Origin of the sequence: Aliagarivorans marinus DSM 23064 (genome assembly GCF_000429485.1) — a bacterium.
Lineage (GTDB): Bacteria > Pseudomonadota > Gammaproteobacteria > Enterobacterales > Celerinatantimonadaceae > Aliagarivorans > Aliagarivorans marinus.
This window is the reverse complement of the sequence record NZ_AUBY01000027.1, coordinates 1-57091: the sequence shown is the minus strand read 5'-3', so window position 1 is coordinate 57091 and position 57091 is coordinate 1. Positions and strand designations below refer to the sequence as shown.

The following is a 57091-nucleotide window of genomic DNA, read 5'->3' as shown; positions in this document are numbered from 1 at the left end:
CTACATAGCTCGGCACGGCTTCACTCTCACCTGACTTATCAAAGTGAATTTCACAAAGCAGCAGCAAAGGACAACAATGACCTGCTGCTTGCCTATATGGAGAGAACAGAAGGCAATGAGATTGAGTTGTGGTTCGAGCATATCCTCAGCGGCGTAAGACGCAAGTTAGTCACCCTACCAGCAAGCGACGAAGAGACCAGAGAGCAGTGGGAGCCGCCATGGGCTCGCGTCGGCACATTTAGCTTGGAAGACCATTGGTTCTTGCATGTGCGCCTCAACGCCAAAGATAGCTACTACCGAATGGCCTTGAGCTTTAATGCGCCGTTAGAGCAGATCCCATGGTGGGAGTTCTACAACAGCCAAGAGCAGTTTTGGCATGATAGCCAAGGCGACAAACGCTTAGGCGGTAACTGCGGCTCTGGGTTGTGTTATTTCGACGAGGATAACCAGCCTCATGCTCTGATTACCAGTCTGGGACAATGGGACATTCATGGCCAAACTTGGGATCCAGAGCTGCCCATCATCTATTTCGATAACCGCTCTGATCTTGCCTGTATTTGGCAGTATGACCTACAAAACCATCAGGTCAGTAAGGTGGTGCCCAATCACTTTGCCGAATGGCCTATCCCCTTGCGCATCGATGGACACCCCTTCGTGGTTTATCAGCAGTACAACTATGAGAACACTGCTCACGGTGAGCTGCCGATGATAAAGATTGCCGCGCCGGTCGAGGACGAGGACGAGGACGAGGACGAGGACGAGAACCAGAACGAGGACCAACAAAAGAAGAAAGATATAGAGCCGTCAGCTGCCTTTGGTGAAGGAGTGGATGAAGAGTACCCATACACTGAGGGAGATACCTTTGAAGGGCGGCTAACCGCCGTTAGCGAGGCGCACTATCATCAATTATTGGCTCAGCGCGTGAGCTTCCCCGAGCCGCCGCAGGTGTTGATAAATGAAGACTATGAGCAGGTGCGGGGGCTGCTGGGTAAACAGGCTCGTAACGAACCCTGTCCCAGTTGGGATACGCAGATCTGCCTGCAGCTCTACAGCGAACAGGGCGAGCGTATTGGTGAGCCCTTAGAGCTCTTCGAATGTGAGTTTGTAGGCTACTACCCAGATGAGCGATTGATTCACTTTAACTGCGGTCATGAGTCTCAAGTGTTGTTGTCACTAGCAGATGGCGAGCGCATCCGCGAAGAGCCGCTAACCCGCAGTTACGCCCTTGATGGCCGCTTGCGCTTGACCAGCTACTACAACGGACAAGAGCCCTACCAGTTTTTTCAGGCTCGCATCGATGGGCAGTGGCAAGCCGTCGAACGCTTTCCTTTGGAGGATGACGATGGGAACGAGATATGGCTAATCGGCGGCGACTTTACCTGGCTTGGTGAGCGGGAGTTCGTGATGCGCAGCATGGATTACCGCACAGATGCGTACCGCTATTACTTGGGTTCTATCTAGCGAATAAAGCCACTTAGAAATGCTTTGAACTGAGCCCGACTTAAATCAGATTGCTCCGCTTTGCATCGCGGGCTCAGTAGTGTTCGCTCACTAGCAATACCACTCACTGCCGATGCCCCCTCCCCTTTTCTCCTTGCCAGAGCTGCTTGCCTTGTTGTTGTATTTCCAGAGCGCCAAGCCCCCAGAATTCTCTGAGGGCTTGGCTCGATACGTCGATTGATAAACGGTTACTGCATCGCTACCGCAAGCGGCTGTTTGCTCTGCAAATAAGGGATCAGGCTATCTGCAATCGGCAGGAAGACTTGCTCGTAGATGTCATCTAAGTCTCTTGGGTAGTAGACCCTGTGCACCTGATAGCGCGCCTCACCTTTTAAGTGGAATAGGTGGAGCATCTTGAGGTCTATCATTTCGTCCACATTTTGGACGGTATCAGGGCAAAGGTATAAGGGCTGCTCTAATGCCGTGGTCGCTAAAATCCCTGCAACTATCGGGTCGTCGCGGCGCAGTTCATCCAGCACTTGCAGCATCAACATGTCGTACAGGTCCGATGCCCCCATGCTCCAATCAGGCTTAGGTTCATCTTGCCCATGTATGGTTGCCAGTGAAAATGCTTCACTGGTATCTATTCCCATTCTTAGCAGCATGGGGTCGAGCGCTGGTGCCGCTTGCGTTGCGAGCTGCTGGCTTATCGCCAAGTTGGTGTCTCTGGCATACTCGAAGCGCGCTTTTGAATTGTCGGCTTTTACATATCGGGTCTGCTTCTCTAGTCGATGGAGGTAGTAGGCTAGCAGCATCTCATGGCGTTCAGCTTGGTAGTCATCGTGATGGCTGAGCCGCAGATAGGTGCCAAGTGCGGTGGCACTTCCCATTACGATATTGGAGATCACTAACTCGGGACCAAAGTCGTGTTCGGCAAGCATGCGAGCACCGCCACGACGCATCTGTGTCTTTCTCCATTTCAGGATATCAAAGCGAGTCGAGCCGCCTTCCCCACGCATGATGTCGTTCATCTTAATGGCATGGGTATGGTGCATCGCTTCGGGCCGTGGGCCAGCAACCACGCTATCGCCAAATATTCCCTCCCATTCCCAGAATGTTCCCCACATGGGCCGCGCGTTGGCATCGCCATGACAGGTTCGACATTTTGCCAGATTACGCCTTACTATCGGCTGCTCTTCGGAGAAATCAAACTGAGAGAGTTCCCAATGGCCCGTTTGCGTATCCAGCTGCATAACCGGGATGTGGGTGTAGTGATGGTCGTTGGGGTCGGTGGGTAGGTCCATCATAAAGTGGCCATCGGAGCCAAACAGGATGATCCGCGGGTACTCTAAGGATGCCGACCCGGCTGATATGGTTTTCTCGACCAACGAAAAGTTGTTGCGAAAATGCGCGGGCAAGTAGGTGAGAAACTCGTCAACGGATTTAATCCCCTTATCTTTTATGAACTGCTGCATCCCCTTCACCGTCATCTCTGGTTCAGACTCTTTGGGAGGTGGGTTTAGCGAGTCGATCGGGGTAATGGTGTCCCATGCAGATTCTGGGCAAAGCTCTTTACCAGAGAATACGCCACCGGAATGATAGATGCGCGATGCGATAGCATCGTCATGCGCGGCTTTGCGCTCGGTGAGCGATGCATTACTTGAGTCGCAGGCCTGTATCAGCCCTATCAGCCCTATCAGCACTATCAACCCAATGACCAGCAGCAAGGTAGGCCATGCCGCTATGGATTTGGCTGGATAAGCGTAACGTCTAAAGATTCTAATCATTATTATTGATTTCTCCGTGGTAACCGGGCACGCAAGCTTTGAATACTTTCTTGAAGCTGAGGAGCCCCACTGTTTCTATGCGCCAAACGGTACTGCTGGGTTGTGGCGTCGAAGGTGCAGGTAAAGTGATAGGTTCGGGTCACCCCCTTCTCAACAATCAACAGTGTTAATGCCGCTGATTCGCTCACGTAGTATTTGAACGACATACATCCGTCTACGGAGGCTAAGTCACGCTCTGAAGGGGTTGGGTAATAAAGCGGCCAATCGGACAGAATATAGTGCGATAAGCCCTCGCGCTCGGCGGGCAAATGGACAAACTGATTGCCGAAATCATCGTAAAGCACACGATCAGCAAATTGTTGGTAGAACTGGTCATCAAACTCGCTGGGCGATAGTGGCTCGGGTTGCTGTGGTGGCAGCTCTGGTAGTTGTGTTGGTACGCCGCGCTGCGAACGGCTTTGTTGGGGTTGCTGTGTTGTCAGCTCGGCTTGCTGAACAGCCAAAAGCGCTAACTGAGATGGCTCGGTAAGCAACGCAGTTTCATGCTCTGGGCTCTCTGTCTGCTGCGCGTTTTCTGTTGCCAGCAAAGACGGGGACGACGAATCATCGCCCCCAGTCAGGGCAATCACTAAACCTACCAACACGACCAAGGTGATGGCGTTACATAGCCAGTTCAGCATTGCTTATACCGTATTAGCGTCAACCTTAGCGGGCTAATTACAGTAGCTGTCCATTTGCGCTTCGGTGAAGCACTGGTTCAGGCTAGAACACATATGTGGATGCGAGCTTGGGCACTCTGGGCTAATTGGGTATCCATCACCGCCGCCATTATCTCCACCAGAGCCACCACCGTTGTCGCCGCCGTTATCTCCGCCAGTGCCGCCGCCATTGTCTCCACTGCCGGTACCATCGCGCATTGCCGCATACAGGTGAACAAGCCGGCCATTGTATTCAGCATCACAGACTCGGTATCCACCACCCTCACCGTACTCTTTGTTGTAGTGGTCGGTTACACCACCGGGGTTGTCGGCAATTGCGTCGCCTGCATCATTCGCCCAGTAGCTTGGTTGCCAGGTACGGCTGAAGTACTCGAGATTAACTTTGACATGTTCTTCTAAGTCACCGGCATATTTGTCGACCATAGGTTCGCCAATGTACAAGCCGATGTAGGAGAGAATGTCGTCAGTGGCCAAGCCTGAGGCAAAGCCAGTAGAGAGCAGTTGGCAAGGGTCTTCGCCCTTCACTGCACTCGCTTCATTTCGAGTGAGCATACCGCTACCACTGGGGTTCAGCTCGTTAGCCAATGCCCAGCCACGGTTTTTGGCTAGGGTGACTTCGTCACCGTCAATGATGCCGTTACCATTGGTGTCTTCCGCAAACAGCGCTGCAAAATAGAATGCAGCATCGGCAGCTGGAATTTTGAAGTCCACCGACGGTGGCTGGCCGGTATAGCCCGATAGATCAATAAACTCCTGGTCAACCTCGATACACAGGTTGTACTGGATATCGACGATAGACTCTCGGGCGTTTTCTGCATCGTTACAGAAGCCAAAGGTTGTCACCACATCACCCGCCGCGTTGTTACATGAGGTGCCGTTGGTGAGTTGGTTAACACATACAGGGTCACACCAAGGCTGCGTATCTGCAGTACGCATATCCTTGCCGGGCGCCGCCGGGTAATGTTCGCCTAATGGTATTGCCGGGCACTGTACTGCTAACGCGCTGGTACTCGCTGCGGCTAAGATGGTTGCGGCAGCTATTTTGATGCCTAATTGATGTTTCATGTCGTTCCCTCGATTTTCTTGCTTTGGTCTTTAACGAGAGGACTGTAGACCGCCACTGCTCAAAAAAACGGCACCCATGACAACAATGCAACAAATGATAAACCTATTAGCATATATATTAACTATTTTTGTGACCGGTTACATTTAGGTGGGCATATGAGAAAAAACCACTGATATTAGTGGGTTGGAGTGCATATAAATTTATATATCAACAACTTGAAATGGTTAGTTCAGGTAAAAGCTCTGCGCGAGTAGTTAACACAGAAACTAGTAACTAGGCCTTGCAAAGGGTGTTGTGCGCGCCTGACTAGGCGCGCGTTTGGTAAGAATGATGTGGGAGCGCTAAAGCTGCCCTAACAAAGAACGGGATCGCCTAGAACACCCCATTGTCATTTTCAATATCACCACCACTGACTAGCGAATAGAAACGCATAAAGGTATCCAGCGCTTGAATCGAGTCCCAGTGCTCTACGATTCGGCCGTCTTCGATGCGCCAGGTATCGATGATGTTCATGCCTTTTTGATCGTTCCCTCGATCAGCCTGTTTAAGCGTGGCGTGGGAGTGAAAGATCACGTAGTCGCCATCCACGTAGATGTGTTTTACGTCGTAGGTGTAATCGGGGTAGTCCTCAACGAACTCTTGTAAGAAGCCAACCAGCCCCGTGACTTTATCCGGCAGGTTGCGGTTGTGCTGCACATAGGCGCTATCGTTGTAGCGCTCGAGCACGTAGTCGAAGTTGTGATTGTTCATCAGATTCTGCACAAAATCTGTCACCAAGGCCGCGTTGGCCTGCTCTTGTTCTGTCCAGCCAGGTTTTTGCAGAGCGTCTAAATCAATAATCAGTTTATCGGCGGTTTTAGCAAAGGTCGCGGTGCTGACCAAGATCAATAGTGTCGATGCAATTTGTTTCCACATAAGTCCTTCCTCTCCATGTATGTCATGACAAGTAGCTACAACAATTAAGTATTACTTTTGCACTATAGTATATAGTAGTAACTTACACCACAAGACGGCACTTGTATGTCATCTAGGCACTTTCTGGTAACCTACTTCAAGGTAACCTACTTCGAGGTAACCTATGGACTGAATCTGCGAGAGGAGAACAGAGTGAAAAGCAAACCAGCAGCTAACGCGGCAAGCGATAAACGGATGTTTTACAACAATGAGGAGTGCCCGATCCGCAATGTGGTGGCGCAGATTGGCGACAAATGGTCGGTACTGGTGTTGTTTGCATTGGTAGACGGCGCCGACAGGTTCAACTCGTTAAAATCCCGGGTGGTCGGTATCTCCCAGCGCATGCTTACCCAAACCCTGCGCGATCTGGAGCGAGAAGGCTATGTGAGCCGAACGGTCTACCCTGAAGTGCCGGTTAAGGTCGAGTACGAACTCACAGACTTGGGGCGAGAGATCGTCAAACCCTTGTATCAGCTAGTATCCTGGGCTGATACCCATCATAACGAGATCAGGCAGGCTCGAAAGGCCTACGATGAGAGAGTTCAATAGCCACGTAGTCTCAATATCGACGACTCGCGAGCTACGCCCAGCTATCAGCCCTTGGGCTGATGTCCTTGACTAAGGCTCGTTTGGATCCAACCTAGAGCCGCCCCAGGGACGTGAGTTTGACTTTCGCTGCGTGGTAGTCGTCGTCGGTGGGAAGCTCGGGGAAGTACTCACTCCAGTCTCGGCTCTCCCAGTTGTCACGCAGGTTAGGCGGGATAAACAGCGAAGATCGCATTAGAAAGTACCGCCGATTTAGATAGTTGCCTTCGTGGGCGCGATAGCGATAGAAGATACGTTCGAATGGGCCGCCTTCATTGTATCGGAGCGTGCGCATAAGTAGCCCACTGTCGCTGATGGCCCAATAAGGATTTTGGATGATCCACTCGCCTTGGCTGTCCATTATCGGCTCACTTGGCGCGTCGGTGTGGAATACCTTGCCAGCACAGGTAAAGTGACGCCCGTCCACACTGACTCTAAGTGCTCCATCGCCATAACAAGAAGGGTGATAAAACGCGCCGCGTTCTGCTTGGTAGTCAGGGGCGGTGAACTTCAGTGAGTACTCTTGACCCGGGAGCTGATCATCCCACAGCGTGCGCTTTATCTCGGTGTCCCGCCCCCATGTGCCATCTTCGCCTTTTACATAGACCGGTTGGTCAGTTAATAGACCCACTATCTGCTGCCCATCCGGGCTGAACACTAACTTGACCATGCCTTGAAACTTATCACCTCCAGCTTCGCGCTCAGCAGGTGCCTGCAGGAATGTCAGAGGCTCATGTTCAAAGGTTTGGATATCGACCAAGTAGCGATAGGTAAACGGCCCCGCTACAAAGGTCATGTAGGCTTGGTAGCTGTCGGCTTTCCAGTGGTTTATCTCACAGTAGCCGTAGCTAAGTTTGCGCCGCACTCGAGTTTTGAGATCAAGCACAATACATGTTTCGTTATGTGTGCGATCGCGAATAGTCGCGATTAAATAGCGACCATCCGGGCTGCGATAGGCGGGCCGCATAATGGAGATGGTTCCATTCAACTCGGCATAACTGGCCAGCTTTCTCACCTCAGTACCATTGATGTTCATGGTATAAGGCTCCATGGGGGCTAACTCATTCCCTTCGCTGTCAAAAACAGGGGTAATGAACAGCCTACGCGGCATATCAAAGGGCTCGTTCCACAGCTCATATGGCGGCAGAGTAGATAGTTGATCGTCTGAGACAATATCCATTTCAATATCTAATCCAACCGACATTTCGTTGTTGCTTGCGCCCACTTCCGTTAAGCGAACGCTTAGTTCAAACTGCGCCTGAACGTCTTGGCTCCACTTATCATGATAAGGGAGTGACTTAAGTGAAGAGTTACGTACTTGGGCAGTGCTATCTTCTCGATGTTGTGTATCAGTAGACCCTTGCGGCTCACAACCAAGCAAAACCATAAGCATAGAGGCGAAGACTGTTTTTAAAGCAGCCTTAGCGTATGCAAGACTGTTTAACTGAGCATATTGAACCATAGTAATAACTACTCCATACATTGCTTGTTGCTTCGACAGATTTCCTAGGCTCTATCCTCAGGTTCAGCACTCGACAGTATATAAGCCTCTTTCAATATATCTCGCTCATGTTGAGCAAGCTTCAACTCTTGCTGAAGCCGCTTCACCTCGGCCTGAAGTGTTTTCTCCATTTTTAAGGCCTGATCCATAATGCAATGATGTGAAGGGTCACTGTATGCCCTCACCCAGTCGTAAAGAACTCGCGTACTTATCCCTAAACGGTATGCGACATCGATAGCAGAGTAATCGTTCTCTATCATTTGCTTTACGGCTTCGCGCTTAAACTGCGTCGAATAATTTATTACCGACTTCATTGACACTTCCCTTGTAAACTACTCTATAGGCTATTTAAAAAACCAACCTCACTAAACTCGGTGAACCTTCTCACTCCTTAATTATCTCTAAACATTCAGAAGATAGATTAAACATATAGCCAAATTTTCTAACCGTTTGAATACTAGAGCTATCCAAGTGCTTCTTTAGCTTGGATATTGTTACAACCATTGTTTTTTCCGAGCAGTTGATATGATGCTCTTTGAGATGAGCAACAAGCTCTTCCTTACTTATAATAAAACCTTGATGGTTATAAAGGTAAGCTAATGTGTAATAATAAGATCTGGGAATTTGACATAATAGCCTTTGCTGAGAAGAACAAAACACCATGCCATTTGAGAGAAATATCTTTTTATCAATCGTGATTCTAGAGCCATTTCCTTTCAATATATCCTTACAGCTTATTGCCATTACACTCTCCTTATATCAACTGGCTTTTGCTGGTTTTGATATTGGTAGAAGAGCTCTGCAACAGCAATCCACTCAGCCACTTCGGGCATCAACAATTAGTGTTGTGACATAACCTGGCTGAAGAGTATGCAATGCAAAGTATGCGTATCGAACCCCTCTGTTCGACCCAATCACATAGCGAAACACTCATACCCAGTCTATATACACAACCAAGCCACCCCAACAAACACCATTAAATAAAACGCAAGCACACTATATTATTTATAACAACAGCCTTACAGAAAGCAGGTTTAGTCTATTTACCGTTTATAGCCTTGCCGCGCCCAACCGGGACAATAATAACCTCATCTCCGAAACCCTTTCAATAAAAATCGGTCAAAAAACAGTAGTTCCCACCCAGCAAAACTCAATTTAAACACAGTTTAATAATTACAACCGCTTTATATCTAAACCACTGCCAATTTATTTATTAAATGATATCAGACACATAGAGAGGAAAGATTGAAGAGATAACCCAAATCCTGCAAGAAGCATTAAAGCCACCCATAAAAATATTAATAAAATTAATTCAATTACTAAAAAACATTAAAGCAAAATGGTTTAAATCAAATAACAACGTTTAAATTAAATTAGTTAATGAATTTATTGGCAACTTGAAAACGACAGGTGAGCCCTACACCAATGCGCATTTGGTGGCGACTAGCAAAAGATAAATCAGCACCCGATCATGCTAGCTTCATCAACAGCTCAATCTGCTCCCCAATCACCCCAATAGCCTGCTCTACCCGCTCATCCAGTTGAGCAAAGTTCAGCCTGAAGCAGTGGCGATACTTGTTGGCGGCAGAGAACAAACCGCCCGGCGCGACGCCGATCCCAAAGCCATTGAGTTGGCGGTTAAGCTCGAAGCTGTCCAACTCGCGAGGCATCTCGACCCACAGCCAGTAGCCCCCTTGTGGGAAGGTGGCTTTGCAGCCTTGCGGAAAATCGCGGGCTATCCAGCGTAATACCTGGTCGCGGCTGTTGTGATAGTGCAAACGGGCGTGGTGTAGGTGCTTGGCGTGGTGGCCTTCGGCGATAAACTCAGCGATGGCCATCTGCGGCAAGGTGGTAGAGCCCATGGAGGTGACAAACTTCATATGGGTGAGTTTGCTGGCATAGCGGCCGGGGGCGACCCAGCCGATACGCAGGCCTTGGGCAAGGGTTTTCGAAAACGACGAGCACATCAGTACCCGCCCCTGTTTGTCCATCGACTTTAAGCTGGCGGGGCGCGGGGTGTGATAGCTGAGATCGCCCACGATATCGTCTTCGATTATGGCTAAGTCGTAGCGATCAGCCAACTGCAGCAACTTGCGTTTGTTCTCCTCGGGCATCACATAGCCCAAGGGGTTGTTGGTGGTGGGAATAAGCTGCAGCACTTTAATCGGCCACTGCTCGAGCGCCAGCTCCAGTGCTGGCAAACTGATGCCTTTTTCGGGGTGGGTGGGGATCTCTAACACCTTGAGTTGGTTGCTGCTGACCGCTTGCATCGAGCCGTAAAAGCTGGGCGAGTCAATCGCCACAATATCGCTCGGTTGGGTGAGTACCCGCAGGCACAGAGACAAGGCCTCCTGACAGCCAGTGGTAATCAGCAGCTCGTCGGGGTGCACGTAACAGCCGCTATCTTGCATCTGCCGGGCAATTTGCGCCCGAAGCGCGAACAAGCCATTGCCCTTGGCCGGTTTGTAGGCCGCTTGCGTGTGCATTCTGAGCTGTCGATTGAGGATCTTCTGCAGCGGCCGCAGGGTGGAGAAATGCGTATTTGGCCCACCGCCACCGAGGGCGAGAAACTTATCATCGGTTTGGGTTAGCGTAAGGTTCAGCGCTTCTTGCCAGTTCTCAACAGTGACCGGCTCCTGCACTGGCTGGCTGAGATCTGGCCGTGGATAGCTTTGCCCCTTGTAGACCACGTAGTAGCCGGATTTGTACTTGCTCGAGACATAGCCGCTGTCTTCGAGGCTACGGTAGCACTCCTGTACGGTGGAGATACTCACTTCCCGCTCGTGGCTCATACTGCGGATCGATGGCAGCTTTTGGCCATTGGCATAAAAGCCTTCTTCTATCTGCTTCTTTAGGCTGTTCGCCAGCTGTTGGTAGAGTGTCATCGCCTTCCCTGCGTTGTCTTGCTAACCGCTTGTACGCTGACTATTCGCATACAGATAGTAGTTTTACCAGCTACCGATACAGATTACCTAGCAGTATTTGGAAACAGTACAGATTGAGTTTGCAACTGCATGACAGATGCTTAAGTGCGCAAAATCTGTCACGTTAAACTGCATTTCGCCTGCATCTGTATCGCTCTGGTCACTGTGGGTAAAGTGAACCATCGTTAAGAGAAGGAGGGTTTACCATGGATTTGATCACCATTCGCCAGAGCATCACGCACTACCTGAATCGCTCACTCCACAATTACCGCAGCCGCCGCGCCCTCTACCAGCTAGCGACGCGACAGCCGGAACGACTGCAAGATTTGGGCTTAAGCCAAGCGCAAGCCCTGAGCGAAGCCACGCGTCCGTTTTGGCAGGGCGATACTGAGATAACCGGCAGCCAGCCACAATCAACGGCAATCTCGGGTTATGGCCTGCACTCACGCAGCTAACTGCCTGAAGCTTTGATGGCAGCCCATCTCCCGCTTTGTAGAACAAGCACTGCTGAGCGGTGCTTGTTCTAGCCTTAGCCGCCTTCGCCCGTTACAGTGAATCAAAGTTACCCCGTCAGGCAGGGAGCCATGCAATGACAGCTGCAAACACAAGCAAAGCAATCAACAAGTACTGCCCTCGATCAGGCAAGCCGGTGAGTGAGAACTCGCTGACCGAATACCGCGGACTCACCGTTGGCTTTTGTAATCCCGGCTGCCGCGATGACTTCGCCCGCGACCCAAATGCCAGCGCAAAGGATTGTGCCTATTTTGATGTGCTGATAAAGGAGCTCGATCTGAGCGCAAAGTAAGCCCGCGCGCTGTTACTATCCCATTTCTGCAATTCTGTTGTCCCAAATCGTGGATTTTTCGCATCCTCGTCGCGCCCTATGCTACTCCCAACACACCACAGCACTGCGCGGCAGTGACGTAAATTGGAGAGAACGATGAAAGCAGTTGTATTAGAGCAAACCGGTGGCAGTGAACATCTTCAGCTTAAGGAGCTAGCCAAACCTGAGCCTGCACCAGGCCAGGTAGTGGTGCAGATTAAAGCCGCGCCAATTAACTTTATCGATACCATTATCCGCGAAGGGCAAATGCCTCCGGGGATGATGCCTGAGTTGCCGTTTATTCCCGGCGTTGAAGGCAGCGGCGTGGTGGTCGATGCCAACGGCAGTGAGCTTAAGGTGGGTCAGAAGGTGGCCTTTCTTGGACCGATTGGCGCGTCAACCTACGCCGAGTATACCGTGGTCGATGCTGACAAGCTGATCCCTTTGGCCGATACCGCCGACTTGCTGCAAGCCGGCGCGATGCCGGTAACCTACTTCACCGCCTACCATATGCTGCACAACGTGGTGCGCGCCGAGGCTGGTAAGTTCGCCTTGGTGTACGCTGCCTCTGGCGGGGTGGGTACTGCGCTGATTCAGTTGGCCAAGGTCGCGGGGCTGACGGTAATAGCACTGGAGCGCCGCGATGAAAAAGTAGCCCAGGCGCTGAAGATTGGCGCCGATTATGCCTTTAACTCTGCTGACGATTGGATAAGCGAGGTGAAAGCCATCACTGGCGGCCGGGGCGTCAACTACATCTTTAACCCGGTGGCTGGTGACACCATCAGCCAGGATATGGAGGTACTGGCGACCTTAGGTCATATTGTAATCTTCGGCTTCTTGGCAGGCGTGGGAGAGAGCAACTTGCAGGCCGAAGCGGTGAAGCATTTCTCTAAGGCCCCCACCATCAGCTACTCGGAGATCTATGCCACCTTCTTTAGCGACTTCCCACTGGTGAAGGCCTCGCTACAAAAGGTCTATGCGCTGCTGGAACAAGGCAAAATAGCACCGGTGTACACCTCCAAGCCCTTGAGCGAGGCGGCTCAAGCTCACGATTTACTCGAGAGCGGCAAGGTGCTCGGTAAGCTGCTGCTAACCAACGATTAAAGAAACCGCGGCATTATGCGCTCACGGTTAGCCCTGCTCTAGCTTACTGGCGTGGCGCATTCTCACGTACTCCACCACATGACGGATCTGGCTGTCGCTGTGACGCTTGCCTTGATAGTAAGCAAACATGCTGCGGGTTCGCGGGTGATAACCGGGAACGCTGATCAGCTGCAACTCACCGCTTTCCAGGCAGATGGGCGACAGCATCTCCAACGGTAGCATCGCCATCACCTGGCCGCGTTGCACCGCATGATAGGCCAGCGCTAAATCATCGACCACCAAATGCGCCAGCGGCTCAAACGCATGCTGCTGGAAGTTGCCTTCAATCAGCGTCCAACTGCGCGCAGGCAGGGAGACCACCGCGGGTAATTGCGCCAGTTGGTTTAGCTCTACCTGCTCGGAATTAAGCTGGTGGCGCTGGATATAGTCCTTGCTGGCACACAGCACATAGGGAATATCCCACAGCCGTATCGCGATAGCCGAGGAGTCCACTAAGGGGCCAACCCGAAACGCTAAGTCCACGTTGTCCTGCACCAGATTAAGGTTGGTATTGGTGAGCGATAACGATAGCTTTAGCTCGGGGTGTTCGCTGGCAAAGTCAATCAGCCATTTACCGAGGAAGTCGAGGCCTGCGCGCAGCGGCATCGAGACATTCAAGGAGCCTTTGAACTGCACTTCATCATCGATTGCCGCATCCACCGAGCTGGATAAGGAGGCAAGCAGCGGTGAGCAATCCTGATAGAGCTGCTGACCGCGGCTGGTAACGCGCACCTCACGGGTCGTGCGTTGCAACAGGTGTAGGCCAAGCGCCTGCTCGAGCGCATCGATACGCCGACTCACCGTGCTATGTGGGATGCCCAGCAGTTCCGAAGCCTGCTTCATGCTGCCCTTTTCAACCACCGCGCAAAACACGCTTAGGTCGTCCAGCACCCGTTTCATCTATGGTTCTCCTACTTTGCTATACCCGAACAACAGCGTTATACCCGAACAACAGCAGTCAATTATTGCATTTCCGGAATAATAGCAACTTGTCGGGAGTTTGCCCTGTTGAGCATGACGAACGCACACCCTAAGTTGACGATTGAAAAGTCTGATCTAGCAATGAGTGGCCACAGCTATGCGACTTGGTAGGCCTTGGCGACGGTGCCACTAGTTCGTAGCACGCAACATCGCTAAGGTGCGCCAACTTAAATACCCGATAAACAGATTAGCTCCAAAAAATACCGGAATAGCTAAGAGCTGCGCCGCCTGATTGCCATTTAGCGCTAGCTTCAAACCGGTCACGGCCGCGGCAGCAACGCCAAAAGTGTAGGCCCAGTAAGACGGCGCAAAAGGTTGCGCTGCCAGCCAGCGTCTTAGACGGATCCCCAATAGCAATTGATACAGGCCATAGCCCCATAGCATCACTATCCAATGATCGTGACTTGCTGGGCTTAGCATCAACCACGCCATGGCGCATACCACCGGGGGGGCGAACTGGATCCCCAGTAGCGGACGCTGCCCCGAAGGTAGCTCCGGAACCCGCCACAAGCGACTGATAATCAGCGACTCTAAGGCGAACCAAGAGAACATACCTGCCCCAAGAAACAGCCAGCCCCATTCGGGGTGGCCAAGTGCCCCAAGCGCCGCAGCGCTGGTGAAGTTTCCCGCCACAGTAGGCAGATACAAGGTCGGCACCGAATCACTATGGCTGCGCCCACCCTTCCACATTGCGCCGTTGTGCCACAGCGAGAACAGCAAATGCCAGGCAATACCCGCAATACACAACGCCCAGGCAAGCCACGTAGAATATGGGACCACCGCTAGCACAATCAGCAAGGTAGACACGCCCAACAAGGCAGGTGTACCGCCCTGAATCGGATGTTGGAACTCTTGCTTGACCGCCTCAGGGTTACGTAAGGCCCGCGAGACGTAGGTTAGCAATAACATCAACCACACCAGACAGGCTAGCGCTAACAGGCTTTCAGCGACGGCGCTCGGCACGCCCCACAGGGAATGAGCCACCCGCCAGGCCTGACCAAGACCCGATAGTCCAAGAACGATACCGAAGTAAGAGGCTGGCAGTGTTTTTAACAACATAGGATTGTTTATCAAGGATTTAGCTGGATTACATCACAGCCAAAGCCCTTGAGCAAAAACCAACAAATGCTCAGTTCTCGCTTACTCTCAGAATTTGATGATGGTCGCACTGGTTAAAGCGAGCGAACTCAACCAAAGCTTGCTCAAACGCGTCGAGAAACGCATCTGTTTTACGCAGTGAGGACTCTAGCGCTAGATGCAACACATCCAAACGCCCCGCCTTTTTGTCGGCCTTACAATCGGCTCTGGCTACCAAGCGGCCATCCCACAGCACAGGTAAGCTGAAATAGCCGAACTTGCGCTTCGCGGCAGGCACATAGCACTCGATCTGATAGTCGAAGTTAAAGATAGCCTTGGCGCGCTGGCGCTGGATAAGCAGATTGTCGAACGGCGATAACAGCTGTGCGCGCTGGCGCGACAGGCGACGTTCCAGCAGGGCTAGCGATGTAGCCGTTGTGATATAGGCAGTACCGTTTACCTGCACCGTTTCGAGCTCGCCGGCTTCAACCATCTGCGCCAATACACTTGCCACCAGCGCCTTGCGTCCCTTCAACAGGTAACACATCTCAGCGGCGGTGCCGAAGCCATGGGCCTTGAGGTAACTGCTTACTAAAAAGCGGGCGTACTCAACATCTGTGGGCAGCGAAGTATCGATGTCCGCGGGCAGTACCCGCTCGGTCAGGTCGTACACTTTATGAAAGCTGCGCCGCTCGCTGACCATCAGATCGCCCTGCATATACAGGGTTTCTAAAGCCTGCTTAGTGGGTTTCACGCCCCAACCACTGCGTTTAAATGGGTGGCTCTCAAAGTCTTTGGCCATCAACGGGCCTTCTCGCTCGATGCGCTCCAACACCTTAGCCATCAACGGGCCGTTATGTGGATACCAATGACTCAGATCGCCCGACTTAATCGCATACTTGCGCGGCAAGCTATAGCGGTAGCTGCTCATTGGCAGGTAGGCCGCCGCATGTGACCAATACTCAAAGGCCTGTTTGTCAGCAACTAACTGGTCCAGATGCGAGGTTTGATAGTGCGGATTGCGACTCCACAAGGTGTGGTGATGAGCGCGCTGAACCACCGAGATGGTATCGATTTGCACGTAACCCAGCTGAGTCAGCGCCGAAAGCGTGGTAGCTAGCCCGCTATCTTTTGGTGATTTAGCGGGTAAACCTTGTGACAACAGGGCTATTTTTCTTGCTTCGAATGGTGATAGGACTTGCATGGAACCTAACCTGGCAGAAGGTACTTACTGGGTAAAGCACTATAGTAAAGACCTAGACAAAGCAATTCACCACGAATAATGCCCCGTCTCAAAGCGAGCGATTCCGGCCTCATTGGGCATGTTCTATCACGCCACACACTTCAGTTAATCTCGGTAAAACGTAAGTTCCCCGTGCTATGTCAATGTTTACACTCGAATAATTGAGTACAACATCACTATATCAGCGCATTGTTTACATGTATCAAAGGGAGTTTGCCATGAGAATCGCTTGGTTATTTCTGCTGCTTGTAAGTCCTCTTGCGGTCGCCACCCCGCAGCCATTGAGCTGCGATGAAGCTGCAGATAAAATCTCAAGGCTTGAAGCCAGCGGAAGTAGTCGTTCCATCGAGTACCAGAACTTTCTGACATCGGTGCATCACTCCCCCCAAAGCCACAGCCTTGTACCGAGGGATGACTTGCGCTCATCAGTGACGCTCTATGCGATAGCTGCAGATGAGGTTCCTCGGCATCAAGCGCTTTTCCAAACATCAGTGAATATCTATCAACAACTGACCACGTTTATTGAGCGAGATGGCAGCTACTTTAGGCTCGACAACGTCGATATGGAAGAACTAATGAGAGTTCTACTCTCTTCTCCAATGACTTCAGATCAAGCAAAACAGCTTGTCGCTGGCACCAAGCTCAGCCAAGAGCAAGCCCGTGAATATCAAGAGATGATGTTAAAGCCAATCCGATATGTTCAACGCCAAGGCCAAGAGTTTAGTGCCGCCATTCGAACTGACGACAATGGCCAACCCGGCATACTCTTTGTGTGGCAGGATCGCTGCGAGCCTAGCGATGAGGCTTACCATTGGACAACCCATTTTAATGGAGAGAACGTTCCAATGGTTCACTATTGCGCAGTCAGTATGAATTCGGAGACATACTCCAAGGCGTGGCCTGCCACAGCAGAGGGCAAGGCGTTAGTTATCAAAGAGTTTAAACGCAAGCACTGGGTTGAAACCGTGTTGCCTGCTGCGGGCGAAGCCAAAGCAATTAAGTTCTGGGCCGACGGATTTACCCTTGCGTGGAATGCCGTCGGCGGGGACGGGCCTTAACCATCCACCATAATGCTTGGGCGCTAATGGAAATATTGTATAAATCAGCCTAGAGGTTTCCCCTCTAGCGCCCGTTGATAACACTCTCGCAAGTTTGACCAACGCAGTCCGTTGACATCAACCTGCGGCAATGGCTCTCCAACCATAGAGCGTTGATACAGATCTAACAAGGCGGCAGCCAAAGCATGGGATTCTCCTTCTCCCGAGCGATATCGAAACTGCTGATCAAAAAGCTCTGGATAGGCTAGCCTGTCCGGCACCAATGGCATCGCCCCCGCCGCAACCGCTTCCAGTACGGCAATCCCTTGGTAATCATGCAACGCGGTGGAGAGCACCACATCAGCTTGCTGGACAACTTTCCGATAGGCTTGCCCATCTTCGACATAACCCCAGCTTGCAATATAAGGCGCAAACTGCTGCTTAATCTGGGCAAACGCCTCAGGTGTCTGGCGAAACTGCTGGCCGACGATATGCAGCTCAAAACCAAACGCTAGGCCCTGCTGTCGGCAAAGCGAGTCCAGCTGCTGAAGCGCGGCGAGTAGCAGCTCAGGGCCTTTATCGAACTCCCAGCGATGGTTCCAAAGCAGCTTGAGTGGCGCGTTATTTGGTGTATCGCTTAGTGCTCTCGCGCTCGAATCAACAAACAGTTCATCGGCCAGCGGCACTGGCAATACTTGTGCCTTCTGCTCAATCAGCGCTATCACATCGGCTGGCACGTGATCGGGCAGCCTACGGCACAGTGTAGCTGCGCCCTCTAACAAGCTTTGGCGATTAAAATCGCTGTTAAACAGCAGCGTATCAGCGGCTAAGGCGTTGTAGAGATTGAGGAGCTGCGGCTCGACCGAGGCAAACTCACGACCCGAGCGCGGATAGGCAAACTGATTCTCGTGGAAGTACACCAACCATGGCAGTCGCGCAAGATTAGGCACCAGCCCCTTAAGGCCGGTGACATCGCACATCGAGGTGGCGACCACCAGGTCATAATTCTGCTCCAGACAAGCCCGCTCACCGTAGGCCCACGACAGGCTATTGCCACGCACTCGCCAAGAAAAGTAGCGCGGCGGCAGCGTTAGCACCGTCCAATCATGCTCGGGAAAGTGTGCCACCAACTGAGTGCGCCAGTAGCAATGGCTCTGGGCATCGTAGGCGGAGAGCAGTAGTATCTTCATCGAGCAGGCGTCCAATAAGCTAGCTTACACATGGCGGTTGCGCTGGGCCCACATACCGATAGCCAGAAAGATACCTATCACCACCGCCAGCATGACTGCCGGTTGCAGGCTAAGCAGCATTCGGCGCAGCCAAGGTGTGGCGTAAACAATCAGCAAGCCATAGCCAAAGGCGTTGAGGGCGATAAAGGCGATAGTGCGTACTAAAAAGTGCTGACGCACCAACACCGCACGCATAGCGCGGTTGATATCGCCGCCCACCATCACCAAGGTACAGGCGACCACCGCCATCGAAATCTCACTCAAGTAAGGGATAAGCCCTCGACCTAACTCGTTAATAAAGCTCATAAACATCTGGCTTGGTTCCGCTGTGACAGGTAAAACTTGCTTATACCATAGCCCACTAGGGGTGAGCATCCACTAGCTGCTAAAAAGCGTTTTGCCGTCCGATCTTCACCACCTAAGTCGAGGATATTTTCGACTGTAAAACAGGTAAACTACTACGAAATAACGTTTTTATTCCGGTAACCCCGCATGCTGACGAGCCTCTCCCCTGAGCTGTTGTTTTTGGCCTCCTGCGCCTTGGTGGTAATATTTGCCGCCTTTGTGCATGGCAGCGTCGGCTTGGGCTTTCCGATGATCGCCACGCCACTGCTGGCCAGCCTGAGCGACCTGCCCACCGCGATCATGCTCACCCTGCTACCGACCACCGCCGTCAACCTGATGAGCATAGCCAGTGAGGGACGCATCCTTGCGGCGTTGCGGCGCTATTGGTTACTGGCATTAATGAGCCTGGTCGGCAGTGCGATCGGCACCCAGATCCTGATAGCCAGCCAAAGCGACATCTTCAAGCTGCTGTTGGCGGTATCGATACTGAGCTATTTAGCGCTGGATCGCTTTAAGTTATCGATGCCGTGGATAGCCAAGCACCCGGGCCCAGCCCGAATACTCTGCGGCCTGCTCGCCGGGCTGTTAGGCGGCCTCACCAATGTGATGGCGCCGGTGCTGATCGTCTATGCCCTGGAAAGCAAGCTGGAAAAACGTGAGTTTATCCAAGCCTCTAACTTGTGTTTTTTGGGTGGGAAGCTGATCCAGCTATGCCTGTTCAGCCTGCATGGCCGCTATACCGGCGAGGTGCTTGGTCAATCAGCGCTGCTGGTGGTGTTTGTGCTGATAGCCCTGAACGTGGGGATACGGCTGCGCCGCAGGCTTAGTAGCGAGCACTATCGACCAATGCTGAAAGGCCTGCTATTGGTGCTCGCCGGGGTGCTGTTTTATCAATACTTTAGTTGAGAGCTACTTAACGCAATCTGCAGGTAATTCAAAATCATAGCGGTACACCTCGCTGATATGCAGCAGGCCGTCGTAGTCGGCGGCAAAGCCATCGCGCTGCTCATCGAGTAGTACACCGCGAAACTCGAGATACATCGGTTGATAGGGCTGTTGGGCGTTGGCGCGGTAGTACTCATGCATCTCCTGCCCAGCCCAATTAAAGCTAGCCCAATAGCTTGCCGACTCACCACAAAGCTGCAAGCTGTTCACCTCATGCCCCCAGATATACATCGCCCGCAGCTTCTGACCGGGTGACGGGCTCAACGCTAACGACTCGGTTTGAGGAGCAGTCGTGGCCATTGCGGCTGATTCCTCCACAACTGCGGGTTGTGACTGACTAGGCTCGGACGCAGAGTTCGCACTACAAGCGCTAAGCGCTAACATCAGTAGCCCCGCGCTGCACGCACGGGAGCTCGCATGCGGTTTAGTAACGTCGAAACAAACTGGTTTGACTGCCGTCCTTGTGCTCAAGAAACGACTCAGGGCGTTGATTGCCGGAACGCAGGGTGATTTCATCATCATTCTCGAAGCGCATTATTGATAAGTAACGTTGCTCAGTTTGCCCGTCATTGAAGATGATATCCAGATGTATTGGCTGCTGGCTGCTATCGATTTCCCAAGTCACTTGCATACCACTTTTATCGCCATCATAGGTGATGCCGTTTCTAATAAACCAAAGACTATAGTCCTGGTTGAATACCAGCTTTGAGGCTTTGCCACTGGCATCCAGCCCCTCCCAGGTGCCAACGAGCTGTAGCTCTAAGGTTCGCTCGGGATGGTGTGAGGCAATGCTATTGGCGGAGGCGTAGCTGGTAAGCGCTATGGCCGAAGCCACACCGAGAAGGAGAGTTAATCTGAGCGCCCCAAACAACCGAGAAGCATGACATAGCATACCTAGCCTCCGTGCTAACTACTTGATTCGTATAATCTAAGTAGTAGCACGGAAGCGCAGTTTTAGCTAAGTTTGAAGCGGCCAACCAAGGCGAGCTGCTCGTCGGCGAACAAAGCCACTTGCTCGGTGATCTGGTTAAGCTCGGTCACCACATTCACATTATCCTGCGCGCCGCTGGAGATATTCTCCATGGCCTGACTGACTTCCTGACCGGTGCTTTGCTGCTCTTGGGTAGCAACGTTGATCTCTTCATTTAGTGCGAGCAAGCGCTCTACAAGTGCAGAGATATCGCCAATCTTGTCACTGATGTTGGTAAAGCTGGCAGCATTGTCGCTCATGCTCTGGTTACAGAGCGAGATTTGCGATACCGCCTCGCCAGAGTCTTGCTGCAAGCGGGTAATGGTTTGCTGGATCTCGGTGGTGGAACTGGCAGTGCGCTGGGCAAGCAAACGTACCTCATCGGCGACCACGGCAAAGCCCCGCCCTTGCTCGCCAGCACGGGCGGCTTCGATGGCTGCATTCAGGGCCAGCAGGTTAGTTTGCTCGGTAATGCCTTGGATCACCTCCAGGATGCTAACAATGCTGTTGGCGCTATCGGCGACGTTTTGCACTCGGTCGGTAGCGTTTTGCAGCTCACCGGCCAGCTGCTCGCTGTTGTCCACCGCCTGCTGGGCCATCTCCACCCCTTGCTGAGTGTTGTCGTTGATATCCCGCATACCGGCTGCAGCATCATTGGCGCGTCCTGCAACGTCTTGGATCGCCTGCTCCATTTCGGTCATGGCAGCGGCAACAGTCATACACTGGCTACGCTGCTGGTCCAACTCGTTGAGCACCGAGTTACCGTGGGCGCGGTTGTCGCTGGAGGCTTGGCGCAATGCATCGCTTTTGCTGGCCAGCTCATTGACCGAGGAGCGCTGCTCGTCGATCACCTGATTGACCTGCTCGCTAAGCTTGCCGAACTCGTTACCACTTTGATAGTCACAGTGCTTGCTCAGATCGCCGGCGGCTAAACGCCCTAAGCTGGCAATCAAAATCTTCAGCGGCTCGCGAATTAAGCGGGCAACCACCCAGCCCACCGCCACACAGAGCAAGACAATCAGCGGCACCAACACGCTACCGCCGCGCAGCAAGCCGGAGAGCGCATTGTCGGCACCGTCCAGGCCTTGTTGGGTGACTTGCTGGTTGCTGTCACTCAATTGAGTGAGCGTTTGCAGCAGCTGTTCACTTTGCGACTGGATCGCCTCACGCAGGGCTTGCCGTTGGATACGTTGATCCAGTAAGGCTTGATACTCAGCCAACAACCCTTCATCGCTCACCATCTGTTCAATCAGCCAAGGGATCATTGAGCCCAGTCCGCTATCCCCCTGCCCTGACAGTTCAGGCAACGATTCCAATAAGAACGCAAAGTCTTCGCCAACAAACTCGGCGGTCTCGCGGTTACTCTCTAGAATGCTGCTGACCAAACGTGGGTCGTTGGCATTGAGCGACTGCACGGTGGACATCAGCAATGACGACATATCACCGCTGATGGAATCCACCAAGAATGCGACATCATCGTTGTGTTGATCATCATAGGCGCGTCCCATGGCGAGACCAAAGCGCATCGCCACATCCTGAAAGCGCCCAGACTTACGGTTCACCTCGGTCATCCCCACCAACACCGCGCGATGACGCTCGATCAGCTGTTGCGAGTCGCCAAATATCTGTTGGCTTTGCTGCTGTAGCTGCCGCATCAAGGTGGTATCCAGCCCATTGTCAGCCAGCCATTGGCTAAAGCTCTGTTCGATGCCCTGATAGCGACTGACCTGCTGTTCAAAGTTGTTAATCAGCGGCTCCAGTTGCTCGGGATCTTGTTCCTCCATCACCTGAGCCAGCGACAGATCTGCCGCTTGCAGGCTGTCATCTAACTGATTGCTCTGGGTAATCAACGGGAAGGCGACCTTGCCCACCCCTTGCATGGCGCTTTGTGACAGGCTGATCTGCTGCCACGCCAAACCACCGAGTAACAAGAGTGAGAGGGACAAAACGAGAAAAGTAATGACGATAAGTTGAACAATAGAGAGCCGCTGAAGTAGACGCATATCCTTTAACCTGATTCCGCACTTGCCTAGGCCCCGCGACTATCGCGGGCACCTTAAAGTGTAAAAGTTAACTGAAAATTATCTAATTTAGCTTAATTTTTTACTTTTGGTAAAACAAAAAAAGGCGCCCTAAGGCGCCCAGTATCGAAAGGAAGTAGCGCGTGGTTACGCCACTTGGTCGGACTTCGGTTCGTTGAGTTGCTCAACATCTTCGAAGGTGAAGTGTTGAACCAGTTCTACTTGTTGTTGGGCATAACGGGCCAGATCATCACTGATAACATTCAGCTCGCTCACCACATCGTAGTTAAGCTGGGCCGCAGTGGAGATAGTCTCCATGGAGCGGCTGACCTCTTCGCCGGTGGCTTGCTGCTGGTTGGTCGCCACGCTGATCTCTTCATTGAGCGATAGCAAGTGCCCTACCGCCTCGCTGATCTCGCGAATGCGCTGTTCGATATCAGCAAAGTTAGCGGCGTTCTCATCCATGCTCTGGTTACACAGCTGGATCTGCTCCACCGCCTGCTTGGATTCGTTCTGCAAACCACTGATCATCTGCTGGATCTCAGTGGTTGAGCTGGCGGTGCGTTGAGCAAGTTTACGCACCTCGTCGGCGACCACAGCAAAGCCACGGCCATGCTCACCGGCTCGGGCCGCTTCAATGGCGGCGTTCAGTGCCAACAAGTTGGTTTGCTCGGTAATGCCTTCAATTACCTCTAGCACACTGACAATGGTGTTCGAGCTTTCAGCTACGTGCTTAACCTTATCGGTAGAGCTTTCAATGTGTGCAGCCAAGGCTTGGTTGGTCTGCATAGCGCGATCAGTCAGGCTAACCCCGGCTTGGGTGTTCTCGCTGATATCACGCATACCATCGGCAGCCTCGGTAGCGCGGCGCGCTACATCCTGGATCGCCTGCTCCATCTCGGTCATCGCGGTGGCGACAGTCAGACACTGGTTGCGCTGCTCATCGAGCTGCTCTTGCATCGACGAGCCGTGTTCGCGGTTCACCGCCGATGCTTTACCCAAGGCGCCACTTTTCTCCACCAAGTTGGTCACGGTATCGCGCTGCTGTTCGATAACCTGATTCAACTGTTCGCTAAGCTGACCGAACTCGTTGGCACTCTCGTAGTTACAGCGGTGGCCCAAATTGCCTGCCGCCAATTGACGCAGGGTGAATAATAGCTCGCGCAGTGGAGTGCGGATCAGCCCCTGAACCTGCCAGCCCATCAAGATACACATCAGCAAGGCCAGCGGGACCATCACACCGCCACCGGCGATTAAGCTGCCGATATTACCAGAGGCCAACTGCAGCTGATTGGCCGTCTCTTGCTGGTTGCTGTCGTTAAACTGGTTAAGGATGGCGCTCACCTCAGACATCACCTGAGTGATTTCGCCCGACACCACAGCCAACTCCGCTTGCTGCTCAAGCAAGGTCAGGTGGCTGGCTAACACGCCTTTGGGCGCAGTCATCTGGTCAATCAGCCAAGGCGTGATGGTATCGAGTTCATGGTCGCCACCGCCGGAGTTTCGCTCAAAGGTAAGCTTGAGCTCGTCATAGTCCTGCAGTACGTACTCACCCACTTCACGGTTATCTTTCAGTGCCGCTGCGACCACATCGGGATTGGTGCTATTGAGGGAGCGGATCACCGAGATCTGCATCTCCATCATATCGGAGCTTAGCGCGTCCTGAAGTACCGCCTCCATATTGGTGGCATCTTCATCGAACTCTTTACCCAACAGGTAGTTAAAGCGGAAAGCCATGCCTTGGTAAGCCGCACTCATCTTGGTTACGTTGGCGCTACCTTGTAGCACCGAGCGATGCAGTTCAACCAAGCGCTCAGCCCGCTGGAACAGCACTTGGCTTTGGGCATTGGCCTGTTCCAACACCGTGCCACTCAGCTGTTGGGCGGCCAGCCAGTTAGCAAAGTCGGCTTCATAGCCTTGGTAATCATCGATACGCTGCTGTAGTTCCGGCTGCAACTGCTCTACGGCAGAGACGGAGCGTTCTTGTAGGATTTGATTGAGGATCTGCTCGATATCAATCAGATGGCGCTCCAGCTGAGCACTGCGGCGCAATGCAGGAAAAGCCTGGTCGATCACCTCTTCCATGGTGTGATCGGCCACCCGCATCTGCTTCCAGGAGATCCCTGCCAGCACCACCAAAAGCAGGCACAAAGCGGCAAAGGTCATCATGATGAGCTGAGCAATCGAAAGGCGCTTAAGGACGTTCATAGTTCGGTTCACTCTAGTTATAGTCACTGTTGCTTGGTCATAGCGTTTTTTATGGGGGAGATGCACTACTCCATTCCTCCCTGTATCGGCCATTTAACAAGAAAGCGTTTACAAAGACTGTGAAGTTGGGACTTATTTCATAACTCTTGTCGCAACACTGTGATCAGGTACGTGGTTTTTGAGGCTGAAATGACATTTTGTAAGTGCAATTCCAATTTCAATAAAACCAATAGCTAAACAACATCAAACCCTGCGTTTTATAGGCTACAAGCGCTCCACAGCAGCGGCTAACACCGGTAATAGAAGGTTTGAAATAACGTAAAACCTTGGAAAAGAACTGAAAAACGGGGCTTCTGTCTATACTTGAGGGAGATGCGCTAAGGAGCCTTTAAAATGGAACAAGCCCCTCAGCTAGGAAAGCCGTATATCTACGACAATGGCGTCGCTATCGTCGATAAAGTGGACCACGAGCTACACCTTGCCCATATGCACGATACCCAGACTGGACGCTGGTGCGTGCGCTCTTGGAACGAACTCTATCCAGCCAACGAGCCCCCACCCAACGACTAAAACTCGCTGACAATCGCTCGCGAGCGTCTAAGCTGCCCGGGGCTGATCCCCATAATCTGACGAAACTTAGCGCAGAAATGCGCGCTGTCACTGAACTCGCAGGCGTAGGCGATATCAGCGATGCTGAGGCTGCGGTCATCGAGCATCAGCAGTGCCTGATTGATACGCCGACGCATCATGTAGTCCTTGAAGTTATGCCCAAACACCGACTTAAACAGGCGGGAGAAGTGATACTTGGACAGCTGACAAATCTCGGCCGCTTGTTCTAAAGGCAAGCTAAGCAACTGTCTTTCTTCAATAAACTCCAGCAGCGGTAGTATCTGAGAAAATCCTCGGTAGCCGGGCTGCTCCGCAGAGCCGGGCATCACCTCGAGGCTGCGCTGACGCTGGGCCACTAAAAATTCGAACAGGGTGCGCAATAAGCTCATATTGAGCGCATGGCTGGTTTGCACTTGGTTTTGCCGCAGCTCCAGCCAGCGCAGCTGCTGAGTAACAAGCTCCAGCTCGTCTGCATCAAGCTTTAGGATTAGCGGCTGCTCAGAAAACCATGCCTGCTGGCTAACTTTAAGCTCGCGCACCAGTGAGGGCTCAAACTGCAGCAAGCTATATTCACGATCGCTACCGGTCACATCCATGCTGTGCAGCGACAGCGGCGGGAAATAGACCAGCATGGCGTCACTGAGCTCAATAACCTGACTGTTTACTGAAATCTGACCAGCAATATTTCTAAAGCACATCAACTCACCCAAACGATGAAAGTGGGTGGGCACACTAAAGCCTTCCAGCCCTATATGTCTGAAGCTTCGCAAATTGTAAGCGCTTCCATTTGGAAGCCTAATGTTCTCAAAACTGAGAGAATAATCCGGCATGACCGCAATTTTTTTATGTAAACCGACAGAATTGTTACATAAAGCCCCCGCCCGAGACAATAAAGTAGCGCTATACACAAGGAGATAATCATGACGACGATGATTCAAAACCCGATTTTGCGCGGTTTCCGCCCCGATCCCTCAATTGTTCGTGTGGGCGACGACTACTACATCGCTACCTCTACCTTTGAGTGGTTCCCCGGCATTCTGATCCACCACTCAAAAGATATGGTGAACTGGCGCATTGTTGGCCACGTGCTGAACACCCGTGAACACCTGAATATGTACGGTATGGACAACTCAGAAGGCATCTACGCACCGGCACTGAGCTACGCCGATGGCAAGTTCTACTGCACCTTCTCTAACGTTCACTCTTGCCGTGGTGGCGCGTGGATGTCGACCCCATCGTTCGTCGTTAGCGCCGAGAGCATTGAAGGCCCATGGAGCCTGCCCGTACCGATTGGCGATTATGGCTTTGACCCATCGATGTTCCACGACGATGATGGCAAGAAATACATGGTCAACATGATCTGGGATGGCCGCGCCAAGACCAACTTCTTCAACGGCATCGTGGTGCAAGAGTTTAGCAAAGCCGAAGGCAAGCTGGTTGGCGAGCCGAAAGTCGTATTTAAAGGCACTGAACGTGGCGGCACCGAAGGACCACAAATCCTGAAGAAAGACGGCTACTACTACCTGATCACCGCAGAAGGCGGCACCGGCTGGGATCACACCGTCACCGTATGTCGTTCAGAGAATGTCTTTGGCCCTTACGAGCTGCACCCAGACAAGCACATCCTAAGCTCGCGCTTCCAGGAAGGTGCTCCGCTACAGCGTGCCGGTCACGGCTTCTTGGTGGAAACCCAAAACGGCGAGTGGTTCCTGTCACACCTGTGTGGCCGTCCACTGCTTGACCCGACTCAGAACTACCATATGGGTACCTACGGCCATGGCCGCTGTATCCTTGGTCGCGAATCAGCGATTCAAAACGTCGAGTGGCGCGATGGCTGGCCTTACGTGGTCGGCGGTATCGTACCTCAGCTGATGGTGCAAGCCCCCGAGCTGCCTGCTCACCCGTGGCCACAAGAAGAAGTACGCGACCACTTCGATGGCGACAAGCTGGCACCTAAGTACCAAACCCTGCGCGATCCAGTGGAAGAGAGTTGGTGTAGCCTGAGCGCTCGCCCAGGCCACCTGCGTTTGGTTGGCCGCGACTACCTCTACAGCCGCTACAACCAGAGCATGATTGCCCAGCGCCTGACCGCGCACAACTGCATCGCTGAAACCAGCGTTGAGTTCGACCCGACCAGCCCACGTCAAATGGCCGGTATCACCGCCTACTACTCACGTAGCGGCCACTACTTCCTGAAAACCACTGCCAACGATGAAGGTAAGCAAGTGGTGCAGCTAGTCGGCTACCTTGATGATGTCTACCGTGAATTCAGTGAAGAGATTGACGTTGAGCGCGGCAAAGTATTTATGCGCATCGAACTGAAGAAACACTGGTACATCTTCAGCTACTCCACCGATGGCGTTACCTGGCACCAGATTGGCCCAGATATGAACAGCACGCCACTGTCAGATGAAGGCAGCAATGACATCTTCCGCTTCACCGGGAGTATGTTGGCACTGTTCGCCTGTGACCTGACCGGCCAAGGCTTAGCGGCTGACTTTGATTACTTCGAGTACCAGGATCTGGGCGACGAGTAAGCGCTGCTAACCCAGCCTATAGGCTAGATGCAAACGCCGGCTCGTCCGGCGTTTTTTATGCCTTATACCACTCCGGATAAGTAAGTGATCAGAGATTGCGCAGGGAAAATCATTGAGGACGAGGAAGCGCTTGCCGTGACTAGTGGGCTAATTACAAAAGCGTTGACGCTGTCATCAATGATTTTAACCAGCAAGAATGAGCAGTTACTTATTTGGATTGGTATTACTCTTTTCTTGGCCGCCCCGGTCTACTACCATGCAGCGCAAACCGTATTACTGCCTTATTCCGCACTGTGAATCGATTTACCCAGCTCTACCAACAACGCAAAGCCCAATCGACCACTGAGTTCGTTGGCCGAGGTGCCCGCCGCGCGCGCTGCCCAGTCTGCCAAGTCCGGCAAGATGCATGCATCTGCGCCAGTGCCAAACTACAGCCAAGTGGCTGTGGCTTCGCCTTGGTGATGCATACCAAAGAAGTGCTACGCCCCAGTAATACCGGCCGCTTTATTGCTGATATCGTCGCCGATACCCACGCCTTTATCTGGTCGCGGCAAGAGGCCGATGAGGCATTGCTCGCGCTGCTCAACGATCCACAGTGGCAACCGTATTTGGTGTTTCCCGCCCACTTCGCCGAGCCAGAGCGGGTCACCGAAACTCTTCATCATGGCACAACCAAAAAGCCCTTGTTTGTGATGCTCGATGGTAGCTGGCGCGAGGCGCGCAAGATGTTCCATCAAAGTCCGTGGCTTTCTTCGCTGCCAGTACTGGCACTGCGTCCAGACCAAGCCTCCAGCTATGGGCTGCGCAGCTCGCCACTGAAAGAGCAATGGGCCACCGCCGAGGTTGCCGCTCGTCTGCTGGCAATGAACGGTGATACCCTGGCCGCACAAAGCTTGCAGCAGCGCTTCGAAGACTTTACCCAAGCCACCTTAGCGGGCCGCTGTCACTAACATCCGCAAACGCCTGACTCCGGCAAACTTTTTCACAGCAAGCCACGCGCCATCGGGTATCTTTGGCTATGGTTAACTATGCTCAGATATCGTCGATAAGCGTATGTTAATCAGGAAGAATCCCGACTATGGAACGACCTCTCTCAGGCCAGTCTCGCTGGTTGTGTTTGCTACTCACTCTCACCTCCACTCCGGTATTCGCTGACCATGGTCTGGGGCTCGACGAACTGAAACTGCATATTCCTGAGTTCTCCGCCATCTTATTATTGCTGGGCTTATTGTTGTTTGGTCTGGTGTGGGTGATGCGCAACACCAGCTCCGACCCGTTGGCCTATCAATTCAGCTCGCGGCGGGGTCAGATTTTGGGTGTGCTGGCGTTTACGGTGGTTACCAGCTTGGTGGCAATCGCGGTTAACCTCGCCAACCATGAGATTGAAAGACGTAATAAGCAAACCTATCAAGCGATCCTTACCAATCTGCGCGATGCCACCCACGAGCGCTTAACCCTTTGGGTCAACAACGAGGAAGAGCGCCTTAACCAGATCACGACCCTGCCTGATTTAATCACGCTAGCGGAACGGCGCAATCGCTACTCGCGTGACGACGTTGTCCCCACCAGCCCCGACGATGAGCTGCGCTTTCAACAGTTTATTGAAACCTATGCGCCCGACCTGAAAGCGGGCTACCAGATTATCGACCGCGGCTACAACGTGCTGGCCTCCGATACCTTGGAACTTAACGGACAAAAAAGCGAACTGCTCGATCATGCCCACGATGCCCTTACCCGGGTGTTTGGCGGCGAGACGGTGTTTGTGCCTCCCTTCAAGCTTCACCTAGGCAGTAGCTTGAGCGAGCAGGAATCGGCCAGCTACATCATCGCTCCCATCTATGACCGCTATGGCTCGGTGATCGCCGCCTTGGCCAAGTTTGAGCCCCCCAATGCGGCCTTCTCGCAACTCTACGTCGATGGCCGTATTGGTCTTACCGGTGAAACCTACGCCTTTAACAGCAGTGGGCTGATGGTTAGCAACAGTCGTTTCTCGGCTGATCTCCAGCAGATGGGGCTGCTCTCGCCCGGGCAAAGTGCAGTGCTCAATATTGAGCTGCGGGTACCCACCGACGGCAGCCCACTGAGCTACTCCGCCGAGCGCGCTTTAGCAGGCGAAGAAGGGGTCAATGTCGACGGCTATATCGATTATCGCGGAGTAGAGGTCATTGGAGCCTGGTATTGGGATAGCGATTTGAACATCGGTATCCTGAGCGAAGTGGATGTGAGCGAAGCCTACGGCACATATTATGGCTCACGACGCGCTTTGATGTTTGTGGCGGCTTTCACCCTCGGACTTACCCTACTTAGTGTGCTGGGTAGCTTCTTTATCGGTCATCGTGCTAATCGGGTGCTGTCACGCTCGCGTAACGAGTTAGAAGAGCTGGTGACCGAGCGCACCGACGAGCTAAGGCAACGTGAGGAAAACTTCCGCGGCTTGTTCGAGTCCTCCCGCGATGCCATCTTCCTGCTAGGCTACGGCCAAATCATCGATGTGAACCAAGCTGCGCTAGCGCTTTGTGAGGCCGACAGCCTGGAGCAGCTAAAGAGTCAGCCGCTACACGACCTATTCCCCGAGTTTGAACAACATATCTTAGGCGAATCCGATGCTCAGAGTCAGGAGTGGCGGGTCTTCACCGTTTCGGGCAAGGAGAAGTATTGCGAGGTCTCTCGGCAAAACAGCAAATGGCAAGGTCGCACCGTGGTGCAATTGTCAGCGCGTGATATCAGTCAGGCCAAGCAACAACAACGGCTGATCCAAGACAGCGAATACCGCCTAAAGCTGGCTACCGAAAACGCCGGGCTCGCCATTTGGCAATATGACGTAGACCAGCAAGGGATCAACGCCAGCACACTGTTTTGGGAAATGATGGAGTTGGCCCCCGACGATCCCTCTCCTACGCGCGGCTGGCTGTCACGGGTAGCCGATGACGACCAACAAACCATCCGCGATCAATTGGCGCGTCTGACCCGAGGAGAAGACGAGGAGTGCCAACTGCGCTATCGCTACCGACTCGCGGATCGCACTATCTGGCTTTACTCCTTCGCCAAGGTGCATCAGCGACAAGACAACGGCATGGCCAGCAGTATTGTCGGGATCAATCAAGATATCTCAGCTCAGCAGTTCGCTCAGCAGCAACTGGAAGAAAACCGCCAACAGCTAGACATGGCCCTAACCGGCGCCAACGCGGGCATGTGGGATTGGGATATCAAGCAGCAGACCTTGGTCACCAACAGCACTTGGGCCAGTATGCTCGGTTATCAAGAGCAGGAGTTATCACAACGCTATGGTGAAGGGCTGGTGAAATGGCGCGCACTGCTCCACCCGGAAGACTACCCAGAATTTGAATACAGCCTGCAAGCCTATGTATTGGAAGACCAGGGCAACTACCGCAAAGAGTTCCGTATGCTTGCCAGTAACGGCGAGTGGCGCTGGGTGCTAGTACTCGGCACCGCACTAGACCGTGATGCCCGGGGCCACGCCGGGCGGCTGTTAGGCATTACCCTCGATGTCACCGAAACCAAACAGCTACAGCTGCAGTTGGAAGATTCACGCCGTCAGGCAGAGCAGGCGTCACGCAACCGCGATGTGTTGATCAATTCCAACCCCGGTATGGTCTACACCTGCCAGTTGGATGAACACTGGACCATGCAATACATCAGCGCCGCCGCCAAAGACATCACCGGCTATCCGGCCGATCACTTCGTCAACAATGCGGTGCGCAGCTATGGCAGCATCATCCTCGACGAGTATCAGCAACTGGTCGACGATACCGTAGAGAAGGCGGTGAAAGAGCACAACACCTTCACCGTGGAGTATCAGATCCAACGGGCCGATGGCGAAGAGCGTTGGGTGTATGAGAAGGGCCAGGCCACCTATGCCGCCGACGGTACTCCCGAGCTGCTGCACGGCTCGATTATCGATATCACCGACCGAAAAGAGGCGGAACAGCGCGCCCGTGGCATTCTCGAGTCGGCCCCTGACTGTATGGTGGTGGTAGACAACGCCCGCAATATCACGCTAGTCAACGTGCAAACCGAAAAGCTGTTTGGCTATAGCCAAGAGGAGCTACTGGGAGAGAAAATCGAGATCCTGCTGCCACTGGGCAATCGCCCCGGCCATGCCGACCATGTGAAGAGCTTCTTTGAGCAGCCGCGTACCCGCCAGATGGGCTCAGGGCTGGAGTTATACGCCCGCCGCAAAGACGGTTCCACCTTCCCGGTGGAGATAAGCCTCAGCCCCTTTGAAACCAAAACCGGCCTGTTAGTTTGCGCCGCGGTGCGTGATGTTACTTTGCGTAAGCAAGCCGAACAGGAGCTCAAACAGGCCAAGGAAGAAGCGGAAAGTGCCACTCAAGCCAAGTCTGACTTCTTGGCCAACATGTCCCACGAGATCCGCACCCCGATGAACGCGATTATCGGTATGAGCCATCTGGCGCTGCAGACCGATTTAAACAAAAAGCAACGCAACTATATCGAAAAGGTAAATATCAGCGCCGAGAGCCTGCTGCGGATCATCAACGATATCCTTGATTTCTCCAAGATCGAGGCCGGCAAACTCACCATGGAACAGGTCGACTTCCACCTCGACCATGTGATCAGTCAGTTCTCCAGCTTGGTGGGACTGCGCGCCGCGGAGAAATCACTGGAGCTGTTGGTGGATGTAGACAAAGAGGTACCACGGGGCCTAATTGGCGACCCGCTGCGGCTAAACCAAATCTTCGTCAACCTCGGTAGCAACGCAGTGAAGTTCACCGAGCAGGGCGAAGTGCGCCTGAACATCAAAGTGCTGGAGAAAGATGCCGAGCAGGTCCGCCTGCAGTTCTCGGTCAGTGATACCGGCATCGGCATGAGCGCCCAACAGCAACAGCATCTGTTTAAATCCTTCTCTCAGGCCGATACCTCCACCACCCGCAAGTTTGGGGGCACCGGCCTGGGCTTGGCCATCTCCAAGCAACTCAGCGAGATGATGAACGGCAAGATCTGGGTTGAGAGCGAAGAGGGCAAAGGCTCAGTGTTCTGCTTTACCGCCGAGTTCGGTATCAACGACAGCGTTGAGCAGCAGGTGTTGGTGCTACCGGAAAACCTGATCAATATGCGGGTGCTGGTGGTGGATGATAACCCCGGTGCAAGGCAGATCCTCGCCGAGCTGGTCGAGTCTTTGGGCTTCGAGGTGGATAGCGCGGAGAGTGCCGACGAGGCGCTGCAGCTGTTTAGTTCCCCCGGCGGCCATCAACTGGCCCTGATCGACTGGAAGATGCCGATGGTCGATGGCATCGCACTCAGCCAACAGTTGATCGACCAAAACAAGCAACTGAAGATCATTATGGTGACCGCCTACGACAAAGAAGAGCTGCAGCGCAGCCTCGACGAACGAGGCTGTCAGGTGGCTGGCGTGCTCACCAAACCGATGACCGCCTCCGATGTGTTTGATGGCGTACTAGAAGCCTTTGGCGTACAAAGCAGTAATCTCAACCTACCTGCGCCCACCGGCGAGACCCTGCGCTTTGACGAGGTACCGCTAATGCTGGTGGAGGACAATCCACTCAACCAAGAGCTGGCCATGGAACTGTTAGAGGCGCGCGGCTTTAATGTCACCCTAGCGGAGAATGGTCAGGAAGCCATCGACAAGCTAGAGCAACATAGCTTTGCGGCTATTTTGATGGACTGCCAGATGCCGGTGATGGATGGCTACACTGCAACCCGCAAGATCCGCGAGCTGGAGGCCTATCAATCACTGCCGATTATCGCCATGACCGCCAACGTGATGGCTAAAGATATCGAAGAGACCCACGCCGCGGGAATGAACGATCATATCGGCAAGCCACTTAATATCGAGTCGATGTTTGCCACCATCGCCAAATGGGTTAAACCCACAGGCACCGAAGGCGCTACAACCGCGCAAGCCGAGACCACAGCCAACTTCAATTTAATCGACCACGAAGAAGCCTTGGCCCGCTTGCAGGGTAACCAGCCACTCTTCGATAAAATGCTGCGGCGCTTCAACGAGAACATGGCAGACGCGCTCGAGCAGTACATGGAAAGCGATGATGCCAAAGAGGCAGAGCGCCTCGCCCACACCCTAAAAGGCTTGAGTGCCACTATTGGTGCTCACGCGCTGGCCGAGTTTGCAGCCCAGTTTGAGCAAATTGCAGAGCAGGCTAGCGGCAAGCCACAGGTTGATGAGGCCCTGCTCGATGATGCACAAAGCTGCTTAGCTGAGACATTAGCGGAGATAGCCAACTACCTGAGCCCACAGGCAGACGCGGCAACCAACGAACCAGCGCAAATCGACAGCGAGGCCTTTGTTCGGCTGTTCCAGCAAGCCTGCCAGCAACTCGATGACTTTGACAGCGAGGCGATCGAGACCATGCAGGAGATGGAGATGCACACCCCGGTAGAGCTGCGCCCTAGCCTGCGCCAAGCGCTGGCAAGTGCCGAGGTTTATGACTTTGAAGAGGCGCTAACCCAACTCAGGCCTCTGGTCGATAGCCTTGGGCATTAAATACTCACACACCAAAGTGAGTCTGGCTCAGAAACACAAAAGCCTCCAAACGGAGGCTTTTTATCTCAAGCGTTAGCTAGAAGGTTTGGCTTACCACCAAGCTTCAGCTTGCAGACCGAAGGTAACTTCGTCTTTAGAGTCTGCATCGCGCGAGATGTTTTGGTCAGCACGAGCGTAGGTAGCGAAGGCACGGATAGCAGGACGAGCGAATGCGCCTGGGCCAGCTTGCCACTGTTGAGCAACGGTTGCTTTGAACAGTTTGTTGTCTTCCTTCTCTGCTGCATCGTCGAAGTCTACGATGTCGTAGCCAAGGTCAACGATGGTAGACAGGTTGGTGTTCCAGTTGTACTGAGGACGTACACCGATGGTGAACAGAGATTGGCCAGCATCGTCTTTACGGTCGTAGTTTTCGTAGTTCAGTACGTAGCTTACGTTGGTGTTGGCACCTAGCTCAACCATACCGAAGTTCAATACGCGGTAGTAGTTAGCTTTGTTGCTGTCATTACTGTCTTCTGCTTTGATACCACGCAGTTGACCGAAGGCACCAATACCTGCCATTGCGTCATTTGCGTAGGTGAAAGACAGCTTGTTGAAGCCACCCATAAAGCCTTGAGCGTGCTCAGCCATCAGGAAAACACCGCTGTCTTTGGTGTTGTCAGTGTCTAGATCAGTACCGTCGTTTTCGCTGTATTTACCGTAGATAGCTACCAGGCTTAGCTCACCGTTGGTGTTGGTTTGAATACCGTCCAAGCGCAGGTCAAGGTTGTTACCAGCAAAATCTTCTACTTCGCGATCGCGAGGTTCGATAGGGTTGTTGGTGTCCAGGTAAGCTTCTTCAGTGTTGCGTACCCAAGCAGCAGACAGCTTACCGAAGCCCAGATCGATGTTCTCGATACCGCCACCAGCACCCGCGTTAGCCAGGTAGTAGTAGTCGATTTGGTGAACGTCGCGACGTTGGTAGTAGCGCTTACCTGCCCAGATGGTTGCACCGTTTAGGCCGTCAACCATGTTGTCGCCTTTAACGAACATTTCGCGAGTTGCTGGCGCGTCGTCTTCCCAATCGTTGTTACCCGCTACAGAGTAAGCAAACAGGGCGTGCACAGACATGCTCTTGTCGCCTTCTTCGTAAGCGTTTGCTACGAAAGCGGCTTCTGCGTAAGTTTCGCACTCGTTGCCCAGACGGTGCTTGTAAGGAGAGCCATCAGCTTGGAAACACATTTGGTCGCCGCCTGACGCAGTTGCACCAATGCCAGAACGCATGTAGCCGTGGAATTCAAATGGGTTTGCCATTGCCGCAGTAGACAGCAGACCTGCGCCTACAGCGATTGATAGAGCTTTAATCTTCATTTCTCTTTCCTAAGTTGATTTATATTTGTTATGAGAAATATTTTGGCATTCCCTGCTGAAATATGTATCTCTTGCGATATTTAACGCGGCGGGAATTTTGGCAGGCTTAATCGAATCCTTCAGGGATCTTGATCACAGTTCGGAAGCAGAATCAGAATATTATTTCACTATAATGAATTGATTTAGATTTATGTATCAACCAATATCACAAATACAACGCTATGTTTCACAGGTGATACATTATGGCGAGGAGGTCACAGGTTTCGGTGTCAACAAGCTTTGCGCTTGGAAATAAAAACCACTTTGCCAGCGCGACAATAGGCCCTGATACTCATGGCTGTCTTGTAGCAGCATAAGTCCTTGGTTAAACAGCGCTAACATCTCTTTAGACTCGGGATTGGCCTTGGAGAAAATCAGGTGATAATGGCGCTCCGACAGTGCTTTATCGGCATAGCTGATACGCTGTTTTTGCGCGTCGTTAAGCTGCTGATCGAAGTAGTAATTCGCTAACCCAGATATCATAGGCACCGCGTCAACACGATTCATTAGCAAACGTTGAAACAACTTCTCGTAGTCGCCCGCTCGCTCAATCGTTATGTAACCCTGTGATGCCGCGCGTTCTAGCTCTGGATAAACGGTATGTAGGGTTGCACCAATGGTCAGCCCGGCCAGATCGCGGATCTGCTCCCACTCAATGTCGTTATCGTTCAAATGGTAGAGGAACTCATACTCGGTCAACACCCGCGACGAGTACAAAAAATACTCGCTACGTTCTTCGGTAAACTGCCATATCGCACTGGCATGACAAGGCTGAAAGGGCGTCCGCCCCTCTTTAGCGTATGCGTATGAGCGTTTCCAAGGATAGAACACATAGTGCACCTCTACGTCCACCTTGGCGAATGCCTGCTCGATAATGTGCGAGGCAAACCCATACTCAGGTAAGCGCGATGATAGATTGGGCGGCCATTCACCGGAGGTGATGCACACCTGTCGCTTGGCCGCGGAGATATGCCAGCTCTGCGTCAACAATAAAAGCAGAAAACAAGCGGACAGAATTCGCTTCATCAGCTCCGTTCCATGGATATCGTTGTGAAGATACTTAGCTATAGATAAAGCACTCATCTGAAACCAATGCCATTGAAATACGAATGCGCGCGCTCCCTCTCACACTTCTAACGTGATAACTGCTGAACAAGCAGTTGGGCCTTTATAGCTCTGCTATTGATTATTTGATCGATGAAACTTTAAGCCGCGTATATCGGTCTAGATTCATGATTACATGAGCCGTCACTCAAAATGCGGCCATTTACAGCAAGCACAACGCCAGCAAACCGTTGGCACCTTGGTAAATATGTGAGGTAAAACATGAAAAGCGTAATAAGCACTTCGCTACTGGCCTTCGCCCTGAGTACTCCTGCCCTAGCATATTCAGGCGGCGTCCCATCTGGTCCGGGGTTCGACTACAGCGAACTGCCATCCAGACATATGTTCGAAGGAACACTTAACCCTGCGTTTCCAAGCGAGTTGAGCCTGCAAGAGCAGTACAATCTGCAACGTCAAGGACAGCTTCCTCCGAAGTTCCTCTATAACAGTTACTCATCCAAGACTTGGGGAGAAGTCGACCCACTATCAAAAGGGCTACCCACCGACGCCCACACCTACTAAATGACTCTACGAACACCCCGTTACGCATGGACGCGTAACACTTCCATAGCTCAACTCTCTTTTCATACAACCAACCGGTCGCACTGTGTCTCAGACCTGTGAACACACTCCGCAGAGATTTTCCTCCACCCCGCAAATCTTTCTATGAAGTGCTACCGTAGTAGTGAGAACTATTGTCAGGGACGGTCTTATGTCAATCAGTAATGCAATTATAAAAATCACTAACTTGCGCTTGCGAACCTACATCGGCTTTAACCCCGATGAACAAACCAAACAGCAAGACATCATCATCAATTGCGAGATCCACTATCCAGCGAGTAAGCACTGCCTCAGCGACCATGTCGAAGGCGCGCTTAACTACAAAACCATTACCAAAAAGATCATCAACCACGTAGAAGAGGGGCGTTTCCTGCTGCTGGAGAAACTAGTCAGCGACGTGCTCGAGATTAGCGCCGAACATCCCTGGGTGACCCATGCCCGGGTCACCATCGACAAACCCCATGCCCTGCGCTTTGCCGACTCGGTGTCACTGACACTGGAGTTTCACAAAGAGAGCAGCTAGGGGCTAGGAGCAGAATATGATTGCGAATGACGCGCTGCGCGTTAGGCAGGCCCTACAAGAACGTGGGCTGGAAACACCGCTGGTGGAAAACCAGCTCACTCAAGAACAAAAGTATGACCGTATCAAAGGCCTGTTGACCGAGGTTATAGGTACCTTGGGGCTTGATCTCAGTGATGACAGCCTGTGCGAGACGCCCCACCGCATCGCTAAGATGTATGTCAACGAGGTGTTTTCGGGTCTCGATTACAGCAACTTCCCGAGTATCGCAATCATCAGTAATAAGATGCAGGTGGACGAGATGGTCAAGGTCAATGACATTAGCCTCACTTCGACCTGCGAGCACCATTTTGTCACCATCGACGGAAACGCTACGGTGGCCTACATCCCCAAGCAGCACATCATCGGGTTGTCCAAGATAAATCGATTGGTACGCTTTTTTGCCCAGCGCCCACAAGTGCAGGAGCGCCTCACTCAGCAAGTATTGGTGGCCTTGCAGACCCTGCTGGAAACAGAGGATGTGGCGGTGTCAATTAAGGCAACCCACTACTGCGTGAAAGCCCGCGGAGTAATGGATGTCAACTCCAGTACCTCCACCACCGCCCTCGGTGGGGTGTTCAAAAACAATCAGCGAACCCGTAGCGAGTTTCTGACCAATCAATAACCTAATCAGAGGTTGCCTGTAGTGATGAAGTTGAACGATGCAATCCTGATAACCGGTGTCGGCAAGCGCGCAGGCTTAGTGCTTGCCAAACACCTTATCGCCAAAGGTCACCCGGTAGTGGGCACCTATCGTAGCGAGTATGACGAACTGGAAGAGCTGCGCGCACTGGGCGCCCACCTGATACGCATTGATTTCTACCAACCAGATGCTGCCACAGTACTTAGTCACGAGCTCAAGCTGGTCTGCCAAAGCCTGCGCGCGATCATCCACAATGCTTCGGACTGGCTGCCTGAACGCGACAACGCGGATAACGCTGAAGTACTGAGTAAGATGCTCACCATCCATGTTGAGATCCCCTACCTGCTTAACCTCGAACTGAGCGAGCTGCTGAGCCGCTGCCAACAGCTGATGAGCGATATCATCCACATAACCGACTACGTGGCGCACACCGGCAGTCGCAAGCACATTGCCTACAGCGCCAGTAAAGCGGCGCTGGAGAGCCTGACCCTAAGCTTTGCCGCTAAGCTGGCCCCCAAAACCAAGGTAAATGCCATTGCGCCGGCCTTGCTCAAGTTCAACCCCGGTGACAATGTCGAGTACCAGGCCAAAAGCCTCGGCAAAAATGTATTACCCCACGAAGGCGGCTGGGACGAGCTCACCAACACCGTCGACTACCTGATGGGCAGCGGCTACATCACTGGCCGCACACTTCATCTGGACGGCGGCAGGCACCTACGATGAAAGCTCACGACGGGCAGCCAGTTTGGCTGCTGCGCTTCACCCTCGATCTGCGTGTGCAAGATAACTCCGCGCTTCTGTACGCTGCTAACAATGCTAAGCGGCTACTGTGCGTGTACTGCATCGACGAACAGTGCTTTCGCCCCAACCTTTACACACAGCAAGGGATAGCGGGTGCCCGTTGGCACTTCCTCCAGCAAAGCCTGCAAGACTTGCAAACCTCGCTTGAAGCGCTTGGGCAGCAGCTGCTGGTCTGCTACGGCGAACCCGTGCAGGCACTCTCAAAGATTATTGAGCTCTACCATGTCGAGCATCTGGTTCAAGGGCAAACCTCGCTGGCCCCCGAGCAAGCACAGCTCGACCAGCTGGCCGAGCTACATCCCCATTTGTCGATGCACTTGATTAACAATCGCAGCTTGTTTAATCACGACAGCGTACCGGTCGCGAATGGCTTCCCCCGCTCCTTCTCCAAGTTTCGCAGTATCGCCGAGAAGCTGTTGGTCGACTCGCCCGAACCCGCTCCCAAGCAGTTACCGGCAGGCCTACCGATAACCGTCGCTAAGCTGCCTTCGCTACCCAGCGATCAGCGCCATCCCGACTTCAAAGGTGGCGAACAGGCAGGGCTTGCCCACCTTGAGCGCTACTTTGCCAGCAATCTGGCCAGCAGCTACAAGCAAACCCGCAACGCGCTAGATGACTGGACATCCAGCTGCAAGTTCTCCCCTTGGCTGGCGCTCGGATGCGTGTCTCCCAAGCAAGTTGTCCATCAGCTATTGGGCTATGAGCAACAGCATGGGCGAAACGACTCCAGCTATTGGATATTCTTTGAGCTGCTGTGGCGCGAGTTCTTCCATCACTACGCCCGATATTACGGGCAGCGGCTGTATCGCTTCTCCGGTATTAATGCCAACAGCCCGCTCACTAGCTACTACCCGCAGCGTTTCTTAAGTTGGTCGCAAGGCTCAACGCCGTGGCCACTGGTCAACGCCGGGATGAAGCAGCTCAACCAAACCGGCTATATCAGCAACCGCATGCGCCAAATCGTGGCCAGCGCGCTGGTCAACGAACTGGCCCTCGACTGGCGCTGTGGTGCCCACTACTTCGCCCAGCAGTTGATTGACTACGATGAGGCGGTCAACTGGGGAAACTGGCAATACATTGCAGGCGTGGGAGCCGACCCGCGTGACGGGCGCCACTTCAACCTTGAGCATCAGCAGCAAACCTACGACCCCGACGGCGCGTACATCACCCGCTGGCAAGGCAACACTGCCGCCAGCACCGTTGTCGATAGCGTCGACGCAGCCGATTGGCCAGTGAGCTGAGCCGTGGGAGCGTGTCGATGAACAAGTCCTATCGTGAGCTGCGGCTTATCCTTGGCGACCAGCTCAACCAGCAGCATAGCTGGTTTGAGCATCGCGACGACGGCGCACTCTACTTGATCGCCGAGCTGCACCAAGAGGCCAGCTACACCCGTCATCATATCCAAAAGGTTTGCGCCTTCTTTGTCGCCATGCAGCGCTTTGCTGCAATGCTTCGAGAGCACGGCCATCAGGTGCTGTATCTAACCCTCGATGAAAGCGCAGAGTATGCCGACTTGCCAGCCTTACTGAGCGCGACTTGTCAGCGTCACGGCATTCAGCAGTTTGCCTATCAGCAACCCGATGAGTATCGTTTGAGCGAGCAGCTGCAGCGTTTTAGTCAGCAATCGCAGCTGCCATGTCGCTGCGTAGACAGCGAGCACTTTTACCTCACTCAGCCGCAACTGGATGACTACCCCAAGGCCGCGACCCAAGCCATGGAGGTGTTCTACCGCCAGATGCGTAAGCGTTTCTCGATCCTGCTTGACGACGAGGGCCGCCCAGAGGGAGGTAAGTGGAACTACGACAAGCAGAACCGTCAAAGCATCAAGCCCGAGCAGGCCGCTGAGCTGGCCCAACCCCTAATGTTTGCCAATCCGGTGGACGAGGTGAGGCAGCGTATTGAGAAGCACAATATCGCCACCATCGGTCAATTGGGAGATAGCCTGCTCTGGCCGGTAGACCGCGACCAAGCCACACAGCTACTGGACTTCTTTTGTACCCACCTTCTTCCCAGCTTCGGCCGCTTTCAAGATGCCATGCTAAGCGATGTAGACAACAGCTGGAGCCTAAGCCATAGCCGCTTGTCGTTTGCCCTCAACTGCAAGCTGCTGTCACCGCGCGAAGTGGTCGACGCAGCATTGGCCAGCTACCAGGCCCAGCCTCAGCAGATAGACTTGGCTCAGATCGAAGGCTTTGTGCGGCAGATCTTAGGTTGGCGCGAGTACATCCGTTTGATCTACTGGCAACTAATGCCCGAGTATGGCCAAAAGAATACCTTCGCCGCCTCGCGCCCACTGCCAGAGTACTTCTGGAATGGCGACACCAAGATGAACTGCCTGCGCCAAGCGATAGGCCAGTCCTTGGAGTACGCCTATGCCCACCATATCCAACGCCTGATGATCACCGGTAACTTCTGCCTGCTCACCGGGGTAGCCCCCGAGCAAGTGGATGATTGGTACCTTGGCATCTACATCGATGCCATTGAGTGGGTAGAGATGCCAAATACCCGCGGCATGGCGCTGTTTGCCGATGGCGGTGTACTCGCCACCAAGCCCTATGCAGCCAGTGCCAACTATGTCTCCAAGATGAGCGATTACTGCAAGGGTTGCCATTACAAGGCTAAGCCAAAAACCGGTGAGCAGGCCTGCCCGCTGAACAGTTTTTATTGGCATTTTCTACACCGCAACCAGCACCTACTGGCCAACAACCATCGCCTGGCCATCGCCTATCGCAACTGGTTTCTAAAAGAGCCAGCACAGCAACAGGCCATACTAGAGCAGGCCGAATACTATCTTTCGCAAATCAATGAGCTATAAGCCCCCTTCCGTTCCCTGAAGGCCGAAAATCTGTGCTAACTTGAAGCTAAACCCTTCGTTCAAGGATGCCGATGTCTAAGGTTTTGTTATTGTTTGCCCATCCCTCGCAGGATCGCTCCGAAATTAACCGCCCCCTATTTAAAGAAGCCAAAAAAATTGCGGGCGTCACCGCGGTCGACCTGTACGCCGAGTACCCCAGTTTTAGGATAAATGTCGACCGCGAGCAGCAACGGCTGCGAGAGCACCAAGTGGTGATCTTTATGTTCCCGCTGTATTGGTACTCCACCCCAGCAATACTCAAGGAGTGGCAGGACTTGGTGCTGGAATATGGCTTCGCCTATGGCAGCGAGGGCAAAGAGCTACAGGGCAAAACCTTCTTATGTTCGCTCACTGCCGGCGGAGCTGCTTCCGCTTACCGTAAAGGAGGCTATAACCATTATCAGATTTGGGAGCTGTTGCGCCCCTTGGAGCAAACCGCCAACCTTACCGGTATGCACTACCTGCCGCCGTTTGCCTTGTTTGGCTCACGCACTGCGGTGGATGAAGGCCGCCTGCCAGAGCATATCCAGCACTGGCGCAGCCTGCTAGAGGCCTTGGTGAGCGACAGCTTGGCGATCGAGCACGTCGCCCCAAACGAGCTTCTCAACCATCAGCTCGAGCAGATCATTAAGGAGGGAGCATGACGCTTTACTTCCTACAGGCACTGATTTACCTGTGTGCAGCGGTTATCGCCGTGCCATTGGCAAAACGCTTAGGACTTGGCTCAGTGCTCGGCTACCTGATTGCCGGGGTGTTTATTGGTCCAATCGCCGGACTGGTAGGGGCTGAAACCAACGATATCCAACACTTCGCCGAGTTTGGTGTGGTGATGATGCTGTTTTTGGTGGGCCTGGAGCTCGAACCCAAGATGCTGTGGGAGATGCGCAGTCGTTTGATAGGCCTGGGCGGCTTGCAAGTGAGCCTGACCACCTTAGCGGTGATGGGCATCGCCATGCTACTCGGCCAAAGCTGGACCATCTCACTGGCCATCGGCCTTATCTTTGCCCTCTCCTCCACCGCAATCGTGCTGCAGACCTTTAATGAGAAGGGTCTGGGTAAAACCGAGGGTGGTGGCGGTGCCTTCTCGGTGCTGCTGTTCCAGGATATCGCGGTAATCCCTATCTTGGCGCTGCTACCGCTATTGGCCTTGCCTGAGCTGGTGGAAGCCGCCGCCCATGGCGCTGAGCACTTGGCAGAGCACCATGAAGAGCTGTCGTTAGTGGCCGGGCTACCCGCTTGGGCCTATGCGCTGGTGGTGATTGCATCGGTGGTATTGGTCGTGGTTGGCGGACATTTTCTCACCCGCCCACTGCTGACCTATGTCGCCAGTGCCGGGCTGCGTGAGATCTTCACCGCCGCCGCCTTGGGCTTGGTGATCGGCATTGCCGCGCTAATGAGTCTGGTGGGACTGTCTCCAGCGCTGGGTACCTTCCTCGCCGGGGTGGTGCTGGCCAACAGTGAGTTCCGCCATGAGTTGGAATCCAATATCGAGCCATTTAAAGGCTTGTTGATGGGGCTGTTCTTTATCACGGTGGGCGCGGGCGTCGACTTTGGCATCTTGTTCTCCAGCCTCGGGACAATCCTAGGGCTCAGCTTGGGCCTGATGCTAATCAAAATCCTGATCCTACTCGCCTTAACCCCAGCATTTAAGCTACAAGGCACCGACCGCTGGCTGTTCGCCTTGAGTTTGGCGCAGGCCGGTGAGTTCGGCTTTGTACTGCTCAGCTACTCGGTACAGCAAAACGTGCTGCCGGTGGAGCTAACCCAAACCTTGTCGCTAGCGGTGGCGATCTCAATGTTCCTCACCCCGGCTTTATTCATCCTCTACGACAAGCTGATCGTGCCGCGCTACGAGCAAACCGAGAACGAGCGCGAGGCGGACGAGATCGAAGAAACTGGCACGGTGATTGTCGCCGGTATCGGTCGTTTCGGTCAGATTGTGAACCGCTTTTTGGTGGCTAACGGCGTCAACACCGTGGTACTGGATCATCAAGCCGGTCAGGTGGACCTGATGCGCCGCATCAATATCAAGAGCTACTTCGGCGATGCTACCAACCCCGACTTGCTGCATACCGCCGGGATTGAGCAAGCCAAGCTGATGGTGGTGGCCATCGATGACCACGCCCGGGTGAACCAGGTAGTAGAGTACGTCAAACACGCCTATCCTCACGTCAAGGTGATGGCTAGGGCCTATGACCGCGGCCATGCCTATGAGCTGCGCCGTTTAGGGGCCGATTTTGTGGTCACCGAGGCCTATTACTCTGCGCTGGAGCTTGGCGGGCAAGCGCTCTCCAGCCTTGGTTATCACCCCTTCAAATCTGAACAGCTTAAGAACGCCTTTGATCAGGTGGAGAAGGACAACCGCGATACCCTCTACCAGAGCTGGCTGAATGCCACCGAGGACAACCGCTTTACTCCGCACTATCGCGAACTGTTTATGCAGATGGAGCTGCTACTCGGTGATGCCATGAAGGTAGATCGCGCCGATAAACACTCGATGACCGAGCGCGGCTGGACGCCGCCACCAAAGGACTACCTGGACGACTTTAAAGATCCCCAAGACACTTAACTTGAAATAAGCGCTTAACACTCAGCCCGTTATAAGTACCAAGACTGAGTGTTAAGCGTGACACAAAAACGCCGATAAGTGGCAGCCTGGTGTTAGTTAACCTAACGCTACTGGCCAATATGCTTCGCGCCTTATAAACCTAAGGCTAAACAACTGGTTGAACTTCGCTAAGTGCAGGGGGCTGTGCTATAGCTTGAGAACGTGTCACATTAACGGCTCTCTTGTTTCGCTATGGCTCCCTGGTGCTACCTTGCAACGCTCACTCTACTACTATCACTCTCCCCGCTAAGCAAACCCTTAGCCGCGTGTTTATCCCCACTCTCCTTTTACACCGAAGACTACGCACCGATTAACTATATGGAGAATGGCGAACTAAAAGGCGCCGCCGTCGACAGCTTACGACTTATCTGGCAGCAGCTGGAACAAGAGCAGCAGCCCATTAAAGTGGTGCCCTGGGCCAGAGGCTATCGCTTGGTGCAGCAGCAGCCCGGCACAGTACTGTTCGCGATGTCGAAAACACCGGGACGTAGCGAGTTGTTTAAGTGGGTCGGCCCGCTGTTTACCTTGGATTTGCGGCTGCTGAGCCGCAGTGATTTCACTTCAGACATCGACAGCTTGTCGCAAATCAAGCATTTAAGTATTGCGGTACTCAGAGATGACATCTCCGAGCAGCTATTGTTCGAGGCCGACTACCCGCTGGAGAAGATGCAGCGCGTCAAAAGCTACGACGCTGCTTATCGGCTGCTACAGGCTGGCCGGGTCGACTTTATGATCATCTCCAACAAAGGCCTGCACGCTTTGCAGCAACGACTGGGCGAACCCGCCCAGAACATCACCTCGGTGTTAACCATCGACCGGCTGGGTAACTACCTGGCCTTCCACCGCGATACCCCAGATAGCCAGATCGAATGCTACCAGCAGGCCTTGGAGGCGGTTCGCGAGCAGCAGCGCCTGCTGGTCGAGCAGTATGGCTTGAATGTGCCCTGAGCGTTTCACTAAGCGCGATTGTGCGCTCGCGTGAAATCGAGGACGGGCCCTGTTGGCACAACCTGATTGGGATTGATCATGGTGTGGCTGTAGTAGTAGTGGGTCTTGATGTGCTCAAAATTCACCGTTTCCGCCACCCCGGGCACTTGATAGAGCTGACGTAGGTAGTTCGACAGATTCGGATAATCCTCGATACGGCGCAGATTGCATTTGAAATGCCCCACGTAGACCGCATCAAAGCGAATCAAGGTGGTAAACAGGCGCCAGTCGGCCTCGGTCAGTTGCTCGCCGGCCAAATATGGCTGACCAGACAAGCGCAGCTCCAGCTCATCCAAGGCCGCAAACAGCGCCTGAAGATGCTTTTCGTACACCGCTTGGGCGGTGGCAAAACCCACTTTGTAGACGCCGTTATTGATACGGTGATAGACAAACTCGTTAACCTCATCAATCTGCGCTTTGAGCCCATCCGGGTAGTAATCTTGGGCTGCCCCCACTAACGGTGCAAAGCTTTGATTGAGGATACGGATAATCTCGGCTGACTCGTTGTTGACGATCCGCCCAAGTTTTTTGTCCCACAACACCGGCACGGTAACCCGCCCTGAATAGTTGGCGTCGTGTTGGGTGTACACCTGGTGTAGGTAGTCCAGTTCTGGCAGCTCTGGCAGCGGGCCATCTGGGAACAGCTCCCAGCCATGGTCGAGCATCTCTGGCTTAACCAAGGATACGCTGATGACCTCTTCCAATCCCAACAGCTTGCGGAAAATCAGGGTGCGATGTGCCCACGGGCAGGCCAGCGACACAAACAGATGATAGCGCCCGGCTTCTGCCACAAACTCTCCGTCCTTGGCCGAGTCGGCAGGATAGACCCAGTTGCGAAACTGCGCTTCACTGCGAATAAACTCGCCACCGCTGGTTTTTGTGTCATACCAATCGGTGTGCCATGTGCCTTCGACTAATAACCCCATAACGCCTCCTGCTGCGTTTCCTTTGTAAGTGGTATGGTTGGTATAAGCTTAACTTCGATTTGCTAGGAAAAAAGCGGATAGTTTCGTAGCTTTTAATCGAATTAATCGAACAGTACTTTGAGCGAAGGGCCGTAGATGCTGTTCCCCTCGCTCAGATCTTGCTAAGCTGCCTGCGTTATCCCGCCGAGCCCCGCTATGAACGATAAGTAGTGAACGATAAGCAATGAACGATAAACTCAAAGACTGGAACCGCCAGCGCAGCCAGCAATTTCGCGAGCATCAACAAATGCTCAAGCGCTTACTCAAGGGCCAGGCGCAGTTCTGCCCCACTTGCCGTCAGGCCTTGCAGGTATCAGCCCATCAGCAAGGCTTTCAGATCCGCTGCGCCAAAGGCTGCACTGATTTGGTGTTGGAACGCTAATCCCTGCCCAAAGGGGTCGCCTGCTATGGCCCCTTGTCATTGTTTTGTCACCGAGTGTTGATGCAATAAGCCCATGGAACCGCATCGTCCGTCCATGAGCCATGACCCAACAGCCACTGGTTTCAATTATTACCCCGGCGTTTAAAGCCCAACACAGCATTGCCGACACGGTACGCAGTGTCATGGCGCAGCGCTATCGTCACTGGGAAATGCTTATCGTCAGTGACGACCACTACGATTATCGCAGCCAGCTCAAAGCGCAGGGCTTGTGGGACAAACGAATAAGCCTGCACTACTCCGAGCAGCGGCAAAGTGGCCCCAACGCCGCTCGCAATATCGCGTTAAACGCAGCGCAGGGCGAGCTGATTGCGCCACTCGATGCCGACGACAGTTATTATCCGGAGCGGCTCAGCAGCTTAAGTCCGCTGGCCATCGAGTACGGCATGGCTGCAGATAATGCCGATATTGTCAGCACTGAGCCGCAATTTGGCCAGCAACTGGGCAGCGCATTGGTCAGCTTTGATGGCAGCCGACTGTGGTCAGCCCGCGCCTACTGCGAAACCAATACCCGCTGATTTTTGTGTTCCGCCGCGATGTGATCCACCAGCCCTACAACCCGAAAGTCATTTTGGGTGAAGACACCTTGTTTAACCTTCGCGCCATGCAACACAGCGCTGCTATCGCCTTGCATGGCCAGCCCCTACATCAATACACCATAGACGGCGGCTCCATCTGCCACCAGCCGGAAGCAGCCGACAACGCCCAGATTGCCTACGACTACTGCTTAGCAGCGCTTAAGCGCGGCGATAACCTTGGCTTTCATAATCACTATTTCGAGTCATTGGTGCATGCCATGCTAACTCGCAAACACCAGCTCAATGCCGAATACCGCGAGAGACAGCAGCAAGGCTTTAGCGGCAGCTTCCAACACTTTATCTCGGAGTTTCACCCGCCGCGCACGCCATGGATGGGTGACGATGCTTGAACTACTTGCCTTAGGCGTAGGCAGCGGTAGCTCCACCGAGCTACTTCCCTCCAGTTTTGTGCTCTGCCAACACACCAGGCCACTGCTACTAATCGATTGTGGACCCGGTGTGCTGCACGCCTTTGAGCAGCAGTTTCATCAATGGCCAGAGGCGGTGTTTATCAGCCACCTGCACTTTGACCATATCGGCGATCTGGAGCGGCTGTTCGCTATCTGCGCCCTGCAGCAACACCGCTGCAAGCTGTATGTACCTGCCGCCTTGGTGGCCAAACTGGTGGCAAAGATCGACAACCACCCGGCACAATTAGCCGAGGGGTGAGTCAACCTGTTTGAGGCGCTGCAACTGGTGCCCATCGGTAGCGGATTTTGGCTAAACGACCTGAATTTCAATGCATTTGCAGTACGCCACCACCTTCCCCAATCCTGCTTTGGCCTACACCTGCCTGGCAGCTTTGTGTTTAGCGCCGATACCCGGCCAATCCCGGATCTGCTTGAGCAGCTAGAGATGGCCGATGAACTGATACTGCATGATGTGGGCTTGGTGGGTAATCCTTCCCATAGCGGGCTGGAAGATATCTTGGCGCACTACTCAAAGCCGCAGTGCGAGCAGCTCTGGGCCTATCACTACCGCAGTCATCAGGATGCTGAAAGGTTGCGTCATGCTGGGTTGCAAGTGCTAAAGCCGGGTCAGCGACTTAGCCTGCCAGCGCCTCGCCCTTTAGCAGAACAGCTAGGTTGGCAGCTAAACGACTTGCCCTACTTATCGCTACCGCATTCCCAGTAGCTCACGCCGTTGTTTGGGAAAGCGCGCCTGAGGCGACAGCCAGATGGCCAGAAACTGCTCGGCAATATCGGCCGAGTCTTCCACCTCGCCCAAACGCTGACCATTGAAGAAGAACACGCCCTTGTCTTCAGACTCAGCCACAAAGCGCAGCTGATCGCCCTTCTTCACGTCTGGCCACAGTGCAGCCAGCTCAGCCAGCCACTGCTCGCAAGGCGCCTGCTGGCATACCCCCAAACGCTGCCACTCGTCTTGGGTAGACTTAAGCAGCTGCGAGTTGGAAATGTTTCGCTGATAGTCGATGCTCAATACCAGCGGGTACTGGTCTGGATGATAACGGCCGTCGGGGCTGTATAAACTGACTTGATAAACCGGCCAAAACAGCACACGTAAATCGGCTTCACCGACTAAGGTCATCGGGCTGGACAAGGCCAGCGCCAAGGTCAGGCTAGCTAGCATGGTGGCCTCCGCTAACATGCGTCAAAAGCGCTTGGGGGTTCGCTCGAGGGTAGATATAGCGCTGCCCAAACACCCCAAACATCAGCCAGATCCCGCCCAGTACGATAAGGCTAAGCAAGGTGGGCTGCGGAAAGCTCAACACACCGAGTCGCTCGGCTGCGAGATAGCTTAGCGGGCCGAACAGCGCAAACGCGGGCACCGAGAAGCGCCCCATCAACTTGAGCATCTGCGGTAACGTAAGCGCAAAGCTCACCCACAATAGCAACATAAACACCGGCAGCAGCGCGCTGTCGAAAGCTAGGAAGTTGAGCATCATCAGCACTTGGTCTACCGCGATGCCCAAGGCCGCAAACAGCCCCAGCCAGGGCATAGACACCAACCCGAAAGAGCGCTGCACCAATACCAGCAACACCACAATCCCCACTAGCATCCAAGGCCAAGCGCTGTGGCCAGCAAAGGCGGCGAGCGCCCAATTGACCTCAAACACCATCAAGGTAAGGAACATCATCTTAGCGACGCCGCAAGGTGAGCTGGCAAGTGCCGATATTGCCGGTGCGAAAACCTGCTTCGCAATAGGCGAAGTAGAAATGCCAGAGTCGGTAGAAGGCATCGTCAAACTGAGCGCCAAGGGATTGCTCGCGGCGCTGCTCAATCACACGGTGATGCCAATGTTTCAAGGTCTGGGCGTAGCTCAGGCCCATCTCCAAGTTGTTTAGGTATTCAAACTGGCTGCGCAGCAAATCGCTGAGCATACCGGGAGATGGTAAGAAGCCGCCGGGGAAGACATGCTGCTGGATAAAGTCGACGCTGTTGCGGTAGCTGGCAAAACGGTGATCGGCGATGGTAATCGCCTGAAGCACCATAATACCGCCGGACTTGAGTCGCTGAGCGCACAGGTCGATAAAACCTTGCAGGTAACGCTCGCCCACCGCTTCTATCATCTCGATGGACACCAGCTTGTCGAAGCTGCCCTCAAGCTCGCGATAGTCTTTATTGAGTACCGTAACCTGCTGTTGCAAATCCAGCTGCTTCACCTTGTCACAGGCGAAGGCAAACTGCTCATCGGAGATGGTGGTAGTAGTGACCCGGCAGCCAAAGTGTTGCGCCGCATAGCAGGCCAAGCCGCCCCAACCGGTGCCAATTTCCAGTAGATGGTCATCGGGGTCTAGCTGCAGCTGTTCACAGATCCGCTGCAGTTTATGCTGCTGTGCCAGCTCCAAGCTGTCGCCGTCTGAGTAGTACAAAGCAGACGAGTACTGCATGGCCGGGTCGAGAAAGCCTTGGTAGAAGGGATTGCCTAAATCGTAGTGGGCTAGGATGTTTTTCTTGGCCTGTTGCTTGTGGTTGCGACGACCGTAGTGCTGCAAGCGGGTCAGCAATACTTGCAGCCAATGGAGGTGGCCATCGAGCTTGTCGAGCTTGTGCTGGTTTTCTGCAATAAGCTGAAGCAGCGCATGCAGGTCTGAGCAGCGCCATGCGCCTTCGATGTAGCTCTCACCGGCGGCAATGCTGCCACCCCGTAAAATCCGCGCAATCACCGATGGATCTTGAATCTGAATATCCACCACCTTTTGGTGGCTGGTATCGCCCAATTTAATGCTCGGGTAGCCGGGCTGGCTAAGCTGAATGCAACCACCTTCCAGGCCATCAAAGATGTGCGTTAACATCTTGCGGGCCAGCGGTTGCGACGCCCCCGTTCTCTCAAACAATGCCCTTGCTATACCCATGTTAACCCTCTTTTATCAGTCGCTTGAGCGCCCAGCTGGATGGGCGTAGATCGGCGCCCGCTTCATCCAAAGTTTGAGTGCTTGCCAGTAGATGCCCTTTACAATGCTCAGCGTCATAAAGGGATGTGTCTTGCTTACGCGCTGTAGGCTGGCTTGGTTCAACGTTTCTGCTTGCATATCAATGCCTGCGACAAACTCTCGCTGATTGCGGCTGCAGTGGATCGCCAGCTTGATATGCGCGCCTTGGATATCGATATTCCAGCGGTACTGCATATCCATGGGATTAAACGGTGAAACATGGAAGGTTTTGTCGTGTTGTTGCGGTTGCTGGATATCGACCCAATAGTAGTGCTTCTCACCCCAGGGGGTATTGGTGACCTCGGCGAGTAGCCAATCAAAGCGCTCACCACCGCCAAACAACACAAAGTTAACCGGACTAAAATACAGCCCCCAGCAGCGTAGCTGACACAACAGTACACACTGCGTGGCGTGGTAGTCCGGTTGATGCTCTGCCAGCAGCGCCAGTGCGCGCTGCTTAAGGCTGAGCTGTTTAAACTCGGCAGAGCCATGTAGATAATCTTGGCTGTTAAGGCGCAGCTTCGGCAGACGAAAGCTCGCGTTAAGCAGCGCACTGACCTGTTCGACTTCATCAAGGTCGATGCAGGCGTAGTACATGTCATAGCGAAAGCCATGCTCCAGCGGCACCAAACGGTTGTGGTAGGTATGACCGCTGGCGATGCGACTGCGAAGCTCACTCATAGTGCGCAACCAAAGTCCTGACAGACTTCCACCGCAGAGCGCACGCCATCTTCGTGAAAACCGTTGTGCCAGTAGGCACCGCAGAACCAGGTTTGGTTGTGGCCACTTATCGATGGGCGCAAAGCTTGTGCGCGATGGCTCGCCAGATTGAACAAGGGGTGGCTGTAGCTAAAGCGCTCGATGACCTGCGCATCGTCGATGGGCTCCATGGGGTTGAGCGTCACACAGAACTGCGGCGCATCACGCAGCCCCTGTAGCCGATTCATATCATAGGTCACGCTGGCTAACTGTTCGCTGCGGATCGCTGTAGGCGGTAGGCGGTAGTTCCAGCTGGCGCGGGCCTTACGCCGCGTCGGCAGCAGCGATTCATCGCGGTGTAGCACCACCTCGTTCTCGCGGTATTGCATCGCCGATAGCACTTTACGTTCCTGCTCGGAGGCCTCGGCCCCTAAGATGGCCAAGGCCTGATCGCTATGGCAGGCAAAGATCACCGCCTCGCCCTGCCATTGCCAGCCGTCTTCAGCATTTAGGGTAACCTGCTGATCTTGGCGCTGCACCTCGGTGATACGGGTATTGCAGCGGACATTCTCGCCGGGGATCGGCGCCAACAGCGGCTCGATATATTTACGCGAACCACCGGGGATCACATACCACTGGGGGCGATTGCCCACATCCAGCAGGCCATGATTAACAAAAAAGCGCGCGAAGAAGCACATCGGAAAGTGACGAATGTCTTCCAGGGTAGACGACCAAATCGCCGCCCCCATGGGCAGTAGGTAGTTCTCCTCGAACATCCGGCTGAAGTAGTGGTCGTCGAGAAAGTCGCCCAAGCGGTAACTAGGATCGGCCGTAACCTGCTGTTTGGCCATCTTATTAAAGCGCAGGATCTCAGCGATGAACTGATAAAAACTGGGGCGCAGTATGTTACGGCGCTGGGCGAACAAGGTGTCGAGGTTGTGGCCATTGTACTCCAAGCCCAGCTCCGGATTGACCACACTAAAGCTCATCTCGGTTACTTGGCTTTTGATGCCAATCTTGTCGAGTAGCTTGTTAAAGCAAGGGTAGGTGCGGTCGTTAAACACAATAAAGCCGGTATCAACCGCGTAGTGTTTACCATCCACCTCAACGTCACGGGTGGCGGTATGACCGCCGATGTAATCGTTGGCTTCTATCAAGGTTACGTCGTGTTTTTGTGCCAGCAGGTGGGCACATGTCATCCCTGAAATCCCTGCACCGACTACCGCTATCCTCATTGCGCCTCCGAGTTTGCCAAGTGAATACAGATTTTTTGCTGCCAGCTCTGCGGCAGTATTGAGATTAGTCGCAATATGGCGCTAAAACGGGTGGGAAAGCTGATGGTCCACCGCCCCTGCTCTAGTCCATTGCGAATCGCCCAGCTGGCCTTATCAGGGCTTATCAGCTGGGGCATTGCGAAATTGTTCTTATCGGTCAGCGGGGTTTTCACGAAACCGGGCTGAACGTAGTGCACCGTCACACCACGCGGTGCCAAATCGACTCGCAGGCTGCTGGCCAAGTAGTGCAGTGCAGCCTTGCTTGAGCCATAGGCGCTGGCGCGGGTAAACGGCAGCAAGCGCGCCAAGCTGCCAACGATAGCCAGTTTGCAGGGGGCATACAGCTTTGGCCAGAGCGCATCCAGACAATTGGCCACACCTTGCAGGTTAACTTGCCACACCCGTTGGCACAGCTCGGCATCAAAATGCTCCGGATCGGTGTACTCGCAGTTGCCGGCACACAGCACGACGATATCAAAGGCGTCCTGCGCCCCGAGTACCTCACGCACTTGCTGGAAGTCGGTGACATCGCAGCGCAATGCTTGCAGGCCCTGTTGCTCAAGTTCGCTCAGATCGCCTCGAGCAACGCCTACCACTTGATGCTGTTGGGATAGATAGTCGAGCGCCAACTGTTTGCCGATGCCGGAGCTGGCCCCCGTGATAAGGATTCTCATAGGCCTGCTGCCCGATGCTTGAGGGCGCGCGACAAGCGCCCTACTAAGGGTAGTTGGTCGTGCAGCATCTCGCTGACGTCGAAATAATCACGGTGGTAGTAGACTTTGCCGGCGAACTTCAAGCGTGATAGGCCGGTTACCGAGAACTCCTCGCCGCCGTTTAACTTGGGGTGTCGCAAGCGCATCACCCAAGGCAGACACGCCTGCTGGCCATCTACCAGCGCCTCTTCAAACTCGAAGCGACAATACTCACAGTTGCTGAGCATGCCGGCGAAGTAATGCTTGATGGCCGCGAGCCCTTCTAATTGATGCAAAGGGTCTTGAAAGAGCGCATCCTGCGCGTACAACTCCCCGAGTTGGGTTAGCGAGTCACTCGTTAGGTCGCTGTAAAACGCCTGAACCTTTGATACCAAGTCGTCGTTACTGTCTTGCTTGATTGCACTGAGCATCCTTACCTCCAACAAAAACGGCTGTCGCACAGCGGCTTTGTTAATGATTTGTATACAGTTTTAGGTCACTACGTGTCCAGTTTTTTGGGAGATCACTCAACTAATTATTGATTTGCATCGTATAGAGACCCGAGCCACCAAATTTCGCCAAGCTGGCGGCTGCGCTCGAACACTATCGATTCGCGGCATTAACGAGTATGACCAACAAGAGAGCCTGTAAGTGAGAGAAGTAACGCTGTTATCACTTCCTTTTATCTACAACACCGAGCACCTGCTACCCGGCAGAGAGTGCCGCTGGCTGGTGCCAGGACAAGGCCGCGAAGCGCTAATCCGCCGTGCCCAGCTAAGTGGTTTGGTCGCGCTGGTGATGCAGGAGAGCAATGGCCAAGCCTTCGACCAGCCCGGCGATAGCGTCACCATTGCCAAAGTACTTCAAGTGAACTGGCTTCACCACAAAGGAATCGAGTTACATCTCTCTTTGGAACGTTGTGCCAGAGTGTTACAACAGACCAGCAGCTCCTCGGGGAGCGTATTGCAGCTACAAGAGCAGCCCACTTGGCCGAATGCCGAGATTGACCCACGGGTGCTAAGCTTTATCCGCGAGAGTTATCTGGCGCTGCGCTATGCTCATCCAGAGCGCGCCTCTGCGCCGCCTACCACACAGCACAACGACTACGCAGCGTGGCTATGCTATCGCTGGTTAGAGCTGCTGCCTCTACCGGTAGCCAACAAGCAAGCGCTGCTCAAAGAGTCTCACCTTGAGCCGGGCATGCGCTACATCAAGAATATTCTGCAACAAGGTGATCGTCTGGTTGACCCTCAGCGTAGCAAGGGTATTAATTAAGCTATGGCGCATTTTTATGGAACAACGCTTATCAACTCACTCTACCTCCGTTGTCCGAGCAACGCAGGGAGCGCAGTCCATGTCTGAGGATAAGGATGTACTCGCTGAGCTGCTGTTCAACATTGCCGAAAACCGTTGTCGAGATAGTTATCAAACCTTGTTCAAGGAGATAGCCCCTCGGGTATTGAGCATGGCCCGTAAGCAACTGTTCGATGAAAGCTTAGCGTACGAGATGGTGCAAGAGACCATGCTCAAGCTGTGGCTGAAAGCCCACCTTTACGATGCATCCAAGGGTGCGGCAGTCAATTGGATATTCTCGGTGGCGCGGAACGTTAAATTCGATCTGTTGCGGCGCAGTAAGCACCAGCAAGATTGGATTCAAGGTGATGATCTATGGCCCATTTTGTCTGAAGATCGCGACATCAATGACAACGCCCCGGAAGACAGAGAAATCATCTCACAGCAGCTGCAGTATCAAATCGAGCAGCTACCCATTGAGCAGGCCGACATCGTTCGCCGGGTCTATCTACATGGCGAATCCCAACAAGAGGTCGCCGACAAACTTGAACTCCCCTTGGGCACCGTGAAAAGCCGGTTGCGCCTGGGCCTGAAAAAAATGAAGGAGGCCCTCGATGACTAAGATTGCCTGTCACCCCAGCGACGAGATGCTAGCCAGCTATGCGGCCGGCGAAATAGACGGTGGACTTGCGGTAATGATTAGCGCGCACCTTGAGTTTTGCCCGCACTGCCGCGCCAAGCTTGCTAAATACGAGGAGCAATACGCCACGCAAGCGTTCGTGTCGGCAGCGCCCGATAATCATGGTGATGTCAACCTCGATGATATGCTTGAGCAGATTATGGCAAACGACTCCATCCCCGAGAAAAGTGTCGAATCGTTATTAAACGCGCCTGCCGATACTCACATTGAAGTGGCCAGTCAGCAGTTTACCCTGCCGCAGATATTACAAGGTCAACAGCAAAAGATTGGCCCGTGGAGCCGCCTGCCCGGCAAGATCCAGCGTGCCAAGGTGAGTAGCGCCTCATCATCGAAGATGAACCTTATCTATATGGACGAGAGCAGTGCCCTGCCCGAGCACACCCATCAAGGTAACGAGATCACCTTGGTATTAGCCGGTAGCTTCAGCGACGAAGCAGGCACCTACCACCCCGGTGATTTCGTGATTCAGGACAGCCAGCACCGCCACAGCCCTCGAACCGAGGCTGGCAAGGATTGCTTGTGCTTGACCTTACTGGATGCTCCGCTGCATTTCACCTCGGGCTTTGCCAGTCTACTCAACCCCTTTAGCCAGTTGTTTTTTCGTTGAAGACCAAGGCTAACGATTGAGTTGAAGACCGGCTCAAAGTAAATATCCACCTTCTAAAGAAGGTGGCTTTGAATGAGCCCCCTCGAAGGGGGCCTTTGTCTAGTGCAGCGCCAACTCACCTTGCTCTTGACGCTCAACTTTCTCTTGATGTCTTACATATCGGCGTATGATTTCTTCGTTAATACCCACAGTATCTACGAAATACCCTCGCTGCCAAAAGTGGTTGCCCCAAAGCTTGTTCTTCCTCAAGTACGGAAACTTGTTGAATAGCTTCAGAGCTATCTTCCCTTTTAGCGCCCC

General features: G+C 53.5%; 55 protein-coding genes and 1 pseudogene (1 of these 56 cut by a window edge). 27 read left to right on the top strand and 29 right to left on the bottom strand.

What is annotated here, in order from left to right; translation table 11 throughout:
- A protein-coding gene (locus G461_RS0112410) for a hypothetical protein (protein WP_026972082.1) crosses the window boundary here: on the top strand, nt 1–1461 show its 3' portion. Its footprint begins 954 nt before the window's first position; 1461 of the gene's 2415 nt are visible here — the last part of the coding sequence; its start codon lies off the left edge, out of view; the stop codon is at nt 1459–1461.
- 227 nt (nt 1462–1688) lie between these two features.
- Here G461_RS0112410 and G461_RS24175 read toward each other — a convergent pair whose 3' ends face one another.
- From G461_RS24175 to G461_RS0112390, 4 genes are all read right to left on the bottom strand, one after another.
- Nucleotides 1689–3227, bottom strand: coding sequence for a hypothetical protein (locus G461_RS24175; protein WP_051333547.1), 1539 nt, complete (start codon nt 3225–3227; stop codon nt 1689–1691).
- A gap of 2 nt (nt 3228–3229) precedes the next feature.
- Nucleotides 3230–3907 (bottom strand): hypothetical protein, encoded by a 678-nt coding sequence (locus G461_RS0112400; protein ID WP_026972081.1) that lies wholly within the window; start codon nt 3905–3907, stop codon nt 3230–3232.
- Between the two features lie 33 nt (nt 3908–3940).
- The gene (locus G461_RS25565; protein WP_026972080.1) at nt 3941–5011 is read right to left on the bottom strand and encodes an EF-hand domain-containing protein; all 1071 of its coding nucleotides are present in this window, start codon (nt 5009–5011) and stop codon (nt 3941–3943) included.
- A gap of 373 nt (nt 5012–5384) precedes the next feature.
- Nucleotides 5385–5927, bottom strand: a complete 543-nt coding sequence (locus tag G461_RS0112390) for a nuclear transport factor 2 family protein (RefSeq protein ID WP_026972079.1) — start codon at nt 5925–5927, stop codon at nt 5385–5387.
- 192 nt (nt 5928–6119) lie between these two features.
- On the opposite strand from G461_RS0112390, the gene G461_RS0112385 reads away from it, so the two are divergent.
- Nucleotides 6120–6515, top strand: coding sequence for a winged helix-turn-helix transcriptional regulator (locus G461_RS0112385; protein ID WP_026972078.1), 396 nt, complete (start codon nt 6120–6122; stop codon nt 6513–6515).
- Nucleotides 6516–6606: 91 nt separating this feature from the next.
- Here G461_RS0112385 and G461_RS0112380 read toward each other — a convergent pair whose 3' ends face one another.
- The 4 genes from G461_RS0112380 to G461_RS0112365 all read right to left on the bottom strand — a co-directional run bounded on the left by G461_RS0112380 (nt 6607) and on the right by G461_RS0112365 (nt 10937).
- Nucleotides 6607–7755: a TolB-like translocation protein gene (locus tag G461_RS0112380; protein ID WP_157360307.1), complete on the bottom strand. Its 1149-nt coding sequence runs from the start codon at nt 7753–7755 to the stop codon at nt 6607–6609.
- Between the two features lie 302 nt (nt 7756–8057).
- A complete protein-coding gene (locus tag G461_RS0112375; protein ID WP_026972076.1) occupies nt 8058–8366 on the bottom strand; it encodes a transposase in 309 nt (102 codons plus the stop codon).
- A gap of 70 nt (nt 8367–8436) precedes the next feature.
- A complete protein-coding gene (locus G461_RS0112370) occupies nt 8437–8796 on the bottom strand; it encodes a winged helix-turn-helix domain-containing protein (RefSeq protein ID WP_026972075.1) in 360 nt (119 codons plus the stop codon).
- A gap of 725 nt (nt 8797–9521) precedes the next feature.
- The gene (locus G461_RS0112365; protein WP_026972074.1) at nt 9522–10937 is read right to left on the bottom strand and encodes an aminotransferase-like domain-containing protein; all 1416 of its coding nucleotides are present in this window, start codon (nt 10935–10937) and stop codon (nt 9522–9524) included.
- 245 nt (nt 10938–11182) lie between these two features.
- On the opposite strand from G461_RS0112365, the gene G461_RS24160 reads away from it, so the two are divergent.
- The 3 genes from G461_RS24160 to G461_RS0112350 all read left to right on the top strand — a co-directional run bounded on the left by G461_RS24160 (nt 11183) and on the right by G461_RS0112350 (nt 12903).
- Nucleotides 11183–11431, top strand: a complete 249-nt coding sequence (locus tag G461_RS24160) for a DUF1127 domain-containing protein (protein ID WP_035480204.1) — start codon at nt 11183–11185, stop codon at nt 11429–11431.
- A gap of 134 nt (nt 11432–11565) precedes the next feature.
- On the top strand, nt 11566–11781 hold the full coding sequence (locus G461_RS0112355; RefSeq protein WP_026972073.1) for a hypothetical protein: 216 nt from the start codon (nt 11566–11568) through the stop codon (nt 11779–11781).
- A gap of 135 nt (nt 11782–11916) precedes the next feature.
- Nucleotides 11917–12903, top strand: coding sequence for a quinone oxidoreductase family protein (locus G461_RS0112350; RefSeq protein WP_026972072.1), 987 nt, complete (start codon nt 11917–11919; stop codon nt 12901–12903).
- Nucleotides 12904–12930: 27 nt separating this feature from the next.
- On the opposite strand, the gene G461_RS0112345 is transcribed toward G461_RS0112350, so the two are convergent.
- The 3 genes from G461_RS0112345 to G461_RS0112335 all read right to left on the bottom strand — a co-directional run bounded on the left by G461_RS0112345 (nt 12931) and on the right by G461_RS0112335 (nt 16204).
- Complete coding sequence (locus tag G461_RS0112345; RefSeq protein ID WP_026972071.1) at nt 12931–13842, bottom strand: LysR family transcriptional regulator; 912 nt, start codon at nt 13840–13842, stop codon at nt 12931–12933.
- A gap of 210 nt (nt 13843–14052) precedes the next feature.
- Nucleotides 14053–14982 (bottom strand): dicarboxylate transporter/tellurite-resistance protein TehA, encoded by a 930-nt coding sequence (gene tehA / locus G461_RS0112340; RefSeq protein ID WP_026972070.1) that lies wholly within the window; start codon nt 14980–14982, stop codon nt 14053–14055.
- Between the two features lie 70 nt (nt 14983–15052).
- On the bottom strand, nt 15053–16204 hold the full coding sequence (locus G461_RS0112335) for a winged helix-turn-helix domain-containing protein (protein ID WP_026972069.1): 1152 nt from the start codon (nt 16202–16204) through the stop codon (nt 15053–15055).
- A 257-nt stretch (nt 16205–16461) separates the two neighbouring features.
- On the opposite strand from G461_RS0112335, the gene G461_RS0112330 reads away from it, so the two are divergent.
- Nucleotides 16462–17301 carry a hypothetical protein gene (locus G461_RS0112330; RefSeq protein WP_026972068.1) on the top strand — a complete coding sequence of 280 codons (840 nt, stop codon included), beginning with the start codon at nt 16462–16464 and terminating at the stop codon, nt 17299–17301.
- A gap of 44 nt (nt 17302–17345) precedes the next feature.
- Here the strand turns inward: G461_RS0112330 and G461_RS0112325 are convergent, their stop codons facing one another.
- Together G461_RS0112325 and G461_RS0112320 are read right to left on the bottom strand one after the other, a co-directional pair.
- Nucleotides 17346–18470 (bottom strand): tRNA-queuosine alpha-mannosyltransferase domain-containing protein, encoded by a 1125-nt coding sequence (locus G461_RS0112325; RefSeq protein WP_026972067.1) that lies wholly within the window; start codon nt 18468–18470, stop codon nt 17346–17348.
- A gap of 24 nt (nt 18471–18494) precedes the next feature.
- Complete coding sequence (locus G461_RS0112320; protein ID WP_026972066.1) at nt 18495–18815, bottom strand: DUF3392 domain-containing protein; 321 nt, start codon at nt 18813–18815, stop codon at nt 18495–18497.
- A 186-nt stretch (nt 18816–19001) separates the two neighbouring features.
- On the opposite strand from G461_RS0112320, the gene G461_RS0112315 reads away from it, so the two are divergent.
- Nucleotides 19002–19760 (top strand): sulfite exporter TauE/SafE family protein, encoded by a 759-nt coding sequence (locus tag G461_RS0112315; protein WP_035480200.1) that lies wholly within the window; start codon nt 19002–19004, stop codon nt 19758–19760.
- 3 nt (nt 19761–19763) lie between these two features.
- On the opposite strand, the gene G461_RS0112310 is transcribed toward G461_RS0112315, so the two are convergent.
- The 4 genes from G461_RS0112310 to G461_RS26525 all read right to left on the bottom strand — a co-directional run bounded on the left by G461_RS0112310 (nt 19764) and on the right by G461_RS26525 (nt 24998).
- Entirely contained in the window at nt 19764–20099 is a 336-nt protein-coding gene (locus tag G461_RS0112310; protein WP_157360306.1) for a hypothetical protein, read from the bottom strand.
- Between the two features lie 124 nt (nt 20100–20223).
- Nucleotides 20224–20691 (bottom strand): hypothetical protein, encoded by a 468-nt coding sequence (locus tag G461_RS0112305; RefSeq protein ID WP_157360305.1) that lies wholly within the window; start codon nt 20689–20691, stop codon nt 20224–20226.
- A 62-nt stretch (nt 20692–20753) separates the two neighbouring features.
- Nucleotides 20754–22772 (bottom strand): methyl-accepting chemotaxis protein, encoded by a 2019-nt coding sequence (locus G461_RS0112300; RefSeq protein WP_026972062.1) that lies wholly within the window; start codon nt 22770–22772, stop codon nt 20754–20756.
- 165 nt (nt 22773–22937) lie between these two features.
- Nucleotides 22938–24998 (bottom strand): methyl-accepting chemotaxis protein, encoded by a 2061-nt coding sequence (locus tag G461_RS26525; protein WP_026972061.1) that lies wholly within the window; start codon nt 24996–24998, stop codon nt 22938–22940.
- Nucleotides 24999–25391: 393 nt separating this feature from the next.
- Here G461_RS26525 and G461_RS26110 point away from each other — a divergent pair, with 393 nt between their 5' ends.
- The gene (locus G461_RS26110) at nt 25392–25568 is read left to right on the top strand and encodes a hypothetical protein (RefSeq protein WP_157360304.1); all 177 of its coding nucleotides are present in this window, start codon (nt 25392–25394) and stop codon (nt 25566–25568) included.
- Here the strand turns inward: G461_RS26110 and G461_RS0112285 are convergent.
- On the bottom strand, nt 25565–26377 hold the full coding sequence (locus G461_RS0112285) for an AraC family transcriptional regulator (RefSeq protein ID WP_169727254.1): 813 nt from the start codon (nt 26375–26377) through the stop codon (nt 25565–25567). The genes G461_RS26110 and G461_RS0112285 overlap by 4 nt on opposite strands.
- A 150-nt stretch (nt 26378–26527) precedes the next feature.
- Here G461_RS0112285 and G461_RS0112280 point away from each other — a divergent pair, with 150 nt between their 5' ends.
- From G461_RS0112280 to G461_RS25560, 3 genes are all read left to right on the top strand, one after another.
- Complete coding sequence (locus G461_RS0112280; protein ID WP_026972059.1) at nt 26528–28144, top strand: glycoside hydrolase family 43 protein; 1617 nt, start codon at nt 26528–26530, stop codon at nt 28142–28144.
- Between the two features lie 293 nt (nt 28145–28437).
- The gene (locus G461_RS24155; protein WP_035480195.1) at nt 28438–29094 is read left to right on the top strand and encodes a tRNA-uridine aminocarboxypropyltransferase; all 657 of its coding nucleotides are present in this window, start codon (nt 28438–28440) and stop codon (nt 29092–29094) included.
- A gap of 128 nt (nt 29095–29222) precedes the next feature.
- Complete coding sequence (locus tag G461_RS25560; protein ID WP_084429211.1) at nt 29223–34646, top strand: PAS domain S-box protein; 5424 nt, start codon at nt 29223–29225, stop codon at nt 34644–34646.
- 90 nt (nt 34647–34736) lie between these two features.
- Here G461_RS25560 and lamB read toward each other — a convergent pair whose 3' ends face one another.
- Both lamB and G461_RS0112255 read right to left on the bottom strand, forming a co-directional pair.
- Nucleotides 34737–35993 carry a maltoporin LamB gene (gene lamB, locus G461_RS0112260; protein ID WP_026972057.1) on the bottom strand — a complete coding sequence of 419 codons (1257 nt, stop codon included), beginning with the start codon at nt 35991–35993 and terminating at the stop codon, nt 34737–34739.
- Between the two features lie 240 nt (nt 35994–36233).
- Nucleotides 36234–37058, bottom strand: coding sequence for a substrate-binding periplasmic protein (locus tag G461_RS0112255; protein WP_026972056.1), 825 nt, complete (start codon nt 37056–37058; stop codon nt 36234–36236).
- Between the two features lie 300 nt (nt 37059–37358).
- Between G461_RS0112255 and G461_RS26105 the strand changes: the two genes are divergently transcribed.
- The 9 genes from G461_RS26105 to G461_RS0112215 all read left to right on the top strand — a co-directional run bounded on the left by G461_RS26105 (nt 37359) and on the right by G461_RS0112215 (nt 46110).
- Nucleotides 37359–37658, top strand: coding sequence for a hypothetical protein (locus G461_RS26105; RefSeq protein WP_157360303.1), 300 nt, complete (start codon nt 37359–37361; stop codon nt 37656–37658).
- A 196-nt stretch (nt 37659–37854) separates the two neighbouring features.
- A complete protein-coding gene (gene folX, locus G461_RS0112250; RefSeq protein WP_026972055.1) occupies nt 37855–38220 on the top strand; it encodes a dihydroneopterin triphosphate 2'-epimerase in 366 nt (121 codons plus the stop codon).
- A gap of 16 nt (nt 38221–38236) precedes the next feature.
- The gene (gene folE, locus G461_RS0112245; RefSeq protein ID WP_026972054.1) at nt 38237–38881 is read left to right on the top strand and encodes a GTP cyclohydrolase I FolE; all 645 of its coding nucleotides are present in this window, start codon (nt 38237–38239) and stop codon (nt 38879–38881) included.
- Nucleotides 38882–38911: 30 nt separating this feature from the next.
- On the top strand, nt 38912–39622 hold the full coding sequence (folM, locus tag G461_RS0112240; protein WP_026972053.1) for a dihydromonapterin reductase: 711 nt from the start codon (nt 38912–38914) through the stop codon (nt 39620–39622).
- Entirely contained in the window at nt 39619–40941 is a 1323-nt protein-coding gene (locus G461_RS0112235; RefSeq protein ID WP_026972052.1) for a DASH family cryptochrome, read from the top strand. The genes folM and G461_RS0112235 overlap by 4 nt, the downstream gene beginning before the upstream one ends.
- A 17-nt stretch (nt 40942–40958) precedes the next feature.
- Complete coding sequence (locus G461_RS0112230; RefSeq protein ID WP_035480192.1) at nt 40959–42515, top strand: cryptochrome/photolyase family protein; 1557 nt, start codon at nt 40959–40961, stop codon at nt 42513–42515.
- A 71-nt stretch (nt 42516–42586) separates the two neighbouring features.
- The gene (locus tag G461_RS0112225) at nt 42587–43198 is read left to right on the top strand and encodes an NAD(P)H-dependent oxidoreductase (RefSeq protein WP_211236274.1); all 612 of its coding nucleotides are present in this window, start codon (nt 42587–42589) and stop codon (nt 43196–43198) included.
- Complete coding sequence (locus tag G461_RS0112220; RefSeq protein WP_026972049.1) at nt 43195–45123, top strand: monovalent cation:proton antiporter-2 (CPA2) family protein; 1929 nt, start codon at nt 43195–43197, stop codon at nt 45121–45123. The genes G461_RS0112225 and G461_RS0112220 overlap by 4 nt, the downstream gene beginning before the upstream one ends.
- Before the next feature lie 231 nt (nt 45124–45354).
- Complete coding sequence (locus tag G461_RS0112215; protein WP_084429207.1) at nt 45355–46110, top strand: substrate-binding periplasmic protein; 756 nt, start codon at nt 45355–45357, stop codon at nt 46108–46110.
- An 8-nt stretch (nt 46111–46118) separates the two neighbouring features.
- Here the strand turns inward: G461_RS0112215 and G461_RS0112210 are convergent, their stop codons facing one another.
- Nucleotides 46119–47075 carry a glutathione S-transferase family protein gene (locus tag G461_RS0112210; RefSeq protein ID WP_026972047.1) on the bottom strand — a complete coding sequence of 319 codons (957 nt, stop codon included), beginning with the start codon at nt 47073–47075 and terminating at the stop codon, nt 46119–46121.
- A 223-nt stretch (nt 47076–47298) separates the two neighbouring features.
- Here G461_RS0112210 and G461_RS0112205 point away from each other — a divergent pair, with 223 nt between their 5' ends.
- The 4 genes and pseudogenes from G461_RS0112205 to G461_RS26675 all read left to right on the top strand — a co-directional run bounded on the left by G461_RS0112205 (nt 47299) and on the right by G461_RS26675 (nt 49265).
- Nucleotides 47299–47496 (top strand): hypothetical protein, encoded by a 198-nt coding sequence (locus G461_RS0112205; RefSeq protein WP_026972046.1) that lies wholly within the window; start codon nt 47299–47301, stop codon nt 47494–47496.
- 101 nt (nt 47497–47597) lie between these two features.
- On the top strand, nt 47598–48071 hold the full coding sequence (locus G461_RS24145) for a glycosyltransferase family 2 protein (RefSeq protein ID WP_026972045.1): 474 nt from the start codon (nt 47598–47600) through the stop codon (nt 48069–48071).
- A complete protein-coding gene (locus tag G461_RS26100; protein WP_026972044.1) occupies nt 48032–48481 on the top strand; it encodes a hypothetical protein in 450 nt (149 codons plus the stop codon). Before G461_RS24145 ends, G461_RS26100 begins: the two co-directional genes overlap by 40 nt.
- Nucleotides 48375–49265 (top strand): annotated as a pseudogene (locus tag G461_RS26675) (MBL fold metallo-hydrolase). Before G461_RS26100 ends, G461_RS26675 begins: the two are co-directional and overlap by 107 nt.
- On the opposite strand, the gene G461_RS0112185 reads toward G461_RS26675, so the two are convergent.
- From G461_RS0112185 to G461_RS0112155, 7 genes are read right to left on the bottom strand one after another with little or no spacing between them, the layout of a single operon-like run.
- Nucleotides 49248–49721, bottom strand: a complete 474-nt coding sequence (locus tag G461_RS0112185) for a chalcone isomerase family protein (protein WP_051333543.1) — start codon at nt 49719–49721, stop codon at nt 49248–49250. The pseudogene G461_RS26675 and the gene G461_RS0112185 overlap by 18 nt on opposite strands.
- On the bottom strand, nt 49711–50229 hold the full coding sequence (locus G461_RS25545; protein WP_051333542.1) for a DUF2878 family protein: 519 nt from the start codon (nt 50227–50229) through the stop codon (nt 49711–49713). The genes G461_RS0112185 and G461_RS25545 overlap by 11 nt, the downstream gene beginning before the upstream one ends.
- A 1-nt stretch (nt 50230) precedes the next feature.
- The gene (locus tag G461_RS0112175) at nt 50231–51448 is read right to left on the bottom strand and encodes an SAM-dependent methyltransferase (protein ID WP_026972042.1); all 1218 of its coding nucleotides are present in this window, start codon (nt 51446–51448) and stop codon (nt 50231–50233) included.
- Nucleotides 51449–51463: 15 nt separating this feature from the next.
- A complete protein-coding gene (locus G461_RS0112170; protein WP_035480189.1) occupies nt 51464–52207 on the bottom strand; it encodes a DUF1365 domain-containing protein in 744 nt (247 codons plus the stop codon).
- Complete coding sequence (locus tag G461_RS0112165; RefSeq protein WP_026972040.1) at nt 52204–53460, bottom strand: NAD(P)/FAD-dependent oxidoreductase; 1257 nt, start codon at nt 53458–53460, stop codon at nt 52204–52206. Before G461_RS0112165 ends, G461_RS0112170 begins: the two co-directional genes overlap by 4 nt.
- Nucleotides 53457–54173 carry an SDR family NAD(P)-dependent oxidoreductase gene (locus G461_RS0112160; protein WP_026972039.1) on the bottom strand — a complete coding sequence of 239 codons (717 nt, stop codon included), beginning with the start codon at nt 54171–54173 and terminating at the stop codon, nt 53457–53459. The genes G461_RS0112165 and G461_RS0112160 overlap by 4 nt, the downstream gene beginning before the upstream one ends.
- Entirely contained in the window at nt 54170–54622 is a 453-nt protein-coding gene (locus G461_RS0112155) for a nuclear transport factor 2 family protein (protein ID WP_026972038.1), read from the bottom strand. The genes G461_RS0112160 and G461_RS0112155 overlap by 4 nt, the downstream gene beginning before the upstream one ends.
- Before the next feature lie 220 nt (nt 54623–54842).
- Between G461_RS0112155 and G461_RS0112150 the strand changes: the two genes are divergently transcribed.
- The 3 genes from G461_RS0112150 (at nt 54843) to G461_RS0112140 (ending at nt 56791) form a co-directional block, all read left to right on the top strand.
- Nucleotides 54843–55466, top strand: coding sequence for a hypothetical protein (locus tag G461_RS0112150; protein WP_026972037.1), 624 nt, complete (start codon nt 54843–54845; stop codon nt 55464–55466).
- A gap of 79 nt (nt 55467–55545) precedes the next feature.
- Nucleotides 55546–56106 carry a sigma-70 family RNA polymerase sigma factor gene (locus tag G461_RS0112145; RefSeq protein WP_026972036.1) on the top strand — a complete coding sequence of 187 codons (561 nt, stop codon included), beginning with the start codon at nt 55546–55548 and terminating at the stop codon, nt 56104–56106.
- Nucleotides 56099–56791: a ChrR family anti-sigma-E factor gene (locus tag G461_RS0112140; RefSeq protein WP_051333540.1), complete on the top strand. Its 693-nt coding sequence runs from the start codon at nt 56099–56101 to the stop codon at nt 56789–56791. The genes G461_RS0112145 and G461_RS0112140 overlap by 8 nt, the downstream gene beginning before the upstream one ends.
- Nucleotides 56792–56890: 99 nt before the next feature.
- Here G461_RS0112140 and G461_RS0112135 read toward each other — a convergent pair.
- On the bottom strand, nt 56891–57091 hold a 201-nt coding region (locus G461_RS0112135), incomplete at its 5' end, for a transposase (RefSeq protein WP_026971944.1).

What these genes read in the sequence shown, in the direction of transcription:
- G461_RS0112145 (WP_026972036.1), top strand. Translation starts at nt 55,546, where the DNA reads ATGTCTGAGGATAAGGATGTACTCGCTGAGCTGCTGTTCAACATTGCC.
- G461_RS0112140 (WP_051333540.1), top strand. Translation starts at nt 56,099, where the DNA reads ATGACTAAGATTGCCTGTCACCCCAGCGACGAGATGCTAGCCAGCTAT.
- G461_RS0112235 (WP_026972052.1), top strand. Translation starts at nt 39,619, where the DNA reads ATGAAAGCTCACGACGGGCAGCCAGTTTGGCTGCTGCGCTTCACCCTC.
- G461_RS25560 (WP_084429211.1), top strand. Translation starts at nt 29,223, where the DNA reads ATGGAACGACCTCTCTCAGGCCAGTCTCGCTGGTTGTGTTTGCTACTC.
- G461_RS0112215 (WP_084429207.1), top strand. Translation starts at nt 45,355, where the DNA reads ATGGCTCCCTGGTGCTACCTTGCAACGCTCACTCTACTACTATCACTC.
- G461_RS0112315 (WP_035480200.1), top strand. Translation starts at nt 19,002, where the DNA reads ATGCTGACGAGCCTCTCCCCTGAGCTGTTGTTTTTGGCCTCCTGCGCC.
- lamB (WP_026972057.1), bottom strand. Translation starts at nt 35,993, where the DNA reads ATGAAGATTAAAGCTCTATCAATCGCTGTAGGCGCAGGTCTGCTGTCT.
- G461_RS0112165 (WP_026972040.1), bottom strand. Translation starts at nt 53,460, where the DNA reads ATGAGGATAGCGGTAGTCGGTGCAGGGATTTCAGGGATGACATGTGCC.
- G461_RS0112380 (WP_157360307.1), bottom strand. Translation starts at nt 7,755, where the DNA reads ATGTCGGTTGGATTAGATATTGAAATGGATATTGTCTCAGACGATCAA.
- G461_RS0112350 (WP_026972072.1), top strand. Translation starts at nt 11,917, where the DNA reads ATGAAAGCAGTTGTATTAGAGCAAACCGGTGGCAGTGAACATCTTCAG.
- G461_RS0112370 (WP_026972075.1), bottom strand. Translation starts at nt 8,796, where the DNA reads ATGGCAATAAGCTGTAAGGATATATTGAAAGGAAATGGCTCTAGAATC.
- G461_RS0112170 (WP_035480189.1), bottom strand. Translation starts at nt 52,207, where the DNA reads ATGAGTGAGCTTCGCAGTCGCATCGCCAGCGGTCATACCTACCACAAC.
- G461_RS0112155 (WP_026972038.1), bottom strand. Translation starts at nt 54,622, where the DNA reads ATGCTCAGTGCAATCAAGCAAGACAGTAACGACGACTTGGTATCAAAG.
- G461_RS26525 (WP_026972061.1), bottom strand. Translation starts at nt 24,998, where the DNA reads ATGAACGTCCTTAAGCGCCTTTCGATTGCTCAGCTCATCATGATGACC.
- G461_RS0112210 (WP_026972047.1), bottom strand. Translation starts at nt 47,075, where the DNA reads ATGGGGTTATTAGTCGAAGGCACATGGCACACCGATTGGTATGACACA.
- G461_RS0112305 (WP_157360305.1), bottom strand. Translation starts at nt 20,691, where the DNA reads ATGCTATGTCATGCTTCTCGGTTGTTTGGGGCGCTCAGATTAACTCTC.
- G461_RS0112390 (WP_026972079.1), bottom strand. Translation starts at nt 5,927, where the DNA reads ATGTGGAAACAAATTGCATCGACACTATTGATCTTGGTCAGCACCGCG.
- G461_RS0112230 (WP_035480192.1), top strand. Translation starts at nt 40,959, where the DNA reads ATGAACAAGTCCTATCGTGAGCTGCGGCTTATCCTTGGCGACCAGCTC.
- G461_RS0112325 (WP_026972067.1), bottom strand. Translation starts at nt 18,470, where the DNA reads ATGAAGATACTACTGCTCTCCGCCTACGATGCCCAGAGCCATTGCTAC.
- G461_RS0112175 (WP_026972042.1), bottom strand. Translation starts at nt 51,448, where the DNA reads ATGGGTATAGCAAGGGCATTGTTTGAGAGAACGGGGGCGTCGCAACCG.
- G461_RS24160 (WP_035480204.1), top strand. Translation starts at nt 11,183, where the DNA reads ATGGATTTGATCACCATTCGCCAGAGCATCACGCACTACCTGAATCGC.
- G461_RS24145 (WP_026972045.1), top strand. Translation starts at nt 47,598, where the DNA reads ATGACCCAACAGCCACTGGTTTCAATTATTACCCCGGCGTTTAAAGCC.
- G461_RS26105 (WP_157360303.1), top strand. Translation starts at nt 37,359, where the DNA reads ATGAAAAGCGTAATAAGCACTTCGCTACTGGCCTTCGCCCTGAGTACT.
- G461_RS0112335 (WP_026972069.1), bottom strand. Translation starts at nt 16,204, where the DNA reads ATGCAAGTCCTATCACCATTCGAAGCAAGAAAAATAGCCCTGTTGTCA.
- G461_RS0112365 (WP_026972074.1), bottom strand. Translation starts at nt 10,937, where the DNA reads ATGACACTCTACCAACAGCTGGCGAACAGCCTAAAGAAGCAGATAGAA.
- G461_RS0112225 (WP_211236274.1), top strand. Translation starts at nt 42,587, where the DNA reads ATGTCTAAGGTTTTGTTATTGTTTGCCCATCCCTCGCAGGATCGCTCC.
- G461_RS0112330 (WP_026972068.1), top strand. Translation starts at nt 16,462, where the DNA reads ATGAGAATCGCTTGGTTATTTCTGCTGCTTGTAAGTCCTCTTGCGGTC.
- G461_RS0112255 (WP_026972056.1), bottom strand. Translation starts at nt 37,058, where the DNA reads ATGAAGCGAATTCTGTCCGCTTGTTTTCTGCTTTTATTGTTGACGCAG.
- G461_RS25565 (WP_026972080.1), bottom strand. Translation starts at nt 5,011, where the DNA reads ATGAAACATCAATTAGGCATCAAAATAGCTGCCGCAACCATCTTAGCC.
- G461_RS0112355 (WP_026972073.1), top strand. Translation starts at nt 11,566, where the DNA reads ATGACAGCTGCAAACACAAGCAAAGCAATCAACAAGTACTGCCCTCGA.
- tehA (WP_026972070.1), bottom strand. Translation starts at nt 14,982, where the DNA reads ATGTTGTTAAAAACACTGCCAGCCTCTTACTTCGGTATCGTTCTTGGA.
- G461_RS25545 (WP_051333542.1), bottom strand. Translation starts at nt 50,229, where the DNA reads ATGATGTTCCTTACCTTGATGGTGTTTGAGGTCAATTGGGCGCTCGCC.
- G461_RS0112300 (WP_026972062.1), bottom strand. Translation starts at nt 22,772, where the DNA reads ATGCGTCTACTTCAGCGGCTCTCTATTGTTCAACTTATCGTCATTACT.
- folE (WP_026972054.1), top strand. Translation starts at nt 38,237, where the DNA reads ATGATTGCGAATGACGCGCTGCGCGTTAGGCAGGCCCTACAAGAACGT.
- G461_RS0112280 (WP_026972059.1), top strand. Translation starts at nt 26,528, where the DNA reads ATGACGACGATGATTCAAAACCCGATTTTGCGCGGTTTCCGCCCCGAT.
- G461_RS0112400 (WP_026972081.1), bottom strand. Translation starts at nt 3,907, where the DNA reads ATGCTGAACTGGCTATGTAACGCCATCACCTTGGTCGTGTTGGTAGGT.
- G461_RS0112160 (WP_026972039.1), bottom strand. Translation starts at nt 54,173, where the DNA reads ATGAGAATCCTTATCACGGGGGCCAGCTCCGGCATCGGCAAACAGTTG.
- G461_RS24175 (WP_051333547.1), bottom strand. Translation starts at nt 3,227, where the DNA reads ATGATTAGAATCTTTAGACGTTACGCTTATCCAGCCAAATCCATAGCG.
- G461_RS0112310 (WP_157360306.1), bottom strand. Translation starts at nt 20,099, where the DNA reads ATGGCCACGACTGCTCCTCAAACCGAGTCGTTAGCGTTGAGCCCGTCA.
- G461_RS0112345 (WP_026972071.1), bottom strand. Translation starts at nt 13,842, where the DNA reads ATGAAACGGGTGCTGGACGACCTAAGCGTGTTTTGCGCGGTGGTTGAA.
- G461_RS0112205 (WP_026972046.1), top strand. Translation starts at nt 47,299, where the DNA reads ATGAACGATAAACTCAAAGACTGGAACCGCCAGCGCAGCCAGCAATTT.
- G461_RS0112220 (WP_026972049.1), top strand. Translation starts at nt 43,195, where the DNA reads ATGACGCTTTACTTCCTACAGGCACTGATTTACCTGTGTGCAGCGGTT.
- G461_RS0112375 (WP_026972076.1), bottom strand. Translation starts at nt 8,366, where the DNA reads ATGAAGTCGGTAATAAATTATTCGACGCAGTTTAAGCGCGAAGCCGTA.
- G461_RS0112320 (WP_026972066.1), bottom strand. Translation starts at nt 18,815, where the DNA reads ATGAGCTTTATTAACGAGTTAGGTCGAGGGCTTATCCCTTACTTGAGT.
- G461_RS26110 (WP_157360304.1), top strand. Translation starts at nt 25,392, where the DNA reads ATGGAACAAGCCCCTCAGCTAGGAAAGCCGTATATCTACGACAATGGC.
- G461_RS0112185 (WP_051333543.1), bottom strand. Translation starts at nt 49,721, where the DNA reads ATGCTAGCTAGCCTGACCTTGGCGCTGGCCTTGTCCAGCCCGATGACC.